Annotated in this window: 52 protein-coding genes and 2 pseudogenes; 15 read left to right on the top strand and 39 right to left on the bottom strand. The window is 71.9% G+C overall.

Annotated features, from left to right (window positions below; genetic code table 11):
* Nucleotides 1–73: 73 nt before the first annotated feature.
* Genes AB0G59_RS25460 through cseC form a run of 3 tightly spaced genes read left to right on the top strand, consistent with a single transcriptional unit; the run spans nt 74 to nt 2,644 of the window.
* Nucleotides 74–592, top strand: coding sequence for a hypothetical protein (locus AB0G59_RS25460; protein ID WP_360915877.1), 519 nt, complete (start codon nt 74–76; stop codon nt 590–592).
* 7 nt (nt 593–599) lie between these two features.
* Nucleotides 600–1,310 (top strand): two-component system response regulator CseB, encoded by a 711-nt coding sequence (gene cseB / locus AB0G59_RS25455; protein ID WP_071962340.1) that lies wholly within the window; start codon nt 600–602, stop codon nt 1,308–1,310.
* 32 nt (nt 1,311–1,342) lie between these two features.
* Nucleotides 1,343–2,644: a two-component system sensor histidine kinase CseC gene (cseC, locus tag AB0G59_RS25450; RefSeq protein WP_360915874.1), complete on the top strand. Its 1,302-nt coding sequence runs from the start codon at nt 1,343–1,345 to the stop codon at nt 2,642–2,644.
* An 18-nt stretch (nt 2,645–2,662) separates the two neighbouring features.
* Here cseC and AB0G59_RS25445 read toward each other — a convergent pair whose 3' ends face one another.
* The gene (locus AB0G59_RS25445) at nt 2,663–3,124 is read right to left on the bottom strand and encodes a VOC family protein (protein WP_360915871.1); all 462 of its coding nucleotides are present in this window, start codon (nt 3,122–3,124) and stop codon (nt 2,663–2,665) included.
* Nucleotides 3,125–3,316: 192 nt separating this feature from the next.
* Nucleotides 3,317–4,075 (bottom strand): M23 family metallopeptidase, encoded by a 759-nt coding sequence (locus tag AB0G59_RS25440; protein ID WP_360915868.1) that lies wholly within the window; start codon nt 4,073–4,075, stop codon nt 3,317–3,319.
* A gap of 334 nt (nt 4,076–4,409) precedes the next feature.
* Here AB0G59_RS25440 and AB0G59_RS25435 point away from each other — a divergent pair, with 334 nt between their 5' ends.
* Entirely contained in the window at nt 4,410–4,754 is a 345-nt protein-coding gene (locus AB0G59_RS25435; RefSeq protein ID WP_360915865.1) for a trypco2 family protein, read from the top strand.
* 5 nt (nt 4,755–4,759) lie between these two features.
* The gene (locus AB0G59_RS25430; protein ID WP_360915862.1) at nt 4,760–8,053 is read left to right on the top strand and encodes an NACHT domain-containing protein; all 3,294 of its coding nucleotides are present in this window, start codon (nt 4,760–4,762) and stop codon (nt 8,051–8,053) included.
* Between the two features lie 86 nt (nt 8,054–8,139).
* Here AB0G59_RS25430 and AB0G59_RS25425 read toward each other — a convergent pair whose 3' ends face one another.
* The gene (locus AB0G59_RS25425; RefSeq protein ID WP_360915859.1) at nt 8,140–10,665 is read right to left on the bottom strand and encodes an ATP-dependent Clp protease ATP-binding subunit; all 2,526 of its coding nucleotides are present in this window, start codon (nt 10,663–10,665) and stop codon (nt 8,140–8,142) included.
* Between the two features lie 501 nt (nt 10,666–11,166).
* Here AB0G59_RS25425 and AB0G59_RS25420 point away from each other — a divergent pair.
* Nucleotides 11,167–11,910: an SCO3374 family protein gene (locus tag AB0G59_RS25420; protein ID WP_360915856.1), complete on the top strand. Its 744-nt coding sequence runs from the start codon at nt 11,167–11,169 to the stop codon at nt 11,908–11,910.
* On the opposite strand, the gene AB0G59_RS25415 is transcribed toward AB0G59_RS25420, so the two are convergent.
* From AB0G59_RS25415 to AB0G59_RS25360, 12 genes and pseudogenes are all read right to left on the bottom strand, one after another.
* Complete coding sequence (locus tag AB0G59_RS25415) at nt 11,841–12,182, bottom strand: Lsr2 family protein (RefSeq protein WP_071962336.1); 342 nt, start codon at nt 12,180–12,182, stop codon at nt 11,841–11,843. The two genes, AB0G59_RS25420 and AB0G59_RS25415, sit on opposite strands and share 70 nt — an antisense overlap.
* A gap of 163 nt (nt 12,183–12,345) precedes the next feature.
* Nucleotides 12,346–12,864, bottom strand: a complete 519-nt coding sequence (locus AB0G59_RS25410) for an amino-acid N-acetyltransferase (RefSeq protein ID WP_071962335.1) — start codon at nt 12,862–12,864, stop codon at nt 12,346–12,348.
* Between the two features lie 9 nt (nt 12,865–12,873).
* A complete protein-coding gene (locus AB0G59_RS25405; RefSeq protein WP_071962334.1) occupies nt 12,874–13,269 on the bottom strand; it encodes a BlaI/MecI/CopY family transcriptional regulator in 396 nt (131 codons plus the stop codon).
* A 155-nt stretch (nt 13,270–13,424) separates the two neighbouring features.
* The gene (locus AB0G59_RS25400) at nt 13,425–13,604 is read right to left on the bottom strand and encodes a hypothetical protein (protein WP_360915851.1); all 180 of its coding nucleotides are present in this window, start codon (nt 13,602–13,604) and stop codon (nt 13,425–13,427) included.
* Between the two features lie 88 nt (nt 13,605–13,692).
* Complete coding sequence (locus AB0G59_RS25395) at nt 13,693–14,568, bottom strand: hypothetical protein (protein ID WP_360915849.1); 876 nt, start codon at nt 14,566–14,568, stop codon at nt 13,693–13,695.
* Between the two features lie 69 nt (nt 14,569–14,637).
* Nucleotides 14,638–15,327 carry a hypothetical protein gene (locus AB0G59_RS25390; RefSeq protein ID WP_360915846.1) on the bottom strand — a complete coding sequence of 230 codons (690 nt, stop codon included), beginning with the start codon at nt 15,325–15,327 and terminating at the stop codon, nt 14,638–14,640.
* 876 nt (nt 15,328–16,203) lie between these two features.
* Complete coding sequence (locus tag AB0G59_RS25385; protein ID WP_360915843.1) at nt 16,204–17,001, bottom strand: type III pantothenate kinase; 798 nt, start codon at nt 16,999–17,001, stop codon at nt 16,204–16,206.
* Nucleotides 17,001–18,017: a carboxylating nicotinate-nucleotide diphosphorylase gene (gene nadC / locus AB0G59_RS25380; protein ID WP_360915926.1), complete on the bottom strand. Its 1,017-nt coding sequence runs from the start codon at nt 18,015–18,017 to the stop codon at nt 17,001–17,003. Before nadC ends, AB0G59_RS25385 begins: the two co-directional genes overlap by 1 nt.
* Before the next feature lie 33 nt (nt 18,018–18,050).
* Nucleotides 18,051–19,697, bottom strand: a pseudogene (locus AB0G59_RS25375) (L-aspartate oxidase); the annotation flags it as partial.
* Nucleotides 19,694–20,560, bottom strand: a complete 867-nt coding sequence (gene panC / locus AB0G59_RS25370) for a pantoate--beta-alanine ligase (RefSeq protein ID WP_360915840.1) — start codon at nt 20,558–20,560, stop codon at nt 19,694–19,696. The gene panC and the pseudogene AB0G59_RS25375, both read right to left, overlap by 4 nt.
* Entirely contained in the window at nt 20,557–21,477 is a 921-nt protein-coding gene (locus tag AB0G59_RS25365) for a DUF2520 domain-containing protein (protein ID WP_360915837.1), read from the bottom strand. The genes panC and AB0G59_RS25365 overlap by 4 nt, the downstream gene beginning before the upstream one ends.
* A 144-nt stretch (nt 21,478–21,621) precedes the next feature.
* Nucleotides 21,622–21,930 carry a hypothetical protein gene (locus tag AB0G59_RS25360; RefSeq protein ID WP_360915834.1) on the bottom strand — a complete coding sequence of 103 codons (309 nt, stop codon included), beginning with the start codon at nt 21,928–21,930 and terminating at the stop codon, nt 21,622–21,624.
* 98 nt (nt 21,931–22,028) lie between these two features.
* Here AB0G59_RS25360 and AB0G59_RS25355 point away from each other — a divergent pair, with 98 nt between their 5' ends.
* Entirely contained in the window at nt 22,029–23,147 is a 1,119-nt protein-coding gene (locus AB0G59_RS25355; RefSeq protein ID WP_360915831.1) for a DUF5937 family protein, read from the top strand.
* Nucleotides 23,148–23,162: 15 nt separating this feature from the next.
* Here the strand turns inward: AB0G59_RS25355 and AB0G59_RS25350 are convergent, their stop codons facing one another.
* Nucleotides 23,163–23,846, bottom strand: coding sequence for a response regulator transcription factor (locus AB0G59_RS25350; protein ID WP_071962320.1), 684 nt, complete (start codon nt 23,844–23,846; stop codon nt 23,163–23,165).
* A 53-nt stretch (nt 23,847–23,899) separates the two neighbouring features.
* Entirely contained in the window at nt 23,900–25,099 is a 1,200-nt protein-coding gene (locus tag AB0G59_RS25345; RefSeq protein WP_360915923.1) for a sensor histidine kinase, read from the bottom strand.
* A 121-nt stretch (nt 25,100–25,220) separates the two neighbouring features.
* Between AB0G59_RS25345 and AB0G59_RS25340 the strand changes: the two genes are divergently transcribed.
* Both AB0G59_RS25340 and AB0G59_RS25335 read left to right on the top strand, forming a co-directional pair.
* Complete coding sequence (locus AB0G59_RS25340; RefSeq protein WP_360915828.1) at nt 25,221–26,207, top strand: SAM-dependent methyltransferase; 987 nt, start codon at nt 25,221–25,223, stop codon at nt 26,205–26,207.
* Between the two features lie 68 nt (nt 26,208–26,275).
* A complete protein-coding gene (locus tag AB0G59_RS25335; protein ID WP_360915825.1) occupies nt 26,276–27,418 on the top strand; it encodes an NADH-quinone oxidoreductase subunit D in 1,143 nt (380 codons plus the stop codon).
* Nucleotides 27,419–27,481: 63 nt separating this feature from the next.
* Here the strand turns inward: AB0G59_RS25335 and AB0G59_RS25330 are convergent, their stop codons facing one another.
* From AB0G59_RS25330 to AB0G59_RS25315, 4 genes are all read right to left on the bottom strand, one after another.
* Nucleotides 27,482–28,555 carry a hypothetical protein gene (locus tag AB0G59_RS25330; RefSeq protein ID WP_360915822.1) on the bottom strand — a complete coding sequence of 358 codons (1,074 nt, stop codon included), beginning with the start codon at nt 28,553–28,555 and terminating at the stop codon, nt 27,482–27,484.
* An 83-nt stretch (nt 28,556–28,638) separates the two neighbouring features.
* Nucleotides 28,639–29,619, bottom strand: a complete 981-nt coding sequence (locus tag AB0G59_RS25325; protein ID WP_360915819.1) for an ABC transporter substrate-binding protein — start codon at nt 29,617–29,619, stop codon at nt 28,639–28,641.
* Nucleotides 29,620–29,648: 29 nt separating this feature from the next.
* Nucleotides 29,649–30,332 carry an ABC transporter permease gene (locus tag AB0G59_RS25320; RefSeq protein ID WP_360915816.1) on the bottom strand — a complete coding sequence of 228 codons (684 nt, stop codon included), beginning with the start codon at nt 30,330–30,332 and terminating at the stop codon, nt 29,649–29,651.
* Entirely contained in the window at nt 30,332–31,051 is a 720-nt protein-coding gene (locus tag AB0G59_RS25315; RefSeq protein ID WP_360915813.1) for an ABC transporter permease, read from the bottom strand. Before AB0G59_RS25315 ends, AB0G59_RS25320 begins: the two co-directional genes overlap by 1 nt.
* Nucleotides 31,052–31,183: 132 nt before the next feature.
* Between AB0G59_RS25315 and AB0G59_RS25310 the strand changes: the two genes are divergently transcribed.
* Nucleotides 31,184–32,356 carry a betaine/proline/choline family ABC transporter ATP-binding protein gene (locus AB0G59_RS25310; protein ID WP_360915810.1) on the top strand — a complete coding sequence of 391 codons (1,173 nt, stop codon included), beginning with the start codon at nt 31,184–31,186 and terminating at the stop codon, nt 32,354–32,356.
* 82 nt (nt 32,357–32,438) lie between these two features.
* Here the strand turns inward: AB0G59_RS25310 and AB0G59_RS25305 are convergent, their stop codons facing one another.
* The 6 genes from AB0G59_RS25305 to AB0G59_RS25280 all read right to left on the bottom strand — a co-directional run bounded on the left by AB0G59_RS25305 (nt 32,439) and on the right by AB0G59_RS25280 (nt 37,573).
* On the bottom strand, nt 32,439–32,930 hold the full coding sequence (locus AB0G59_RS25305) for a DUF3180 domain-containing protein (RefSeq protein ID WP_071962356.1): 492 nt from the start codon (nt 32,928–32,930) through the stop codon (nt 32,439–32,441).
* 62 nt (nt 32,931–32,992) lie between these two features.
* The gene (folK, locus tag AB0G59_RS25300) at nt 32,993–33,586 is read right to left on the bottom strand and encodes a 2-amino-4-hydroxy-6-hydroxymethyldihydropteridine diphosphokinase (RefSeq protein WP_360915807.1); all 594 of its coding nucleotides are present in this window, start codon (nt 33,584–33,586) and stop codon (nt 32,993–32,995) included.
* Nucleotides 33,583–33,942 (bottom strand): dihydroneopterin aldolase, encoded by a 360-nt coding sequence (gene folB / locus AB0G59_RS25295; protein ID WP_071962305.1) that lies wholly within the window; start codon nt 33,940–33,942, stop codon nt 33,583–33,585. Before folB ends, folK begins: the two co-directional genes overlap by 4 nt.
* 281 nt (nt 33,943–34,223) lie before the next feature.
* A complete protein-coding gene (locus AB0G59_RS25290; RefSeq protein ID WP_071962303.1) occupies nt 34,224–34,718 on the bottom strand; it encodes a nuclear transport factor 2 family protein in 495 nt (164 codons plus the stop codon).
* Nucleotides 34,715–35,590, bottom strand: a complete 876-nt coding sequence (folP, locus tag AB0G59_RS25285; protein WP_360915803.1) for a dihydropteroate synthase — start codon at nt 35,588–35,590, stop codon at nt 34,715–34,717. The genes AB0G59_RS25290 and folP overlap by 4 nt, the downstream gene beginning before the upstream one ends.
* A gap of 129 nt (nt 35,591–35,719) precedes the next feature.
* Nucleotides 35,720–37,573 carry a phosphatidylglycerol lysyltransferase domain-containing protein gene (locus tag AB0G59_RS25280; RefSeq protein ID WP_079273663.1) on the bottom strand — a complete coding sequence of 618 codons (1,854 nt, stop codon included), beginning with the start codon at nt 37,571–37,573 and terminating at the stop codon, nt 35,720–35,722.
* Nucleotides 37,574–37,742: 169 nt separating this feature from the next.
* On the opposite strand from AB0G59_RS25280, the gene AB0G59_RS25275 reads away from it, so the two are divergent.
* A complete protein-coding gene (locus AB0G59_RS25275; protein WP_360915800.1) occupies nt 37,743–38,855 on the top strand; it encodes an alpha/beta hydrolase-fold protein in 1,113 nt (370 codons plus the stop codon).
* Nucleotides 38,856–38,921: 66 nt separating this feature from the next.
* Here the strand turns inward: AB0G59_RS25275 and folE are convergent, their stop codons facing one another.
* From folE to dacB, 6 genes are all read right to left on the bottom strand, one after another.
* Complete coding sequence (gene folE, locus AB0G59_RS25270; protein WP_071962298.1) at nt 38,922–39,527, bottom strand: GTP cyclohydrolase I FolE; 606 nt, start codon at nt 39,525–39,527, stop codon at nt 38,922–38,924.
* A gap of 146 nt (nt 39,528–39,673) precedes the next feature.
* Nucleotides 39,674–41,689 (bottom strand): ATP-dependent zinc metalloprotease FtsH, encoded by a 2,016-nt coding sequence (gene ftsH / locus AB0G59_RS25265; RefSeq protein WP_360915920.1) that lies wholly within the window; start codon nt 41,687–41,689, stop codon nt 39,674–39,676.
* Nucleotides 41,690–41,953: 264 nt separating this feature from the next.
* Nucleotides 41,954–42,493 (bottom strand): hypoxanthine phosphoribosyltransferase, encoded by a 540-nt coding sequence (hpt, locus tag AB0G59_RS25260; RefSeq protein ID WP_004940393.1) that lies wholly within the window; start codon nt 42,491–42,493, stop codon nt 41,954–41,956.
* Between the two features lie 77 nt (nt 42,494–42,570).
* Nucleotides 42,571–43,608: a tRNA lysidine(34) synthetase TilS gene (tilS, locus tag AB0G59_RS25255; protein WP_360915797.1), complete on the bottom strand. Its 1,038-nt coding sequence runs from the start codon at nt 43,606–43,608 to the stop codon at nt 42,571–42,573.
* A gap of 199 nt (nt 43,609–43,807) precedes the next feature.
* Nucleotides 43,808–44,923, bottom strand: a complete 1,116-nt coding sequence (locus AB0G59_RS25250; RefSeq protein WP_360915794.1) for a zinc-dependent metalloprotease — start codon at nt 44,921–44,923, stop codon at nt 43,808–43,810.
* Nucleotides 44,924–44,999: 76 nt separating this feature from the next.
* Nucleotides 45,000–46,457 carry a D-alanyl-D-alanine carboxypeptidase/D-alanyl-D-alanine-endopeptidase gene (dacB, locus tag AB0G59_RS25245; protein WP_360915791.1) on the bottom strand — a complete coding sequence of 486 codons (1,458 nt, stop codon included), beginning with the start codon at nt 46,455–46,457 and terminating at the stop codon, nt 45,000–45,002.
* A gap of 83 nt (nt 46,458–46,540) precedes the next feature.
* On the opposite strand from dacB, the gene AB0G59_RS25240 reads away from it, so the two are divergent.
* The gene (locus AB0G59_RS25240) at nt 46,541–47,038 is read left to right on the top strand and encodes an inorganic diphosphatase (RefSeq protein WP_071962293.1); all 498 of its coding nucleotides are present in this window, start codon (nt 46,541–46,543) and stop codon (nt 47,036–47,038) included.
* 40 nt (nt 47,039–47,078) lie between these two features.
* Here the strand turns inward: AB0G59_RS25240 and AB0G59_RS25235 are convergent, their stop codons facing one another.
* Together AB0G59_RS25235 and AB0G59_RS25230 are read right to left on the bottom strand one after the other, a co-directional pair.
* Complete coding sequence (locus AB0G59_RS25235) at nt 47,079–48,755, bottom strand: threonine/serine exporter family protein (RefSeq protein ID WP_360915788.1); 1,677 nt, start codon at nt 48,753–48,755, stop codon at nt 47,079–47,081.
* Between the two features lie 102 nt (nt 48,756–48,857).
* Nucleotides 48,858–50,375, bottom strand: a complete 1,518-nt coding sequence (locus tag AB0G59_RS25230; protein ID WP_360915785.1) for a DedA family protein — start codon at nt 50,373–50,375, stop codon at nt 48,858–48,860.
* 213 nt (nt 50,376–50,588) lie between these two features.
* On the opposite strand from AB0G59_RS25230, the gene AB0G59_RS25225 reads away from it, so the two are divergent.
* Nucleotides 50,589–50,957, top strand: coding sequence for a YbjQ family protein (locus AB0G59_RS25225; protein ID WP_071962291.1), 369 nt, complete (start codon nt 50,589–50,591; stop codon nt 50,955–50,957).
* Nucleotides 50,958–51,015: 58 nt separating this feature from the next.
* Here the strand turns inward: AB0G59_RS25225 and AB0G59_RS25220 are convergent, their stop codons facing one another.
* The 3 genes from AB0G59_RS25220 to AB0G59_RS25210 form a co-directional block, all read right to left on the bottom strand.
* Nucleotides 51,016–52,578 carry an ABC transporter permease gene (locus AB0G59_RS25220; RefSeq protein ID WP_360915782.1) on the bottom strand — a complete coding sequence of 521 codons (1,563 nt, stop codon included), beginning with the start codon at nt 52,576–52,578 and terminating at the stop codon, nt 51,016–51,018.
* A gap of 1 nt (nt 52,579) precedes the next feature.
* Nucleotides 52,580–53,359: an ABC transporter ATP-binding protein gene (locus tag AB0G59_RS25215; RefSeq protein ID WP_360915779.1), complete on the bottom strand. Its 780-nt coding sequence runs from the start codon at nt 53,357–53,359 to the stop codon at nt 52,580–52,582.
* 106 nt (nt 53,360–53,465) lie between these two features.
* Nucleotides 53,466–54,452, bottom strand: a complete 987-nt coding sequence (locus AB0G59_RS25210; RefSeq protein WP_360915776.1) for a helix-turn-helix domain-containing protein — start codon at nt 54,450–54,452, stop codon at nt 53,466–53,468.
* Nucleotides 54,453–54,558: 106 nt separating this feature from the next.
* On the opposite strand from AB0G59_RS25210, the gene AB0G59_RS25205 reads away from it, so the two are divergent.
* On the top strand, nt 54,559–55,515 hold the full coding sequence (locus AB0G59_RS25205; protein ID WP_360915773.1) for an NADP-dependent oxidoreductase: 957 nt from the start codon (nt 54,559–54,561) through the stop codon (nt 55,513–55,515).
* 66 nt (nt 55,516–55,581) lie between these two features.
* Here the strand turns inward: AB0G59_RS25205 and AB0G59_RS25200 are convergent, their stop codons facing one another.
* A complete protein-coding gene (locus AB0G59_RS25200; RefSeq protein ID WP_360915770.1) occupies nt 55,582–55,809 on the bottom strand; it encodes a hypothetical protein in 228 nt (75 codons plus the stop codon).
* Between the two features lie 322 nt (nt 55,810–56,131).
* On the opposite strand from AB0G59_RS25200, the pseudogene AB0G59_RS25195 reads away from it, so the two are divergent.
* Nucleotides 56,132–56,316, top strand: a pseudogene (locus tag AB0G59_RS25195) (hypothetical protein); the annotation flags it as partial.

Below are 56,316 nucleotides of genomic sequence, written 5' to 3'. Positions count from 1 at the left end.
CGGTGGCGCGGTCTCCGCAATGGCCGCGACCGCCGGTCTTCTGCTTGCCGGGTGCAGTGCGAGCAGCGAGGGCGTGCGCAAGGAGGGGCCCGCGCAGACCCAGTCCGCCGCGAAGGCCGCCACGCGGACCCCCTCGGCGACGGCCACCCCGGCGCAGGGGAAGGTCGACGCCATCAAGCTGATCAAGGCGGACCCCAAGGTCAGCGATCAGATCAAGAAGAACCTCAAGCCCTGTGTGAAGAACGACTACCCCGTCGACGTGATCTACGGGCAGCTGACCGGAGCGTCTCGTTCCGACATCGTGGTGAACCTTCTGACGTGCGGCGACTCCATAGGCATCGGGTCGTATGTGTACCGTCCCAAGGGTGACTCGTACGAGAATGTGTTCGCGGCCGAGCAATCCCCCGTCTATGCCGACATCGACCGGCGTGATCTCGTGATCACCAAGCAGGTCTACGCCCCGGGGGACGCCGTCTGCTGCGCCTCGGGAGAGGATGTCCTGACCTACCACTGGTCGGACGGCGCCTTCCGGGAGTCCGGACGCACGCACACCGACTACGGCAAGGTCGGGAACAAGGGAACGGAGGGCTGAGGGCAGCGTGGCCGATACGCATGTGCTCTTCGTCGAGGACGACGACGTCATCCGGGAGGCGACCCAGCTCGCGCTCGAGCGCGACGGCTTCGCCGTGACCGCGGTGCCGGACGGGCTGCTGGGGCTGGAGAGCTTCCGCGCCCGGCGGCCGGACATCGCGCTGCTGGACGTGATGGTTCCGGGACTGGACGGGGTCAGCCTGTGCCGCCGGATCCGCGACGAGTCGACCGTGCCCGTGATCATGCTCTCGGCCCGGGCCGACTCCATCGACGTCGTCCTCGGCCTGGAGGCCGGCGCCGACGACTATGTGACCAAGCCCTTCGACGGCGCCGTGCTCGTCGCCCGGATACGGGCCGTGCTGCGCCGCTTCGGGCATGCCAGTGGCGCGGCCGGCGGCGGGTCGGCCGCCGAGGACGGCGAGGGCATCGAAGGCGGGCTGCTGCGCTTCGGCGACCTGGAGGTCGACACCGAGGGCATGGAGGTCCGCAAGGCCGGCACGCCCGTGGCCCTCACCCCCACCGAGATGCGGCTGCTGCTGGAGTTCTCCGCCGCACCGGGCACCGTGCTCTCCCGCGACCGGCTGCTGGAGCGGGTCTGGGACTACGGCTGGGGCGGCGACACCCGCGTCGTCGACGTGCACGTGCAGCGGCTGCGCGGCAAGATCGGCCAGGACCGCATCGAGACGGTCCGCGGCTTCGGCTACAAGCTCCGGGGCTGACCTTCCGTGTCGGTGAAACCCGTGGTCCTCCCGTGGTGAAGCTCGCGCTCCGCACCGGTCTGCGCTGGAAGGTCAGCCTGGCCATCGCGGCCGTCGGCGCGCTCGTGGCCGTCGCGCTCAGCCTCGTCGTCCACAACGCGGCCCGCGTCTCCATGCTCAACAGCAGCCGCGACCAGATGGACGACCGGGTCCAGATCGCCCAGCGTTACTACGAATCCACCGGCGGCAAGCTGATGCTCCGCGCGAAGGTGGACGACCCCGCGCTGCCCAAGCCGCTGCGCGACGCCGCCGACCTCGGGCTGCGCGCCACCTACCTGCAGGACAGCGGCAACGGCGCCCCCGAGGTGTGGGCCTCGACCCCGCTGCGCAACGGCAAGATCCTCTCGATCCACACCCGCTTCAAGGACCGCTACGACATCCTCAACGACCTCGACCGGGCCCTGATCATCGGCTCGGTCTCGGTCGTCCTCGGCGGCTGCGCCCTGGGCATCCTCGTCGGCGGCCAGCTCTCGCGGCGGCTGCGCAAGGCCGCCACGGCCGCCCGCAAGCTCGCGGACGGCGATCCGGACGTACGCGTGCGCGACGCCATCGGCGGCCGGGTGCGCGACGAGACGGACGACCTCGCGCGCGCCGTCGACGGCATGGCCGAGGCCCTGCGCGACCGCCTGGAGGCCGAGCGCCGGGTCACCGCCGACATCGCGCACGAGCTGCGCACGCCCGTCACCGGCCTGCTGACCGCGGCCGAGCTGTTGCCGCCGGGCCGCCCGACCGAGCTCGTACGGGACCGGGCGCAGGCCATGCGCACGCTGGTCGAGGACGTGCTGGAGGTCGCCCGGCTGGACAGCTTCGCCGAGCGGGCCGAGATGCAGGACATCGAGCTCGGCGAGTTCGTGCTGCGGCGGGTGCGGGCGGCGGCCCCGGACGCCGAGGTCAGGATCGCCCGGAGCGCCTACGTCTCCACCGACCCGCGCCGCCTGGAGCGCATCCTGGGCAATCTGCTGGCCAACGCCGCCAAGCACGGCAAGGGCCCGGTGGAGGTCAGGCTCGAGGGCCGGGTGCTGCGGGTGCGCGACCACGGGCCCGGCTTCCCGGAGGAGCTGCTCCAGGAGGGCCCGAGCCGCTTCCGCACCGGCAGCAAGGACCGCGCCGGCAAGGGCCACGGCCTGGGCCTGACCATCGCGGCCGGCCAGGCCCGCGTCCTGGGCGCCCGGCTGACCTTCCGCAACGCCGATCCGGAGGTGGAGGGCGGGACGGGCGCGATCGCCGTGCTCTGGCTGCCGGAGTCGTCCCCGACGAGCACGGGGAGCTTCCCGATCATCCAGGTGCCGGACTAGACGCCCCCGGCGGTCGCCTCACATCGGGTCCACGCACTCGCCCCAGGCCTGCTCGGTGTCCAGCCGCTCACGGCGCTGGGTGAGCGAGAACCAGTTGCCGGAGTCGTCCCGCAGGATCGCCTCGGTGCCGTACGGGCGCTCCTGCGGCTCCTGGAGGAACTCCACGCCCTTGGACCTCAGCCGCTCGTAGTCCCGGCGGACGTCGTCGGTGCTGAGCACTCCGGCGCCCAGGACGCCCCGGGAGACGAGCTCCTTCATGGCCTCGGCCGACTCCGCGTCCAGCCCCGGCGGGCCCGGGACCATCAGCGTCAGCTCGACGTCCGGCTGGGCCTCGGCGCCGACGGTGAGCCAGCGCATGCCGTCGTCGCCGCCGATGGTCATGTCGGTGCGGACCTCGAGGCCGAGCTTGTCGGTGTAGAACTCCTTCGCCCGGTCCTGGTCGAGGACCCAGACAGTGGTGATCGCGATTCCCTTGATCATGACTGGCTCCGTCCGTGCCGCTGCCCGTGGAACGTCTGCCGCACGACCACCGTAGGCACGGCCGGCGGCAGTCGGCTTCCCGAGCGGCGCGGGCCCCGGCGCCGGGCACGACGAAGCCGGCGCACCGCGGGAAGCGGTACGCCGGCTCGTGGTTCGTCAGGGGCCCGTCAGGGCCTCGTCGGAGGCCTTGCGTCAGAGGGTCTCGCCGTGGGCCTTGAGGAAGGCGACCGGCTCGATGGCAGTGCCGTAGTTCGGGGTCGTACGGATCTCGAAGTGCAGGTGGGGGCCGGAGGAGTTGCCGGTGGAGCCGGACAGGCCGATGACCTGGCCGGTGGACACGCTCTGGCCGACCGAGACCTTCACCTGCGAAAGGTGGGCGTACTGCGAATACGTGTTGTTGTCGTGCTTGATCACGATGGCGTTGCCGTACGCCGGACCGTCGCCGCCGCCGTTGGGGCCGGCCTTGACGACCGTACCGCCGTGCACGGACATCACGGCCGTGCCGGAGTTGACGACCAGGTCCTGGCCGCTGTGCTTGGCGGCCCACATGGCGCCGGCCTTACCGAAGGGCTGACCGACCTGGTAGTCGGCGACCGGGGCGACCCAGGCGTCGGCGCGGTTGCGCGAGGCCTCGGCCTTCTTACGGGCCTCCTCGGCCTGCTTGCGCAGGTCCTCGGCACGCTTGGCGGCCTCCTGCTTGGCCTGCTCGGCGGCCTGCTTCTCCTTCTCCGCCACCTTCAGCTGGGTCGCGGCCTGCGCGTTCAGCGCGTCGTCCAGCGTCGCGACGGACGCGAACGCGGGGAACTCGGCCACAGCAGCCGTGGTGTCGGCAGCGAGCGCGACCCCGGAACCGAGCGCGACCGATGCTCCCAGTCCGGCGGCCACCATGGCGGCGGTGCGGACACGGAAAGCGGTCTTGCTCGAGTTACGGAAAGCGGTGCGCTTCGACATACGGATAAACCTCCAGGCATAAACAGGTCCCGGCTACGAGCCGGGATCGCCATACCTTGGTAACCAACGCTTCCGGGTGCTGTCGAGTGGCCCATTTACTAGCGCACGCAGTATGCGGGCAATCGATTCGGAGATCGACTCCTCGCGATTTCCGGCGCAATCCCCTGGAAATCCCGAGATCGAATTCTCCCTACCCCGCCTAGTAGTGCCGAAATTCGCTGTGCGCCATGTCACCGCGGAGGCCGGTCCGACCCCCGTTCCCGGGGCTGCGGACCCAAGATCGGCGGTACGCTCCGGGCGACGGATGTGTACACAACGTGCGGGGGGTCTCGCGGTGAGCAACGGTTTCGAGGAAATAGAGCTGGCGGAGGCGGTACGGGCGATCCGCGCGGGCCTGACCGCCGCGGCGGCGGCCGGAGCCGGCGAGGACCTCGCCTTCGACGTCGGTGACATCGCGCTGGAGTTCACGGTCGAGCTGCGCCGCGACGCCAAGGCCGGCGGCAAGGTGAAGGCCTGGATCGTCGAGGGCGGCACGGACCTCTCGCACGCCAAGGCCCGCACCCACAAGATCGCCTTCACCCTGACCCCGAAGGACCGGCGCACGGGCGACGGCTGGAAGGTCGGCAACGACCGGCCGGCGGGGCTGTCGGGATTCGGCGACGCCACCGCCGACCACTGAGACCGATGAGATCCGTGGAAGACCGGCTGGTGGCGGTCCTGGCCGCACAGCAGGGCAGCGGGGTGCTGCTGACGCCGAACCTCATCCTCACCAGCCGCCACATCTTCGACTTCAGCCGCAGACTGGCGGCCGAGGTGGTGATCCCTGGCGGGACCGGCCCGGTGGCCTGCGAGGTCGTGTGGGCTGCCCGGTCCGACCGCTGTGACGCCGCCCTCGTGTGGGCCGCCCGCGACCTCGTCCCCGACGGCAGCCTGCCGCCCCTGCGCTGGGGCACGCTCACCACCCAGCAGCCGGTGGGAGGGTGCCAGGTGCTGGGCTTTCCGCAGGTCCAGCGATACCGGGGCACCAAACTGGAGGCGGCACAGATACCGGGCACCCTCACACCCCTGTCGGGGCGGCTGCGGGGCCGCTATGTCCTGCACAGCGACCACCACCCGCCGGGGGCCTACTCGGAGGGCTCACCCTGGGCCGGACTGTCCGGAGGCCCGCTTTTCGCCGGCCCGCTCCTCCTGGGGATCGCCACGGAGGACCCCCAGGGCTGGGAGCACTCCGCCGTCGACGCGGTGCCGATCCCGCACATCCTCGCCGACGGCCTGGCCGAGGTCCTCAAGCACTACTGGCCGGACGCCCCGGCGGTGGAGGAGCTCAGCAGCCCCGACCCCCGGGATCTCGCCTACGAGGAGCAGTACGCAAGGGCGGTCAAGGCCCGCTACAGCCGGATGGAGGTCTTCGGGCTCGACGACCTGGGGGCGAACGAGAACAGCTGGGACCTGGACACGGCATACCTGAGCCTGGAGGCGCAGAAGACGGGCCCGGAGACGACGTCCGGCCGGCCGGAGCGGCAACGCATCGAGGATCTACTCGGCTCCCGCCCTCGGACGGTCCTGCGGGGCGAGGCCGGGGCCGGGAAGACCACGCTGGTGTGGTGGCTGGCGTCCCACGCCGTCTGCCGCACCCTCCCCGACAAGCTGAGCGCACTCGACGGCCTGATCCCCTTCGTGATCCCCATGCGCAGCCTCGCCGCACAGAGCATCACGGCGCCTACCCTCGCCCAGCTCCCCACCATCGCCCGGATGCCCGTGGACGAGCCGCCGCCCGGCTGGGCGGGCCGCATCCTGGCGGCGGGCCGCGGCCTGCTCCTGGTCGACGGTATGGACGAGCTCCCCCAGGCCGACCGCGCCCCGGCCCGGCAATGGCTCACCCAGTTCCTGCGGATGCACCCGGGGACGCGTTGCCTGGTCACGGTGCGACCGCTCGCTGTCGAGCAGTCCTGGCTGGAGTCGGAGGGCTTCGAGGAGCTGCAGCTCCTGCCGATGAGCGACAGCGACATCCAGTCGTTCGTGACCGCCTGGCACAAGGCCGCCCGCCTGGAGTGCGGCATCTTCTCCGACGGACTGCGGGCCGGACAGGAACGCGCCCGCCTCGCCACCCTCGAGCGCGATCTCTCCCAGGAGTTCCGGCGCAACGCGGGCCTGCGCGACCTGGCCCGCACGCCGCTGCTGTGCGCGGTGATCTGCGCCCTGCACCGGCGGCGCAGCGGCCTGCTGCCGCGCACCCGCTGGCACCTCTACCAGGCCGCGCTGGCGATGCTGCTGGGCAACCGCGACGCCTACCGCCGCGTCGGCGCCCCCGAGGGCATCGACCTGACGGTCGAGGACGGGCTGCAGCTCCTGCAGCACATCGCCGTCTGGCTGGTACGGAACAACCGCACCGAGCTTTCCCACGGCCAGGCGGTGCACCAGCTGAAGTCGGCCATGAACGGCCTACGACAGGTGCGCGAGCAGGGAACGGCGGAACAGGTGCTGACGCATCTGCTCAACCGCAGCGGACTGCTGCAGGAACGCGCGGCGGATTCCATCCAATTCATTCACCGCACCTTTCAGGACTATCTCGCGGCGAAGGAATTCCAGGACAGCGACAGCCTCGACGAACTCCTGGGCCATATGTCGGAAGAGCAATGGCAGGACGTCATCCGGCTCGTCATCGGGCACTGCGGGAGGAGCGAGGAGCGGCGGGTCATCAAGGCGCTCGTCATGGTGGGCAGAGCCCCGAGGGCGGGTCGGGAGGAAAGGTGGTCAGTACGGACCCTCGCGGCGCAGTGCGCGATGAGTGCGGCGTCTCTGGACGACGAGCTGCATGCGGCGGTGTGGGAGGGGCTCAGGGGGCTGGGAGCACCACGCAACGCGGCGGAGGTCGGCTATCTGTCCTCGCTGGGCCCGGAGGTGCTGGAGATTCTGCCGGGGCCGGAAGGGCTGGACGAGGAAGCCGCTCGACATGTGGTGAGGGTCCTGAGCCCGCTGGGCGATGCGGCGATTCCCCTCATGGCACGTTACGGACAGCATGAGGCGGTCGAGGTCCGCGAGCTCGTCGCTTACGGCTGGCAGGACTCAGACACGCAGCGGTACGCGGAAGACGTCCTCGCTCCCACGCGGCTCGACGACGTCCGCCTCAGCATCGCGACTGCGGAAGAGCTCTCGCAGCTGCCGCGCCTGGGGGCCGTCAGGACGTTGGCCATCGAAGGCGACCATTCATCGGACAGCCTTCGTCGCGTGTTTCAAGGCCGTGAGGTCCGCCAGCTGGTCATCACGGGCAACGATGCGCTCTCGAACATGGATTTCTTGCACGACCACCGGGAAATCGGCTTCCTGTCGGTGTCGGGCTGCCCCCTGTTGCGGGACATCTCTGCGCTGCACGGCTCTGACCTGCGCGAGCTGCACCTCGATGTGTCCGAACTCCCGCCGGAGTGTCTGGCGGCCCTCGAGCTGCCGAAACTCTCGTATCTCGGCCTCCGCAGTGTCCCGGATGCGGCAGGCGGTGGCAGACTGCCACCGCCCTTCAGTAGCGTCACCGAGCTGGTGATCAGCGACAGCGACCCCATATCGCTCCAGGGCATCGAGGGCTGGAAAAGCCTTCGCCGCTTGGTGCTTCTGGACTGCCTGGCCTCCCCCGAGGAGCTCAAGCACCTCGGGGGCCTCCCGCAGCTCTCTTCCCTGATGCTCGAGGGCCCCCTCGACGGCCTCCTGGAGCTGGAGGCACTGCCCCGGATAACCGAGCTGGAGCTCGGCCTCACCGAGACCTTTACCGTGGAGGGGAAAATCCTCGAGGTCTTCCCTGCCCTGCGCTCCCTCTATGTCGAGCGGGTCGGCTCAGGCACCAGCGTTGTCGACTTCACGGACGTGCAAGAACTGCCTGGGCACGGACTCGAGCTCTTCAGCCCTGCCTGGCAAAAGCTGACGGTGCTGGGCGCAGACCGCTTCAGCGATCGCCTGACCATCGGGCACAGGGACGACTACGACTGACCGCCCGCAGCCCAAAGGAATCGGCCCCGGAACCGTGATCACACGGTTCCGGGGCCGCCCCGTACTGCTCTACCGCTCAGTGAGCGTTACGCGTCCTTCGACAGGTTCGGGCCCGCGCCACCGGCGGCGGACTCGACCGGCGGGGTGTCCGGCAGGGCCGACTTCTCCTCGCCGCGGAAGGTGAACTTCTTCTCCTCGCCTTCGCCCTCCGTGCCGACGACCACGATGTGGCCCGGACGGAGCTCGCCGAAGAGGATCTTCTCGGACAGGATGTCCTCGATCTCGCGCTGGATCGTGCGGCGCAGCGGGCGGGCGCCCAGGATCGGGTCGTAGCCCTTCTTCGCCAGGAGCGACTTGGCCTCGGAGCTGAGCTCGATGCCCATGTCGCGGTCCTTGAGCCGCTCGTCCACCTTGGCGATCATCAGGTCGACGATCTGGATGATGTCTTCCTCGGTGAGCTGGTGGAAGACCACCGTGTCGTCGACACGGTTGAGGAACTCGGGCCGGAAGTGCTGCTTGAGCTCTTCGTTGACCTTCGCCTTCATCCGCTCGTACCCGGTCTTGACGTCGCCCTGGGCCGCGAAGCCCAGGTTGAAGCCCTTGGAGATGTCCCGGGTGCCGAGGTTCGTCGTCATGATGATGACGGTGTTCTTGAAATCGACCACGCGGCCCTGGGAATCGGTCAGGCGACCGTCCTCCAGGATCTGCAGCAGCGAGTTGAAGATATCGGGGTGGGCCTTCTCGACCTCGTCGAAGAGAACCACGGAGAACGGCTTGCGGCGCACCTTCTCGGTGAGCTGGCCGCCCTCTTCGTAACCCACGTATCCGGGCGGGGAGCCGAAGAGACGCGAGACGGTGTGCTTCTCGCTGAACTCCGACATGTCGAGGGAGATCAGCGCGTCCTCGTCGCCGAAGAGGAATTCGGCGAGCGTCTTGGACAGCTCGGTCTTACCGACACCGGAGGGGCCGGCGAAGATGAACGATCCGCCGGGGCGCTTCGGGTCCTTCAGACCCGCACGCGTGCGCCGGATGGCCTGGGAGAGCGCCTTGATGGCGTCCTTCTGGCCGATGACGCGCTTGTGCAGCTCGTCCTCCATGCGCAGGAGGCGGGAGGACTCCTCCTCCGTGAGCTTGAAGACCGGGATGCCGGTGGCCGTGGCCAGGACCTCGGCGATCAGCTCGCCGTCGACCTCGGCGACGACGTCCATGTCGCCGGCCTTCCACTCCTTCTCCCGCTTGGCCTTCGCGGCGAGGAGCTGCTTCTCCTTGTCGCGCAGGGAGGCGGCCTTCTCGAAGTCCTGCGAGTCGATCGCGGACTCCTTCTCGCGGCGCACGTCGGCGATCTTCTCGTCGAACTCGCGGAGGTCCGGCGGCGCGGTCATCCGGCGGATGCGCATCCGGGAGCCGGCCTCGTCGATCAGGTCGATCGCCTTGTCCGGCAGGAAGCGGTCGGAGATGTAGCGGTCGGCCAGCTGGGCGGCCTGGACCAGGGCCTCGTCCGTGATGGAGACGCGGTGGTGCGCCTCGTAGCGGTCGCGGAGGCCCTTGAGGATCTCGATGGTGTGCGGCAGCGACGGCTCGGCGACCTGGATGGGCTGGAAGCGGCGCTCGAGGGCGGCGTCCTTCTCCAGGTGCTTGCGGTACTCGTCCAGCGTCGTGGCGCCGATGGTCTGCAGCTCGCCGCGGGCGAGCATCGGCTTGAGGATGCTGGCGGCGTCGATCGCGCCCTCGGCGGCGCCCGCACCCACCAGGGTGTGGAGCTCGTCGATGAACAGGATGATGTCGCCGCGGGTGCGGATCTCCTTGAGGACCTTCTTCAGGCGCTCCTCGAAGTCACCGCGGTAGCGGGAGCCGGCGACCAGGGCGCCGAGGTCGAGGGTGTAGAGGTGCTTGTCCTTGAGGGTCTCGGGCACCTCGCCCTTGACGATGGCCTGGGCCAGGCCCTCGACGACGGCGGTCTTGCCGACACCGGGCTCGCCGATGAGCACCGGGTTGTTCTTGGTACGGCGGGACAGCACCTGCATGACCCGCTCGATCTCCTTCTCGCGCCCGATGACCGGGTCGAGCTTGGATTCGCGAGCGGCCTGCGTGAGGTTGCGGCCGAACTGGTCCAGGACGAGCGACGTCGAGGGGGTGCCCTCGGCGGGGCCGCCGGCGGTGGCGGCTTCCTTGCCCTGGTAGCCGGAGAGCAGCTGGATGACCTGCTGCCGGACCCGGTTCAGATCGGCACCCAGCTTGACCAGGACCTGCGCGGCGACGCCCTCGCCCTCGCGGATCAGGCCGAGCAGGATGTGCTCGGTGCCGATGTAGTTGTGGCCCAGCTGAAGGGCCTCGCGGAGCGAGAGCTCCAGGACCTTCTTGGCACGGGGGGTGAAGGGGATGTGGCCGGACGGAGCCTGCTGCCCCTGCCCGATGATCTCCTCCACCTGCTGGCGGACCGCCTCGAGCGAAATCCCGAGGCTCTCCAGGGCCTTAGCGGCGACACCCTCACCCTCGTGGATCAGGCCCAGGAGGATGTGCTCGGTGCCGATGTAGTTGTGGTTGAGCATCCGGGCTTCTTCCTGAGCCAGGACGACAACCCGCCGCGCGCGGTCGGTGAACCTCTCGAACATCGTTAATCGCTCCTCAGAGCGGTCAGGCAGTTAGGGGTCGGTCCCCTCCCTGTCCTTCCGCATGCTAGTCCCGTGGGACGGGACAGCTCATTCCAACTGCCGACATCCGTCCGGATCACCCCCGCGTCGGCGGGGAAACCTACTGCCGAACAGCCGACATCTCCTCCAACCCGATGGTGGGAGACGATGTTCCCGCAGGCCAGGCATATACGCCCACCTCCACTACGCCCACGGCGAACGCCCGCTTGCCCCGACACGCCCGCCCACAGCCCCGCCACCACCCCCGGTGACGGCCTACTGGGCTTGCTATATCGCCTCTTCCCACGGGGAAAGTCCTACCCGCAAGCACCGACACTCCATGCGGCGCGGGTCCTTTCCCTCCGCTACGGGCGAACACCCTCGCGCCATGGGGAGCCCCTGTGCGCCCCTTACGTCTTATACGGAGCGTGCCCAACTATCCACCCTGCGTAACCTCTTGGGTTTTCCACAGTTGCACCGTTCATGACGGTAGTCCTCCCGTGCCCGTGCCGCCCCTCGGGCGAATCGACCCCGCTCACGGACCCGCACGCACGGCGCCGGCGGCGCCAGTGGTACGAGTGCGTGCTCGGCTGGCCGACGGCCCCGACGACGGCCGGGCGGCCGGTGGAGCTGCTCACGGGGGTGCGGTTCGACGCGCTGGGCGTGCCCGCGGAGGCCGGCTTCGCCGTGCTCGGGCGGGTGCCCGTGACCGGGCCGGTCGCGCTGGACGGCCGGGCCCGGAAGATGTGGTTCCTGACGGCCGTGGGCAGCGCCGAGGAGGTGCCGGGGCTACTCGGCTGGCTGGAGTGGGGCGGCATCGCCCTGGAGCTGACCGCGCTGGGCCCGGGCGGCCAGATCGTGGCCCCGGAGCCCGTGGGCCGGTGGTCGGCCCCGCAGCGGCCGTACGGCCGCCGGGAGGCGGCGGAGGCGGCCGTCTGGGTGCGGCCCCCCGAACCGGGGCGCCCGGTCGAGCCCACCCTGCCGGTGGCCGGCCTCGGGGGCGACGGCGGCGCCCCCGATCTCGTACGGCTGGTGGGTGCGGCGGCCACGGAGTGCCACCGGGCCCGACTGCTGCGCGCCGGCGAGGCGCGCAGGGATCAGCCGCCGGGATGTCGGCCGGAAAGGCCGGGGGATCAGGCGAGGGATCCGGCAGGAGATCAGGCGTTGGCCTTCTCGTACGCCTCACGGATCTCGGCCGGGACACGGCCGCGGTCGTTGACGTTGTAGCCGTTCTCCTTGGCCCAGGCGCGGATCTTCGCGGTGTCCGGGCTGCCGCCGGCGGCGGCGCCGGCGCGGGCCTTACCGCGGCCGGCCGCGGCACGGCCGCCGGTACGACGGGCCGACTTCACGTAGTCCGCGAGCGCCTCGCGCAGCTTGTCCGCGTTGGCCGTGGTGAGGTCGATCTCGTAGGACTTGCCATCCAGGGCGAACGTCACGGTCTCGTCGGCCTCGCCGCCGTCGAGGTCATCGACAAGAAGGACCTGAACCTTCTGCGCCACGGGGGATTCCTTTCATCAGCGGAAAAGGGATTACGGAGGAATAGCAAACCGCCTTTCTCGGAAAAACACAAACCCCCCGGGAAGGTTCAGTCCGCCTTCAGCATGGGAACGATGGCTTCCGGGCCCGCACGATAGGGGCGCGATTCGGACATAGGGACCGCGCTCACAGATGCAGAAGCATCCGGCTGTTGCCAAGGGTGTTCGGCTTCACTCGTTCGAGACCCAGGAACTCGGCAACGCCCTCGTCATAGGAACGCAGCAGCTCGCTGTAGACATCCCCGTCGACGGGGGTCTCTCCGATCTCCACGAAGCCGTGCTTCGCGAAGAAGTCGACTTCGAAGGTGAGGCAGAAAATGCGCCGCACGCCGAGCCAGCGCGCCGTCTGCAGCAGCTTGTCCAGTACCTGGTGGCCCACTCCACCGCCCCTGACATCGGGGTCCACGGCGAGAGTGCGTACCTCCGCGAGGTCTTCCCACATCACATGCAGCGCACCGCATCCGATGACGGTACCGTCCTCGTCCCGCTCCGCCACCCAGAACTCCTGGATGTCCTCGTAAAGCGTCACCGTGGCTTTGTCGAGCAGGATGCGGTCGCGAACGTAGGCGTTGATGAGCCGGCGGACCGCGGGCACATCGCTGGTGCGGGCCCTGCGGACAGTGACGACTTTAGTTAGAGCGGACATGGCCGGACGCTATCGTCCCGGGGGGCCCGGGGTCTCGTCGGGCCCGTCGAGTTGGGCGACCCTGATGGCGTCGCGGAGGGCTTCCCGTTGTTCGGCCGACATCATGCCGAAGAAGGCGACGAGAGCGGCCGCGGGGTTGTCGCTGAGGGACCAGGCTTCGTTCATCAGTGCGGCCGAGTAGGCGGCGCGGTTGGAGACCGCCTCATATCGATAGGCGCGGCCTTCGGCTTCCCGCCGCACCCAGCCCTTCTGATACAGGTTGTCCATTACGGTCATCACGGTGGTGTAGGCGATGGACCGTTCCTGCTGAAGGTCTTCCAGGACTTCCCGAACGGTGACCGGTCGGTTCCACTCCCACACGCGCGTCATCACGGCGTCTTCCAGTTCACCCAGGCGTCGGACCACACGTGAATAATAGTGGGAGATGTCTTGAATGCCGGTTTATCGGCGCGGCAATCCCCGCAGCAAAAAGGGCGCACGTGCCGGAGCGAATTGGCTCGGCTCGTACGCCCTGCCCGGGCCGCCGGCGCTTTCTCCCGGCTCCCGATGTGGTCGTTTTGTCAGGCCTCGGCGGGCTTTGCCACCTGCTGGGCGGCCTCGGCGCGGGCCAGTGCGGCGTCGACGAGGGCGTCTTCCTTGGCCTTGTTCGCACCACCCTGGCTCTTGACGATCGTCACGACCAGCGCGGTGAAAGCCACCGCCATCACCATGGGCGGGACCAGCGCGGCGACATAGTCCATGGCCGTCGGCTCCTTCTGGAATCGGGGGTTCTGCGCTTGAGCGACCCGTCCAGATTACGCGCCCGCCCCTTCCCCCCGGCCGCCCGGGTCAGGCGGGCCGGGCCACCGCGAGCGCGCGGGCGCCGAGGGGCGGCGCGGGCTTGCGGCGCGGCGGGAACACCTCGCCGGGGGTCGGAATGGGCCGCCCCGGGCGCGGCGCCGCCGGAGGCTTGGGCCGCGGCGCCTCCGGCGGCGGCGCGGGCGCGGGTCGATTCGGCGGCGCGGGACTCTCCCCCGGCTTGGGCCCCGACTTCGGATCGGGCTCGGCCGCGCGCGGGGCCCGGCCGCCGGGGAGGGCCTGGAGATGGGTGCCGGTACGCGGTGGCGGGGACTGCGGGTGGGGGTGGGCGGGTGGAGTCTGCACGTGCGTACTGGCGGCCGGCGGGGACTGCGGGTGCGGGCTTGCGGCGGGCGGTGGGGGTGTTCGCGGGGGTGCTGGGGGGCGGGCCGTCGGGACGGCCGGGGCGGCGGCCGCGGCGGCGCGGGCGGCCAGCCTGGCCCGTACCGCCTGCTCGGCAAGGTGCTCGCAGCGCGCCAGCAGCGTGTGCCGACGGGTGGCCTCCGCCTCCCCCGCGGGCTCCGCGCACAGCGCGCGCAGCGCGGCGAGGTCCTCGGCGCCGGGGCGGTAGCCGTCCAGGAGGGCATCCCGCAGCCGCAGCACGTAGCCGGGCGCCGCGCCCGGCAGGGCGGCGCGGTAGCGGGCGAGGTCCTGGAGGAGGAAGGCGCGCAGCCGGTCGCCTTCGCGGACGGCCTCGTCCACGGCCTCGGCTAGCAGGAGGCAGTCCTTGGCTTCGGCCTCCCGCGCGGGCCCGGGACTCGTGGGCACGGAGTGGGGACGGAGTGCGATGTCGAGGGCACGGCGCAGCACGCGCAGCTCGTCCGCGCTGAACGCCATGCCGCCGCGGGATCCATAGGGCGTGGGCATGGGCCGACTGTAAGTGCTAAGTGGACAAAATTCGCTTAGCACACCATCTCGGGCGTGGCATGGACGGGGTCAGTGCGCCCGGCGGCGGACGGCTCCCAGGACGAGGACGCCGGCGGAGAGGGCGGTGCCGGAGGTGGTGGCGATCAGCAGCGCGTGGGGGTTGCCCGGGTGGGCGGTCTTCGGGGCCGGGGCGGGTGGCGCGTCGGTCACCTCGACGGGGATCGGTGCGGAGTCGTTGGCGGGGTCCGGGTCGGGTTCGGGGTCCTCGTCGCGGCCGACGATCCGTACGCGGCCCTCGGCGCCGTCGATCTTCTCGTCGATGCGGACGCGGAAGCGGAGCGTTTCGCGGTCGCCGGCGGGGAAGTCCTCGCCGATGGCGCACAGGTAGGTGCGGCTGGTGTCGGAGCCTCTCGGGCGGCAGGGCGGTGTGCCGTTCGGGGTCGTGGCGGTCGCGACGATGGTGGTGCCTTCGGGGGCGACGACTTCGTAGGCCCGGCCGCCGCCACCGCCTGGGCCGCCGTTGCGCACGCCGAGCTCGACCTCGACGGTCTGGCCGACGTGGCCGGTGACGGGGTGGGCGACGGCCTGGTAGTCGGCGCGGGGCTGCGCCTGGGCGCCCGCGTGGGCGGCCCCGAGGCCGAGGCCGGCGGCCACGACGACGACGGCGGTCGCCGCCGTCCGTCTCAGGGTTCGTCGTATTCGGCTGATGCCGGTGCCGGTGCCGGTGCTGTTGCTGTTGCCGTTGCCGCCGCCGCTCATTCGCCCCAGCCTGTCTGTCTGTCCGTCCGGTCCGCCCTCACAGCAGTCAGGACAGCCGGGGTCGGTGGTTGGTTGCTCGGGTGGGGCTTTCCCCGATCCCGCCCTTTCACCGTTTCTTGTCCTCAATCGCCGGACGGGCTGGATTGTTGCCCGGAACTGGCTGGAAAGGTGCCGCGGGGGCTGGGGGTGGATTGCCGCCCGGGGCGGGGGTGGATTGGCGCGCCGCCGGGGGCGGGTCGGATTGGTGCCCGTGGGGCGGGCTTGATTGCTGCCGTGGGGCGGGCCGGATTGGTGCACGTAGGGCGGGCTGGATTGCTGCCTGTGGGGCGGGGCCGGATTGCTGCCCGGAGGGCGGGCTGGATTGGCACCCGTGGTGCGGGGCCGGATTGCTGCCCGGAGGGCGGGCTGGATTGGCACCCGTGGTGCGGGGCCGGATTGCTGCCCGGAGGGCGGGCTGGATTGCTGCCCAGGGGGCGGGGCCGGATTGCTGCCCGGAGGGCGGGCTTGATTGGTGCCCGTGGGGGGCGGGCCGGATTGGCGCCCATGGGACGGGGCCGGCTTGGCACCCGTGAGGCGGGCCGGATTGGTGCCGTGTCCCGGGGCGGCCTATTCGGCGCCGGGAATCGGGCTGGTTTGTCGCGTGCTGAGCAACAAACCAGCCCGTCCGGCGCTTGAGGACCGGGGTCCGGGGCGGAGCCCCGGGAACAGGCCCCGCCCGGCGACCCACCACCCCGTGCCGGGCATCAAACCAGCCCGTCCGGCGTTTGAGGACCGGGGTCCGGGGCGGAGCCCCGGGAGCAGGGGCCCCAGCGGCACAACGCCCCCGTGCCGGGCAGCAATCCAGCCCGTCCGGCGCTTGAGGACCCGGGCCCGAAGTCAGGGGCGGGGGGTGTTGCGTTCGTAGACGAGGCGGAGGCCGATCAGGGTCAGCCAGGGTTCGTGTTCGTCGATGACCGAGGCCTCGCCCAGGACCAGGGGGGCCAGGCCACCCGTGGCGATGACCGTGACGTCGTCCGGGTCCTCGGCCAGTTCGCGGGCCATGCGGTTGACGACGCCGTCGACCTGGCCCGCGAAGCCGTAGAGGATGCCGGACTGCATGGCCTCGACGGTGTTCTTGCCGATGACACTGCGCGGCCGGGCGATCTCGATCTTGCGGAGCTGGGCGCCCCTGACGCCCAGCGCCTCGGTGGAGATCTCGATGCCGGGGGCGATCACGCCGCCGACGTACTCCCCGCGCGCGCTGACCGCGTCGAACGTGGTGGCCGTGCCGAAGTCGACGACGACGCACGGGCCGCCGTAGAGCTCGACGGCGGCGACCGCGTTGATGATGCGGTCCGCGCCGACCTCCTTGGGGTTGTCCATGAGGATCGGCACGCCGGTCTTCACGCCCGGCTCGACCAGGATGGCCGGCACGTCGCCGTAGTAGCGGCGGGTCACCTCGCGCATCTCGTGCAGCACCGAGGGGACCGTCGAGCAGATGCAGATGCCCTCGATGCCGTCGCCCAGTTCGTCACCGAGCAGCGGATGGCGGCCCATCAGGCCCTGCAGGAGCACCGCCAGTTCGTCGGCGGTGCGGCGCGGGTCGGTGGAGATGCGCCAGTGCTCGACGATGTCCTCGCCGTCGAACAGGCCGAGGACCGTCTGGGTGTTGCCGACATCGATGGTGAGCAGCATCAGACCTCCCGCAGGTCCAGCCCGATGTCCAGGATCGGGGAGGAGTGGGTCAGCGCGCCGACCGCGAGGTAGTCGACACCGGTCTCGGCGTAGGCCCGGGCGTTGGCGAGGGTGAGGCGGCCGGAGGACTCCAGGGCGGCCCGGCCCGCGACGAGCTCGACGGCCTCGCGGGTCTGCTCGGGGGTGAAGTTGTCGAGCATGATCAGGTCGGCGCCCGCCTCGAGGACCGGCGGGATCTGGTCGATGCGGTCGACCTCGATCTCGATCGGCACGTCCGGGAACTCCTGCCGTACGGCCTTGAACGCCTCGGCGACGCCGCCGGCGGCGATGACGTGGTTGTCCTTCACCAGCGCCGCGTCCGACAGCGACATGCGGTGGTTGACGCCGCCGCCGCAGCGCACCGCGTACTTCTCCAGGGCCCGCAGTCCGACCGTGGTCTTGCGGGTGTCGCGGACGGCGGCGCCGGTGCCCTCCAGCGCGTCGGACCACGCGCGGGTCGCGGTGGCGATGCCGGAGAGGTGGCACAGGATGTTGAGCATGCTGCGCTCGCCGGTGAGCAGGTCGCGGGTGAGGGTGCGGACGGTCAGCAGCTTCTGGCCCGCCTCCACCCGGTCGCCGTCCTCGACGTGCCGCTCGACCTCGAACTCGTCCGTGCAGACCACGGAGAGGATGGCCTCGGCGACGCGCAGCCCCGCGACGGTGCCGGCCTCGCGGGCGGTGAAGTCACCGGTGGCGACGGCGTCCTCGGCGACGGTCGCGAAGGTCGTGATGTCCTTGCCGCCGTCGAGGTCCTCCTCGATGGCCAGGTGGGCGAGGTCCTCGATCTGCAGCGGGTCCAGCCCGGCCTCGGCGATCAGGCGGGCGAGCTCGGGGTCGAGCCCGCACTCGAAGGCGTCCGCGTCGTACTCGCCGGCGGCGCAGCCGCAGGCGTCGCCGCAGCCACCGGCGGCGGCCTCGGCGCTCTCCTGGCCGGGACGGCCGAGCTGGTGCAGGGGACGGTCGTCGTGGGTGCTCACGCGGTTCTCCTTGAGGGCGGCGGGAGTTGCAACAGACGGGAAGGCGGCCGATTCGGTGGTGGAGACCGCAAGGGTACGGTCCGGGCGCAGGGTCACGAGGAGGTGCCGGCGCCACGTGGCATCCGCACGGTCGGGGTGGTCCTCGCGCCAGTGGCAGCCGCGGGTCTCCTCGCGCTGGAGCGCGGCCGCGACAAGTACTTGCGCGACGAGGAGGAGGTTGGTGGTCTCCCACGCCTCGGTGCCGGGCTCGACGGTCTTGCCAGCGGCCTCCTCGCGGATGCGGGCGAGCTCCGCCGCCGCGCGCTCCAGGCTCTGCCGGGAGCGCAGCACTCCGGCGCCCAGCGTCATGGTGCGCTGGATCGCGGCGCGGTCCGCGGGCGCGATGAGGGGCGCCGCGGGCTCGTCCGTCAGCGGCGGGTGGCCGGCGGGGACGGTGGCGCCGGCGAGGTCGGCGGCGATGCGCTCGGCGAAGACGAGGCCTTCGAGGAGCGAGTTGGACGCCAGCCGGTTCGCGCCGTGCACGCCGGTGCAGGCGACCTCGCCGCACGCGTACAGCCCCGGCACGGTCGTGCGTCCGTACAGGTCCGTGCGCACTCCGCCCGAGGCGTAGTGCGCGGCCGGTGCCACGGGGATCGGCTGGGTCACCGGGTCGATGCCGTGCGTCCGGCAGGCGGCCAGGATCGTGGGGAAGCGGTGCTCCCACATCTGCGCGCCGAAGTGCCGGGCGTCGAGGTACATGTGCTCGGCGTCCTGTTCGCGCATGCGCCGCAGGATGCCCTTGGCGACGATGTCGCGCGGGGCGAGTTCGGCCAGTTCGTGCGCGCCGACCATGAAGCGGTGGCCGTCGGCGTCGACGAGGTGGGCGCCCTCGCCGCGCACCGCCTCCGACACCAGCGGCTGCTGGCCCTCCGCGTCGGGGCCGAGCCAGAGCACGGTGGGGTGGAACTGGACGAACTCCAGGTCGGAGACCTCGGCGCCGGCCCGCAGGGCGAGGGCGACGCCGTCGCCGGTGGAGACGGCGGGGTTGGTGGTCGCGGAGAACACCTGGCCCATGCCGCCGGTGGCCAGGACGACGGCCCCGGCCCGTACCGCGCCGACGCCGTCGTGCCGTCCTTCGCCCATGACGTGCAGCGAGACGCCCGCCGCGCGGCCGTCGGCGTCCTTGAGGAGGTCCAGGACGAGGGCGTGCTCGATCGTCTCGATGCCGGCCGCGCGCACGGCCTCGACCAGGGCGCGGGAGATCTCGGCGCCGGTGGCGTCACCACCCGCATGGGCGATGCGGCTGCGGTGGTGTCCGCCCTCACGGGTCAGCAGGATCTCGCCGGACTCGGCGTCGGTGTCGAAGCGGGCGCCGGTGGCGATGAGGCGGCGGACCGCGTCGGGGCCCTCGGTGACCAGGGTGTGCACGGCCTCGTCGGAGCAGAGGCCGGCGCCGGCGACGAGGGTGTCGTCCAGGTGCTGTTCGGGGGTGTCGCCCTCGCCGAGCGCGGCGGCTATGCCGCCCTGGGCCCAGCGGGTGGAGCCGGCGTCGAGGCGGGCCTTGGTGACGACGGTGACCTTCTGGCCGGAGGCGGCGCAGCGCAGCGCGACGGTGAGGCCGGCGACGCCGGAGCCGATGACGACGACGTCGGCGTCGACGACCCAGCCGGGGCGGGGTGCGTGCAGTCGTATGCCGGTCATCGTGCCGCTCCGACGGTCAGGGGGAGGTTGTCGATCAGACGGGTGGTGCCGACCTTGGCGGCCACGGCGAGGACGGCCTCGCCGGTGTGGTCGTCGGGGACCTCGGTGAAGTCGGCGGGGTCGACGAGGGCCACGTAGTCCAGGCGCAGCGGTGGTTCCATCCCTGCCGCGCCGTCGAGGACCGTGCGGGCGGAGCGCCGGACGGCGGCCGCGCCGAGCCCGGCGGCCTGCCCGGCGGTCAGCAGGGCGCGGGAGATCTCCAGCGCCGTGGTCCGGTCGGCGTCGGAGAGGTAGCGGTTGCGGCTGGAGAGCGCGAGGTTGTCGCCCTCGCGGACCGTGGGGACGCCGACGATCTCGACGGGGAAGTTGAGGTCGCGCACCATGCGGCGGATCAGGGCCAGCTGCTGGGCGTCCTTCTGGCCGAAGAGCGCCAGGTCGGGCCCGGTCAGGTGCAGCAGCTTGGCGACGACGGTGAGCATGCCGTCGAAGTGCCCGGGGCGGGACGCGCCCTCGAGGCGCTCGCCCATGGGGCCCGCGGTGATGCGGACCTGGGGCTCGCCGCCGGGGTAGACCTCGTCGACGGCCGGGGCGAGGACGACGTCGGCACCGGCCTGCCCGGCGAGCAGGACGTCGGCGTCCAGGGTGCGCGGGTAGCGGTCGAGGTCCTCGCCGGGCCCGAACTGCAGGGGGTTGACGAAGACGGTGACCACGACCTGCCCGTCGGGTCCGGCCAGCCGGCGGGCCTCGCGGACGAGGGTGGCGTGCCCCTCGTGCAGGGCGCCCATCGTCATCACGACGGCGCGGCGGCCCGCGCGCGGGAGGGCGTGCAGCTCCTCGGCGGTGCGGGCGAGCTGGGTGGTCACTGGTTGCCTCCGTCCGCGAGGACGCCGAGCAGGTCCTCCGCCAGTTCGGGCTTGAGCAGGCCGTGCGCGAGCGCGCGGTCCGCGGTGGTGCGGGCCATCGCCAGATAGCCGGCGACGGCCTGGGGGGCGTGCCTGCGCAGCTCGGCGACGTGCGCGGCGACCGTGCCGGCGTCGCCGCGGGCCACCGGGCCGGTGAGGGCGGCGTCGCCGCTGCGCAGGGCGTTGTCGAGGGCCGCGCCCAGGAGGGGGCCGAGCATCCGGGCGGGGTGCTCGACCCCGGCGGTGCGCAGCAGGTCCATGCTCTGGGCGACGAGCGTGACCAGGTGGTTCGCGCCGATGGCGAGGGCCGCGTGGTAGAGCGGGCGGGCGCTCTCCTCGATCCACTCGGGCTCGCCGCCCATCTCGATGACGAGGGCCTCGGCCGCCAGGCGCAGCTCTTCGGGGGCGGTGACGCCGAAGGAGCAGCCGGCCAGGCGCTGGACGTCGACGGGGGTGCCGGTGAACGTCATCGCCGGGTGCAGGGCCAGCGGCAGGGCGCCGGCGCGGGTGGCCGGGTCGAGCACGGCGGTGCCGTGCCGGCCGGAGGTGTGCACGAGGAGCTGCCCGGGGCGCACGGCACCGGTCTCGGCGAGGCCCGCGACGAGACCGGGCAGGGCGTCGTCGGGCACCGTCAGCAGGACCAGTTCGGCGTGGGCGAGCACGTCGGCGGGGGCCATGACCGGCACGTCCGGGAGCATGGTGGCCGCCCGTCGCAGGGAGGCGTCGGAGACGCCGGAGACGGCGACCGGGCGGTGCCCGGCGAGCTGCAGCGACGCGGCCAGGGCGGGGCCTACGCGGCCCGCGCCGACCACGCCGACGGTGAGCCGGGCAGGGCGGTCCTGAGGGCTCGCATGCTCGGGCGAGAGGTGTGCGTTCACGCGGCGGGATGCCTTCCGTTCCAGTCCGCGGGGGTACCGGACGATTCCCTTGTCATGCTACGCGAGGCGGGCGGAGGGCTCCCTGGCCGTCCCCAGGGCTGTGGACAACGGTGGCCGACGGGCCGGCGCCGGGCCCGGGCCGGGTCAGGCGCGGCAGCGCGGGTCCGCCGACCGCCCGGCCGGCCGGGGTGCGGCGGGGACCACGGGAGCCGCCGCGGGTACGGGCCGGGACGTACCGGCCGCGGGGGCGGCGGAGGTCCTCGGGCGGCCGAACAGGACCGCCCACCGGCCGCGCCGGGCGGCGGTGCGCTCGTCGACGACGGCCTGGAACCGGCGCCAGGTGCGGAACGCGCGGAGGGCCCGGAGATCGCCGGTGCCCGGCGCCGGCGGCGCCGGCTCGTCGTGCTGTGCGAAGCGGTACAGGTCGAGCATGTGCTGCTGGTTGGCGTTCATGTCTCCACGGTGCGCCGCTTGGCGAGAGGTTGCCCCATGGATTGACAAGGAACGTCAAATGACGCCCCGACCTGCGGAAAGAGAGGCACGATGGGCACATGAGCGTGATGATCGACATCGCGGGCCTGCCGCCCGAGCGCCTGGTGTTCCGCCCCGCGCCCCTCGCCGAGCTGTGCACCGCGCTGCACGCCCTGGCCGAGCCCGGGCACCACCCGGGCCTGCACGGCTGGACGACGGCGACGAACTCCTCCCTCAAGCCGGACCTCGCGGACCGGCTGTGCGAGGCGGACTTCCTGTGGACCTCGACGTTCTCGGACATCAACATGCCGTTCGCCGCGCTGCCGGACACCCACGGCCAGCCGGGAGCCACGCTCGCCGAGGACCTCGACCAGCTGGACCGGCTGAACGACGACCTGTTCGTCGACGCCGCCCTGGAGATCTCCTGCTCCCGGCACTACAGCCAGGAGGGCCCGTCGCCGCTGGTCAACGCCAGGGCCCGCGAGCTGGCCCTCGAGCGCGCCACCGCGCGCGGCCCCCGGCAGCTGGACTTCGCCAAGCGGCTGCTGGACGACCCGCCGGCCGTACGGGCCTGGCTGCGCCGCCTCTTCGAGGACTGTGCGGAGGCCTTCTTCAACGACCTCTGGCAGCGGGTGCGCGTCCAGCTGGCCGCCGACGCCCGGCACAAGACGGAGGTGCTGCGGCGCAAGGGGCTCGCCGAGGCGCTGGCCGAGGTGTCGCCCGCCGTGACGCTGACGGAGGACGGCACCCGGATCGTCGTCGACAAGCTCGGCACCGGCCGGGCGAGCGCGCTCGACCCCGCGGTCGGCGCGGGCGTCACCTTCGTCCCGTCCGCCATCGGCTGGCCCCATGTGTGGGTGGGCCACGCCCCCGGCTGGCGCCCGGTGATCCACTACCCGGTGGCCGCGCCCGAGCTGCCCGGCCCCGCCTCCCTGGACCTGCTCAAGCTGCGCCTGGAGGCCCTGTCCCACCACATGCGGATGCGGATGTGCCGCTATCTGGCGCGGGCCGCCTTCAGCACGGGCGAACTGGCGACCGCGCTCGACATCAGCGCGCCGGAGGTCTCCCGGCACATCGCGGTGCTGAAGAAGGCCGGCCTGATCACCACCCGCCGCCGCGGCCGGTACGTCCTGCACCAGCTCGACCTGACGGTGGTGGCCCGGCTCGGCAGCGACTTCGTGGAGGGCGTGCTCCGCTGAGCGGAGGGGCGGGCGCTAGTGCGCCGCCGGGCCGCCGCCACCGGCCCGTACGAGCCCGCTCTCGTACGCCATCACCACCACCTGCACCCGGTCCCGCAGGCCGAGCTTGGTCAGGATGCGGCCCACGTGGGTCTTGACCGTCGCCTCCGAGAGCACCAGCCGCGCCGCGATCTCGCCGTTGGACAGCCCCTGGGCCACCAGCAGCATCACCTCGCGCTCGCGGTCGGTGAGCCGGCCCAGCTCCGTGCTGGTCGGCTCGTTGGCCGCGCTCGGCAGCATCGGGGTGAAGCGGTCGAGCAGCCGGCGCGTGGTGCTGGGCGCGACCACCGCGTCGCCGCTGTGCACGGCCCGGATGGCGCCCAGCAGCTCGGCGGGCGGCACGTCCTTGAGCATGAAGCCGCTCGCGCCGGCCTTCAGCGCGGAGAAGGCGTACTCGTCGAGGTCGAAGGTGGTCAGGATCAGCACCTTCGGCGGATTGTCCTGGGCGCAGATGCGGCCGGTGGCCTCCACCCCGTCCATCCGCGGCATGCGGACGTCCATCAGCACGACGTCCACCTCGCTGCGGGCCAGCACCTCCAGCGCCTCCGCGCCGTCCCCGGCCTCGGCGACGACCTCCATGTCGGGCTGGGCGGCCAGCACCATGCGGAAACCGGTGCGCAGCAGCACCTGGTCGTCGACGAGCATCACGCGGATGGACATACGGGGTCCCTCTCGGAAGTAGTGGTGCGGTCAGGGTACGAACGCAACGGAGTTCAGCGGCCCGACTTGATCGGCAGCAGCACGCTGATCCGGAAGCCCCCGCCGGGCCGGGGCCCCGCGTCCAGGGTGCCCCCGACCATGCCGACGCGCTCGCGCATCCCGATCAGACCATGCCCCATGCCGTCCGCGCCGCCCGCCTCGTACAGCTCGTGCTGCGCGCCCCGGCCGTCGTCCTCGACCAGCAGGCCCAGCCCGTCGTCGAAATAGGTCAGCCGGACGCTGGCGCCGACGTCCGGGCCACCGTGCTTGCGCGTGTTCGTCAGCGCCTCCTGCACGATGCGGTACGCGGTCAGCTCCACACCGCTCGGCAGCGGCCGCGGCGCGCCCTCGATGCGGAACTCCACCGGCAGCCCGGCGCCGCGGACCTGCTCGACCAGGTCGCCGATCTGCTCCACGTCGGGCTGCGGGACGTACTCGCCGCCCTCGCCGCTGTCGTCCGTGCGCAGCACGCCCAGCAGCCGGCGCATCTCGGCCAGCGCCTGGCGGCCGGTGCCGGAGATCGTCTCCAGGGCCTGCTTGGCCTGCTCGGGCGAGGCGTCCAGGACGTACGCGGCCCCGTCAGCCTGCACGACCATCACCGAGACGTTGTGCGCCACGACGTCGTGCAGCTCGCGGGCGATGCGGGCCCGCTCGGCGGTGACCGCGATCTGCGCCTGCTGCTCGCGCTCCTTCTCCAGGCGCGTGGCCCGCTCCTCCAGCTGCGCCCAGTAGGCGCGGCGGGTACGGACCGAGTCGCCCAGCACCCAGGCCAGGACGAAGGGGACGGTCAGGAAGACGATCCCCATGACGCTCTTGCCCGCGGAGGAGTACTCGGGCGGATCCGGCCAGCGGAGCGTGGCGAGCACGGGCGCGGCCACACAGGCGACCAGTGCGTAGCGGGAGGCCCAGCGGGTGTTGCCGGACGCCACCGTGTAGATGATCACCAGCATCGCGAAGTCCCAGATGTTCGGGCCCACGTCGAACGCCAGCTGCGCCACCCCTGCCGCGGTCGCCAGCAGCATCATCCGTTCGGGGGCCTTGCGGCGCAGCGCGATGACCACGCACAGCGCGAGGGCCGTGCCGGCCTGGACGACCGCCGGTCCCTCCCCACTCCCCTCGACCACGGTCAGGCCGCTCAGCCCCAGCAGCAGGAGAGCCCAGAAGCTGTCCACACCGGTGGGGTGCCTGCGAAGAAAGTCGTAGAGGCGGTGCACGTCACCCAGCGTAGGCACGCCGAGGCGGTGCCGGGGTCAGCCCGGCGATCGATCCGACCGCTTCCCGTCTACTCCCCAAGGTGGAGGCCCCGTGCGCACGCCGCGCGCATAACGTGTGCGTATGGCAAGCGGAACGAGAACCTGGCGGGCGGCGACCGAGGCCGCCCTGTACGGTCCCGGCGGCTTCTACCGCCGCCCCGAAGGCCCCGCGGGGCACTTTCGCACCTCCGTGCACGCCTCTCCGCTGTACGCCGGGGCCGTCGTGGAACTGCTGCGCCGCGTCGACGCCGCCCTCGGGCACCCGGCGGAGCTGGCGTTCGCCGATGTCGGCGCGGGCCGCGGCGAACTCGTCACCGCGGTCCTCGACCGGTGCCCCGCCGAGCTGGCCGGGCGGCTGCGCCCGTACGCCGTGGAGCTCGCGGACCGCCCGGAGGACCTCGATCCGCGCATCGAGTGGACGGACGCTCCCCCGGCCGGGATCGAGGGCCTGCTGTTCGCCAACGAGTGGCTGGACAACGTGCCGCTGGACGTCGCCGAGGCCGACGGCGCGGGCACGCCGCGCCAGGTGCTCGTCCGGCCGGACGGCGAGGAGCTGCTCGGCGACCCGGTCGCCGGCGAGGACGCCGACTGGCTCGCCCGCTGGTGGCCCCTGGAGGGCGCGCCCCCCGGGTCCCGCGCGGAGATCGGCCATCCGCGCGACGCCGCCTGGTCCAAGGCGGTCGCCGGACTGCGGGCCGGCCTGGCCGTGGCGGTGGACTACGCCCACGAGCGGTCCTCCCGGCCGCCCTTCGGCACCCTGACCGGCTTCCGCGAGGGCCGCGAGGTACGGCCCGTGCCGGACGGCTCCTGCGACATCACCGCGCACGTGGCCCTGGACGCGTGCGCGGGCCCGGGAAGCTCGTTGATCAGCCAACGCGAGGCGCTGCGCGCCCTGGGCGTCGACGGCACCCGCCCGCCGCTCTCGCTCGCCTCGACCGACCCGGCCGCGTACGTACGTGCCCTCGGCACGGCGGGCGAAGCGGCCGAACTGACCGCTCCGGGCGGCCTGGGCGCCTTCGGCTGGCTCCTCCAGCCGGTGGGGCTGCATTTCGGCCTGTCCGGCGTTTGAGGACAAAAGGGGGTCCGGGGCGCGGCCCCGGTTTCGGGTAGGGGTGGGTCAGGGGAGAAACTGTCCCCATGACGGAGACGACAGTCGGCATCGGCGGCGCGGCGGAGAGCACCGACATGGTGCTCAACATCGGGCCTCAGCACCCGTCCACCCACGGCGTGCTGCGGCTGCGCCTCGTCCTCGACGGCGAGCGGGTCCAGCACGCCGAGCCGGTCATCGGCTACATGCACCGCGGCGCGGAGAAGCTGTTCGAGGCCCGCGACTACCGGCAGATCATCATGCTCGCCAACCGCCACGACTGGCTGTCGGCGTTCTCCAACGAGCTCGGCGTCGTCATCGCCGTGGAGCGGATGCTCGGCATGGAGGTCCCCGAGCGTGCCGTGTGGACCCGCACGCTGCTGGCCGAGCTGAACCGCGTCCTCAACCACCTGATGTTCCTCGGCTCCTACCCGCTGGAGCTCGGCGGCATCACGCCCGTCTTCCACGCCTTCCACGAGCGCGAGGAGCTGCAGGCGGTGATGGAGGAGATCTCCGGCGGCCGCATGCACTACATGTTCAACCGCGTCGGCGGCCTGAAGGAGGACCTGCCCGCGGGCTGGCTCGGCCGGGCCCGGCACGCGGTGGCCGAGGTGCGCTCCCGGATGGACGTCTACGACCGGCTGGTGCTCGGCAACGAGATCTTCCGGGGCCGTACGCGCGGCGTCGGCGTCCTCTCCCGCGAGACCGTGCACGCCTACGGGGTGAGCGGGCCGATCGCCCGGGCCTCCGGCGTCGACTTCGACCTGCGGCGCGACGAGCCGTACCTCGCGTACGGGGAGCTGGCGGACACCCTGAAGGTCGTCACCCGCGAGGACGGCGACTGCCTGGCCCGCTTCGAGTGCCTGCTGGATCAGACCCACAATTCGCTGGAGCTGGCCGACGCCTGTCTGGACCGGATGGAGGAGCTGGCGCCGGGCCCGATCAACCAGCGGCTGCCCAAGGTCCTCAAGGCCCCGGAGGGCTCGACCTACGTCTGGACCGAGAACCCGCTGGGCCTCAACGGCTACTACCTCGTCTCCAAGGGCGAGAAGACGCCCTACCGGCTCAAGCTGCGCTCGGCCTCGTTCAACAACATCCAGGCCCTGACCGAGCTGCTGCCGGGGACGCTGGTCGCCGACATGGTCGCGATCCTGGGCTCGCTGTTCTTCGTCGTCGGCGACATCGACAAGTAGGACGAACAACGACGGACGGGCCGCATGTGCGGCCCGTCCGTCGTTCGTCGTTCGAGGACCGCGCTACGAGATCGCGGTGCGCAGCTCCGCGACGTCGATCTGCTCGGTCTCGTCGTGCGCGGTGAGGTCGATGACGGCGCCGTCCGCCTCCGCCTCGGCGAGGGCCTCCTCGCCGACGACGTCCGCGAGGTCCTGCTCCTCGACGGGCGTACCGTCCTTGCCCTTCTTGCCGGCCTTGCTCTTGTCGGCGGCGTTGCCGAAGAAGTCGAAGCCGCCCTGTGCACGGGACGCGGGCCGACGGGCTGCGGGGACGCCGGAGGGCACGGCCGCCGCGGGAGCGGCGGGCTTCGGGTCAGCGGACTTGGCAGCGACGGGCTTCGGCGCAGTGGACTTCGAAGCGGCGGGCTTCGAGGCGGCGGGCTTGGAGGCGGCGGGCTTCGAGGCCTTCGCCGCCTGCTTCTTGCCGCCCGGCTTCACCGGGGCCCCGGCCGGGGACGCCGGTGCCGCTGCCGCGGCCGGCACCTCGGGGGCCGGCTTCGCCGCCGCCGCACGCTGGTCCGCGGCGTTGCTGTTCAGGTCGCGCAGGGCGTCGGCGGCCTTGCGGTAGGCGGAGGCGTCCAGGCCGGACGTGCTCTCCGTACGGTCCGGGGCCGCGGCCTCCAGTGCCTTGGCCGCACCGGGCGCGCCGCTCTTCTCGAGCAGGCGGCGGCGCTCCAGGGCGCTGGCCCGTCCGGTCTCGGCCGCGGCGTAGCGCCGCAGCAGGTCGGCGTGCTCGGTGCGCAGGCGGGCCAGCTCCCCGCGCTTGGCCCGGAGCTTGGCCTCGAGCCGGGTGCGCAGCAGACGGGTCTCCTCGAGGTCCGTCTCCAGCTCGGCTATGCGCTCCTCGGTCTTCCACTCGTCGCGGGTGCGGGCGGCGGTGAGCTGGGCGACGCGCTTGCCCGCCGCACGGTCCCAGCGGCGCATCAGCACGGAACCGACCACGGTGGCCGCCGCGGCGGCCACGGCGAGGCCGCGTATGACGGCTGTTTCGCCCACCGCCAGGGCACCGGCGGCGCAGGCGACTGATGTCGCGGCGACCGTCAACGGTGGAAGAAGCCGGTGCAGGGGTGCGGAATGGCGGTGGCGTCCTCGTGGCATGGCCTGAAACTTACCGTGCGTCGCCACGAGAGTGTGACTCCACCACCAAACTCTTCCCTTGATCTTACTTCTCCCCTCCTCCCTCACTTCGTCAGAAGCTTCTTCTCCTTCAGGTAGCGCGCGGCCACATCGGCGGGCTTGAGCCGCTCCGCGTCCACCTTCTTGTTGAGTTCGGTGAGATCCGCCGTGGTCAGCACCCTGCTGAGCCTGCCGAGCGCCTCGGCGATCTTCTGCGAACCCGCCTTCTCCTTATTCACCACCGGCAACACGTTGTCGGAGTTCTGCAGCTTCTTGTCGTCCTCAAGAAGTACAAGACCGAACTGTTCGAGCGTGGCGTCCGTGGTGGTGGTCAGCAGCAGCTGGTCCTTGCCCTCCTTGACCGCCTGCTTGGCCTGGGTGCTGCCGACCTCCAGCGGGTCGATGCCCGCGACGCGTATGCCGTAGGTCTTCTCCAGCCCCGGCTGGCAGAAGGGCCGCTGGGAGCACTCGTCCCCGGCCGCGAGCTTCACCGACTCCTGGGACTTTCCAAGATCGGAAAGGGTCTTGAGCTGGTGTTTCTTCGCGAACTCGGCGGTGACGGCGAACGCGTTCTGATCGACCGCCCGGCCCGGGTCGAGGACGGTGAGACCACGCGGCTCGGCGAGTTTGCGCAGGGCCTTCACGGTGGCCTCGGCATCGGCGGAGGCCACCGGGGGCGCGTCCTTGCCGTTCTGCTTCTTGTTCAGGAATTCGGCGAGCGTCGCCGCATACTCGGGGACCACATCGATCTGGCCCTTCTCCAGCGCGGGCTCATACAGCTCACGCGCGTCGACGGTCTTGATCGACGTCGAATATCCGGCGTCCTTCAGCAGGCCGGCGTATATCTCCGCCAGCACCTTCGACTCGGTGAAGGATGCCGAACCGATGACCAGGGATTCCTGGCCGGGCTTTGTGGAACTATCGCCTCCGCCGGATTTCTCCAGGCTGTCGCCGCCGCAGGCGGCGAGCCCCGCCGTCAGGGCGGTGATGCCGGCCACCGCCAGCAGGGCGCGGGCGGTCCGCGCTCGACGCGGTGTCCTGGTCATTCGAAAACTCCATCCAGTCGGGCTCGAGGTCAGGCTTGAACGGTCTTCACATGTCCGCGCATCGGGTCCAGCAACCGCTGCAGGAGCACGAAGGCGCCCTCGACCAGCAGCGCGAGCGCCGCCACCAGCAGCGCCCCGGCCACCACCTGCGCGGTGTCGGTGAGCCGGAAGCCGGCGGTGATGATCCGGCCCAGGCCACCGCCGCCGGGCAGCGCGGCGAGCGTGGTGGTCGCCACGACCTGCACCGCGGCCGAGCGCACCCCGGTGAGGATCAGCGGGAAGGCCAGCGGCAGTTCGACCCGGGCGATCACCTGACCGCCCGTCATCCCCATGCCCCGCGCGGCCTCGACCATGTCCCGGTCCACCTCGCGCATCCCCACATAGGCGTTGGTCAGCAGCGGGGGTATCGCGAAGAGGACCAGCGCGATGATCGTGGGCCACGAGCCGTGCGTACCGAGCGGGCTGAGCAACAGCAGCACCAGCACCGCGAACGTCGGCACCGCACGGCCCACGTTGGAGATGTTCACCGCCAGCGCGCCGCCCTTGCCCACATGCCCCAGCAGCACCGCGACGGGAAGCGCGATCGCGCAGGAGATCAACAGGCAGACGACGGTGAGGAAGAGGTGCTCGCCGAGCCGGTGCCAGACGCCGTTCGTGCCGGACCAGTGGGCGGCGTCGGCCAGCCACTGCCAGGTGCGCTCGACGACTCCCATCAGGCCACCGCCTTCTCCGCGGACCTACGGGACATCCGGGACTTCGCGGGGCGCTTCGGGCGCGCCCACGGCGTCAGCATCCGCTGGACGAGCAGCAACAGCAGGTCCGCGGCGACCGCCAGCACCACGCACAGCACGGAGGCGGTGAGCACTTGGGCCTTGAAGTAGCTGTGCATGCCTTCGTAGATGAGATTGCCCAGCCCGCCGTAGCCGATGATCGCCCCCACGGTCGTCAGCGAAACGGTGGAGACCGTGGCGATGCGCAGACCCGCCATCAAAGCCGGTACCGCCAGCGGCAGTTCGACGGCGAACAGCAGGCGCAGCGGGCCGTACCCCATGCCGCGCGCCGCCTCGCGCGCCTCCTGCGGCACCGAGGCGAGGCCGGCCAGGATGTTCCGCACGAGGATCGTCAGCGAATACAGCACCAGGCCCGTCACCACCACGGCCGCCGACAGCCCGAACACCGGTACCAGCAACGAGAACATGGCCAGCGACGGCACGGTGTAGAGGATCGTGGTGGCCCCGAGCACCGGCCCCGCGACGGCCCGCCATCTGCGGGCGACCAGGGCGAGCGGGAAGGCGACGAGGAGCCCTATGGCCACCGACGCGAGCGTGATGCCGATGTGCTGGAGCGTGGCGTCCGTCAGTTCGGGGCCGCGCGTACGTACGTACTCGCCGCAGATCCAGTCATTGGCGATCAAGCAGTTCTGACCCGCCATCCGCGCCCTCACCTCCCCCTCGGCCTTCACGGTCGGTCACTGGCGACCCTAACTCGGCCTACTGACATTCGCCTCCGGCGGCCATGCGGTTGCACCATTGTTCGAGCAGAAGTACGGCCACAATGGGGACCCATGATCCGTTTCGAGCACGTCACCAAGCGCTACGCCGACGGTACGACCGCCGTGGACGACCTGTCCTTCGAGGTGGCGGAGGGCGAGCTGGTCACGCTCGTCGGACCGTCCGGCTGCGGCAAGACGACCACGATGAAGATGGTCAACCGGCTGATCGAGCCCACAAGCGGCCGCATCAGCGTGAACGGCGAGGACATCGCGACGGTCGACCCCGTCGAACTGCGCCGCCGCATCGGCTACGTCATCCAGCAGGTCGGGCTCTTCCCGCACAAGACGGTTCTGGAGAACACGGCGACCGTGCCCCATCTGCTGGGCTGGCAGCGCAAGAAGGCGCGCGCCCGGGCGGCCGAGCTCCTGGACCTCGTCGGGCTCGACCCGTCCGTCTACGGGGACCGCTACCCCGACCAGCTCTCGGGCGGTCAGCGCCAGCGGGTCGGGGTGGCGCGGGCGCTCGCCGCCGACCCGCCCGTACTCCTGATGGACGAACCCTTCGGCGCGGTCGACCCGGTCGTGCGGGAGCGGCTCCAGAGCGAGTTCCTGCGCCTGCAGTCGCAGGTCCGCAAGACGGTGCTGTTCGTGACCCACGACATCGAGGAGGCCGTGCGGCTCGGCGACCGGATCGCGGTGTACGGCAGCGGTCGCATCGAGCAGTTCGACGCGCCGGCCGCCGTGCTCGGCGCCCCCGCCACGCCGTACGTCGCCGACTTCGTCGGGGCCGACCGGGGTCTGAAGCGGCTGTCGGTGACGCCGATCGAGGCCGGGGACCTCGAGCAGCCGCCCGTCGTCCACCTCGACGACCCGCTGTCGTCCGCGCGCGCCCGGCTCGCCCGGGACGACGCGCGCTGGGCCGTCGTCCTGGACGACGCCGACCGCCTGCACGGCTGGATCTCCGCGGACGCGGTGGCCTCCGGCGACGGCGCGATACGGGTCCGTTCGCGGGCACGGCGCATGGACGCGTGGCTTCCGCTGGGGGCGTCGCTCAAGCAGGCGTTCAGCACGATGCTGCAGCACGACGCCGGGTGGATCGCGGTGCTCGACGGGGAGGCCGCGGACCACTTCTTGGGGGTGCTGACGCCGGCGCGGCTGCATGAGGCGCTGCGGCGGTCGATCGAGGCCGACGCGCGGGGCGGCGAGCGCAGCGAGGCGGACGTGGAGACGATCGCGGGCGTGTAGGTCTTGTCCTCAATCGCCGGACGGGCTGAATTTCAGCCCGTCCGGCGATTGAGGACCGGGGTCCGGGGCGGAGCCCCGGGAGTCACGCCCGCGCCGCGCCCGTGCCGTCGTTTTCGTCGTCGTCCTCCGGGAGCTTGCACACGCGCTCCATGAAGAACGCCGCCGCTATCACGCACGCGCCCGCCAGGACCGACGCCGCGGCGTAGATCGCCTGGTCGCGCCGGGCGGGCACGTCGAGGCCGTCGATGAGCAGGAAGACGCCGACGCCGCCGTACATCCCGGCGACCAGCGCCGCGACGAGCGCGCTGGCCTGGCCGAAGACCACGGCCCGCGCCGCCAGCAGGGGGTCGACCCCCTTGGCTCCGGGCCGGCGCTCACGCTGGGCCCGCAGCCGGGCCCGCAGGGAGAGCGCCGTCGCGGCGAGGACCACCGCGATGACCGCCAGCACGATCGGCGCCGCCACCGGGACGCTCGGCAGCGTGCCGAGGGAGTCCCACAGCCGGGCGGCGGCCCACGAGAGCACCCCGGCCACGGCGAACAGGCCGACCAGGACCCCGATCCGAAGTTGCTTCACCGAGCCGTCGCCCCTCATCGTCAATCGTCCTCAGCGCACACGAAACCACACTGCCCCAACGGCTACTCGGGCAGTCGCAGTTCCAGGTCGGCCCGCGGTTCGACGCCGCCACGGTCGATACCGGCCAGCAGCTCGGCGACCGGACCATGTCCCGGAACCACGGCTTCCGGCTCCACGTCGTACCACGGCACGAGCACGAAGGCGCGCTCATGCACGCGCGGGTGCGGCAGCGTCAGCACCGGATCGTCGGAGACGACGTCCTGGTAGGTGACGATGTCGACGTCGAGCGTGCGCGAGCCCCAGCGCTCCTCGCGCACCCGTTCGAAGGCCTCCTCGATCGCGTGGCCGCGCTCCAGGAGGGAGTCCGGCGGGAGCGTGGTCTTCACGAGCACGACCGCGTTGAAGTACGAGGGCTGGGAGCCGGGCTCGACGCCCCAGGGCTCGGTCTCGTAGACCGGGGACACGGCCTTGACCCGCAGGCCGGGCGTGTCCTCCAGCGCGTCGATCGCACCCTGCAGGATCTCCAGGCGGTTGCCCAGGTTGCTGCCGATCGAGATCACGGCTCGCTTGGGATTGCTCAGCGTCACATCGGCGGCGTCCACCCGCTCCACCACGGAGGCGGGCACCGGCTGCACGGTCGGGTCGCTGCTGCTCATACTCGGCTCCGGGTAATAGTGATCGTCACGTCGTCGAAAGGAACGGTGATCGGGGCGTCGGGCTTGTGCACGACGACCTCCACCTCCCGCACCGGTTCGTGCTTGAGGCACTGCTCGGCGATGCGCTCGGCGAGCGTCTCGATGAGGTCGACCGGCTCGCCCTGGACGATGTCGACGACCTCCTCCGCCACGATGCCGTAGTGCACGGTCTTCGCGAGGTCGTCATCGGCCGCGGCAGGCCGGGTGTCCAGGCTCAGCACCAGGTCCACGACGAAGGTCTGCCCTTCCTCGCGCTCCCGGGGGAACACCCCGTGGTGCCCGCGAGCCTTCAAGCCGCGCAGCGCGACACGATCCACCCGAATCACTCCTGCTGGTTGTCGGTATGGGCCGGTATGGAAGCCCACCGGTCGGCGCCGGCGCGGCCCCCGTCCCTGCCGTCGGCCGGGTTGCCCACCATCGAATCTACCTGCGGACACCGACAGCGCCCGCCCGCGGGTGCTATGGACAAGGAGCGCATACGGTGCTATCCGGCACCCGCCGCGCCTACCCCGCGGACCCGCGATCCACCCCTACCCGCCCGGCGAGCAGCTCGAACGAGTGGTCACATACCCCTCACACTGACGTGTCCTACGCCACGTCACCCCGTCGGCTCAGCCGGGCCCGGTCCGCCGGAATTGCCCTGTTCATCCTCATCCTCCTCGTCCCGGCCCGCGAGGACCGGCGAGCCGTGGTGCGACCACACCTTCCACTCGTCACCCGACCGCCGGAACACATTGGTGGCCACGACCAGCTGCCCCACGAGCGGACCCAGCTCGCCCTCGTTCTCGGCCGGGGCGCCGCTGAGGATGTTCTCCGTGCAGGTCACCATCGCGGTGTCCCCCGCGACCGTCACCTCGACGTCGGTCAGGAAGAACTGGATGTAGTCGGTGCTGGCCATGATCAGGGCGTACGAGCGCAGCACCTCGTTCCGCCCGCGCAGCACCGGCCACCCCGGGTGGACGCACGAGACCTCGGTGCCCGGCACGTTCAGCCAGAGCCGGTCCATGGCCGCCGTGTCGCCGCGCTCCACCGCCTCGTACAGGGCCGTGTTGGCCAGCTCGACCCGCTCGCTGTCCGTGCGGGCGGCGCTCACACCGCCCCCTCGGCGCCCTGCACCGCCCGTACGACCCGCACCGCGTCCGCGCTCGCCCGCACCTCGTGCACCCGCACCGCCCACGCTCCCTCCCGCGCCGCCAGCGTCGACACGGCCGCCGTCGCGGCATCCCGCTCACGGGCCGGCGGCGGGTCGCCGTCGGGCCCGGCCAGCACCCGGCCCAGGAACCGCTTGCGGGAGGCGGCCACCAGCAGCGGCAGCCCGGTCTCCCGGCGGATCCGGGCCAGCCCGGCCACCAGGGCCAGGTCGTGCTCGGCGTTCTTGGCGAAGCCCAGGCCCGGGTCCAGCACGAGGCGCTCCGGCTCGATGCCGCCGGCGATCACCTCGTCCACGCGCCGCCGCAGCTCCCCGAGGACCTCTCCGGTCACATCGGGCCCGTAGACGGCCCGGCTGTTCATGTCGGCGCTGAAGCCGCGCCAGTGCATCACCACGAACGGCACCCGGGCGGCCGCCACCACCGGCACCATCGCCCGGTCCGCGAGCCCGCCGCTCACGTCGTTGACCAGCACCGCGCCCGCCTCGACCGCGGCCTCGGCCACCGAGGCGCGCATGGTGTCCACGGACACCACCACGCCCTCGCCCGCCAGCTCGCGGACGACCGGGACCACCCGGCGCAGCTCCTCGTCCTCGTCCACCCGGGAGGCGCCCGGACGGGTGGACTCCCCGCCCACGTCGACCAGGTCCGCGCCGGCGGCGGCCAGGTCGAGGCCGTGCTTGACCGCCAGGGCGGTGTCGAACCAGTGCCCGCCGTCCGAGAACGAATCGGGGGTGACGTTGACGACGCCCATCACCGCACAGCGGTCCCATTCGGGCAGTCCGACCGGCCCCACACGGCCGCGCAGCGTACTCATACCGTCCAGCCTAGGGCGTGCGGAGGATGCGGCACCGCACCGCACGGGGGGCGGAAAAGCGGAAGCCCTCCCCGGACGGTGTCCGGGGAGGGCTTCCGCAAGGCCGCAGGGCGGCTCACGCCAGGCGCGTCACGCCGCGCGCGTGACCTCGCTCTGCTCGGGTGCGCTCTCCTCGTCGTGCGGGAAGTGCTTCGGCTCGGCCGGGCGGCGGCGCAGCAGTCGCGGCAGCTCCAGGAAGCCCTCCGCCTGCATCATCGCGAAGCCGATGCGGGGCAGGTCGCGGCTGTTCGGGAAGACGATGAAGCGCGGCTCCCAGCGGGGGCGGAACTTCTCGTTGAACTTGTACAGCGACTCGATCTGGAACCAGCGCGAGAGGAAGATCAGCACCGAGCGCTGGATGCGGACCACCGGGCCCGCGCCCAGCTTGCCGCCGCGCTCGAGGGCGGAGCGGAAGAACGCGAAGTTCAGCGACAGTCGCTTGATCTTGAGCTCGGGCGCGGCCTGCAGGAAGGCGACGATCAGCAGCTCGTTCATGCCCGGGTCGGCGCTGCGGTCACGGCGCATCAGCTCCAGGGAGCTGCCGTCCTTGCCCCACGGCACGTAGTGCTGCATGGCGCGGAGGTCGCCGAAGGGGAGGTCCTCGCCCTCCTCCGGGTCCTTGTGGGCGGTCGCGATGATCGCGTCCAGGTCCTTGGGGTCGCCGATGCGGCCCAGGGCCATGGAGAAGCCGCGCTCGTCCTCGGTGTCGCGCCAGGCGTTGGCGGCCTTCTGGACGACCTCGAGCTCCTCGGGGCTCAGGTCCCCGACGCGGCGCGTCTTGGTGGAGTAGCCGTTGCGCTCGATGCGCTTGACCATCTGTCGGACGTTGCGCATGGAGCGGCCGGTCAGGCTGAAGTCGGCGACGTCGACGATGGCCTCGTCGCCCATCTCCAGGGCGTCCAGACCGGTCTCACGGGTCCACACCTCGCCACCGGTCTCGCTGCAGCCGGCGACCGCGGGGGTCCAGGAGTGGCGCTTGGCCAGCTCCATGAACTGCTCGATCGCGCCCGGCCAGGCCTCGACGTCACCGATGGGGTCGCCGCTGGCGAGCATCACGCCGGAGACGACGCGGTAGGAGACGGCGGCCTTGCCGCTGGGGGAGAAGACGACGCTCTTGTCGCGGCGCAGCGCGAAGTGGCCGAGCGAGTCGCGCTCACCGTGCTTGTCGAGCAGCTCGCGCAGCTTGTCCTCGGCCTCCTCGGTGAGGAGGGGGGCCGGGTACGCCGGCTGGAAGGCCAGGAAGGCGGTGGTGGCGACGGTCAGCAGGCCGAGGGCGCCGAGGGAGTAGCCGACGGTGTAGTCGACGCCGCCGGTGTAGCGGATCGATCCTTCGAAGCCGAACAGACCCCAGATGACGTGCTCGATCTGCTCCAGCACCGGCGGGTCGCCGATCATCTGCTTGGGGTGCGAGCCGACGATCACCCAGCCGAGGGCGAAGCTGACGCCGCCCAGGAGGATGAAGTTGGCCGCCGCCTTCCAGCGGCTGCGCGGGTCCGGCAGGGCCGGGAAGGCGCTCTTGTGCCGCAGGAGGTACACGAAGAGCAGCAGGGAGAAGACCGTACCGACGATCGAGTGCCGGTAGATCAGCTGTGCGGCCGCGCCGATCGGCAGAACCACCACGGCGGCGAGCCAGGCGCGCTTCTTGGCCCGCTTGAGGCCGTGGGCAAGCATGAGCAGCAGGATGCCCACGACGATCGAACCGGCGGCGGCCAGCTGCGAGACCGTTCCGGGCAGCACCTCGGCAAGGGAGTGGACCTTGCTGAAGCGGAACCTCGGGACGACCCCCGCCACGATGTCCGCCAGGCCGATGAGGGCACCGACCGTACCTACGACGGCAGGCACGCGCTCGGGCTTCGGTCCCTTCGCGAGACGCGCAAGCACCGACAGCCACTTCGGCCCCTGGGGAACCTCGTCGGACTTTTTGCCATCTACCCTGACAGACATCTCTTCCCGTCGTCCTGTCGAGTGGGCCTGCGCCATCTGGCGGCAGCACCCGTGCAATGTGCGCCCTGTAGGACGACGGTTTCGGGGTTGAGGTTCCGTGGGGGGCCGAGCCCGGAAAGAAGTAACCATTCCGCGACTCGGCGCCGGGTCGCTCGGCAGAAAGCACCTCATGGGTCTCACCAGCATGGCAGTACTCCTGCTTGCCATCGTGGCGGCGGTAGTGCTCTTCGCATTGACCATTTGGCTCTGGCCCCGCCTGGGCAAGAAGGGCGTCGGCTCCGTCTTCGCCCGGGTCGGCATGATGCTCGCCACCCAGCTGTCGCTGTTCGCCGCCATCGGCCTGTGGGCGAACCAGTCCTTCGGCTTCTACGGCTCGTGGGCCGACCTCTTCGGCCAGGTCAAGAACGAGGGTGTGGTCGTCGACCACAGCGCCGGTGCCAAGCGGGTGCAGGTCGTGAGCGCCCAGGCGGTCAAGGTGCCGCGGGGCGACGTCCCGCGCGTCGGCGGCAAGATAGAAAAGATCAACATCGTCGGGCCCGAGTCCAAGATCTCCAGCCCGGCCTACGTCTACCTGCCGCCGGAGTACTTCCAGCCGCAGTACGCGAACAAGACCTTTCCGGCCTCCGTCGCCCTGACCGGCTACCCGGGCACCGCCGAGGCCCTGGTCAAGGGCCTGGACTACCCGGTCCGCGCGCACAAGCTGGCCAAGGACAAGAAGATGCAGCCCACCATCCTCGTGATGATGCGGCCCACCGTCGCCCCGCCGCGCGACACCGAGTGCATCGACATACCCAACGGCCCCCAGACCGAGACCTTCTTCACCAAGGACCTGCGCAAGGCCATCTCGGAGCAGTACCGCGTCGGCACCAAGGCCGCGAACTGGGGCATCATCGGCGACTCCACCGGTGGCTACTGCGCCCTGAAGTTCGCCATGCGCCACCCGGACGCGTACTCCGCAGCCGCCTCCCTGTCCGGCTACTACAAGGCCCCGCAGGACGCGACCACCGGTTCCCTCTTCGGCGGCAGCAAGCAGCTGGAGAACGAGAACGACCTGCTGTGGCGCCTGAAGAACAAGGAGCTGCCGCCCGTCTCCCTGCTGGTCACCTCCAGCAAGAAGGGCGAGCACAACTACAAGGACACCCTGAAGTTCATCGACATGGCGGCGAAGTCCCCCGCCCGGGTCTCCTCGATCATCCTCGACAGCGGCGGCCACAACTTCAACACCTGGCGCCGCGAGCTGAACCCCACCCTGAAGTGGATGGGCAGCCGCCTCAGCGCGTGACCGCGCCGCACCACAAGAAAGGGCCCGCCTGAGCGGGCCCTTTTCCGTTCCTCCAGCCGCTCCCGGCTAGCGGGCCATGATCAGGCTCATCGCCTCGGCACGCGTCGCGGGGTCGCGCAGCTGGCCCCGCACCGCGGAGGTCAGCGTCTTGGCGCCGGGCTTGCGGATGCCGCGCATGGACATGCACATGTGCTCGCACTCGATCACCACGACCACGCCGCGCGGCTCCAGGATCTCCATCAGGGAGTCCGCTATCTGCGTGGTGAGCCGCTCCTGGACCTGCGGCCGGCGGGCGTAGACGTCCACCAGCCGGGCCAGCTTCGACAGACCGGTGATCTTGCCGCTCGTCGACGGGATGTAGCCGACGTGCGCCACGCCGTGGAAGGGCACCAGGTGGTGCTCGCACGTGCTGTACACCTCGATGTCCCGGACGAGCACCATCTCGTCGTGCCCGAGGTCGAACGTCGTGGTCAGCACGTCCACCGGCTCCTGCCAGAGGCCGGCGAAGATCTCCTTGTACGCCCGTGCCACGCGCGCCGGGGTCTCCCGCAGGCCCTCCCGGTCCGGGTCCTCACCGACCGCGATCAGCAGCTCCCGGACGGCGTTCTCGGCCCGCTTCTCGTCGAACTCGCCGATGGAACCCTCGGCGTCCAGCGTCACCGGGTCGGTCATGGGCTTGCCTCGTTCTCTCGTACGTGTCGCGCCAGTGCGGCCTCTCAGGGGCGCGCATATGCGCGATGCCGCGTCCCCAAGGCTAAAACCTGGGGGACGCGGCATCCATTCCGGGCCCTGTCCGGGCCGGATCGCGTGGGGCAGGATCAGCTCTCCGGCGTACCGGAGCTGTCCTTCGGGAGCTCGACCGTCTCGACGGTGTTCACTCCGTTGTTGTTGGCCGGGGCGAGCTCCTTGGGGGAGAGCACCGGCGGGCGGGTGGAGGGGGTGCGGCGCGAGGAGCCGGTCCACGCCGGGCGGGCCGGGCGCTTCACGATGTGCTTGAAGACCTCGGCGATCTCCTCCTTGTTCAGCGTCTCCTTCTCCAGGAGCGCCAGAACCAGGTTGTCGAGGACGTCGCGGTTCTCGACCAGGATCTCCCACGCCTCGTTGTGCGCGGTCTCGATGAGCTTCTTGACCTCTTCGTCGACCAGCGCGGCGACCTCTTCGGAGTAGTCCCGCTGGTGCGCCATCTCGCGGCCCAGGAAGGGCTCGGAGTTGTCGGAGCCGAACTTGATCGCGCCGAGGCGCTCGGTCATGCCGTACTGCGTGACCATCGCGCGGGCCGTGGCCGTGGCCTTCTCGATGTCGTTCGCGGCACCCGTGGTCGGGTCGTGGAAGACGAGCTCCTCCGCCGCGCGGCCGCCCAGCATGTAGGCCAGCTGGTCGAGCATCTCGTTGCGCGTGGTGGAGTACTTGTCCTCGTCGGGGAGGACCATGGTGTAGCCGAGCGCACGGCCCCGGGACAGGATCGTGATCTTGTGGACCGGGTCGGAGTTCGGGGAGGCCGCCGCGACCAGGGCGTGTCCGCCCTCGTGGTACGCGGTGATCTTCTTCTCCTTGTCGCTCATGATCCGGGTCCGCTTCTGCGGTCCGGCCACGACACGGTCGATCGCCTCGTCCAGCATGTGGTTGTCGATCAGCTTGCGGTCGCTGCGGGCCGTCAGCAGGGCGGCCTCGTTCAGGACGTTCGACAGATCGGCACCGGTGAAGCCGGGGGTACGACGGGCGACGGCCGCGAGGTCGACGTCCGGGGCGACCGGCTTGCCCTTCTGGTGGACCTTGAGGATCTCCAGACGGCCCTGCATGTCCGGACGGTCGACGGCGATCTGCCGGTCGAAGCGGCCCGGGCGCAGCAGCGCCGGGTCGAGGATGTCCGGGCGGTTCGTGGCGGCGATCAGGATGACGCCGCCCTTGACGTCGAAGCCGTCCATCTCGACGAGCAGCTGGTTCAGCGTCTGCTCGCGCTCGTCGTGGCCGCCGCCGAGGCCCGCGCCGCGGTGCCGGCCGACGGCGTCGATCTCGTCGACGAAGACGATGGCGGGGGCGTTGGCCTTGGCCTGCTCGAACAGGTCACGGACCCGGGAGGCACCCACACCGACGAACATCTCGACGAAGTCGGAGCCGGAGATCGAGTAGAACGGCACGCCCGCCTCGCCGGCGACGGCGCGCGCGAGCAGCGTCTTGCCCGTACCGGGCGGGCCGTACAGCAGCACGCCCTTGGGAATCTTGGCGCCGACGGCCTGGAACTTCGCCGGCTCCTGCAGGAACTCCTTGATCTCGTGGAGCTCCTCGACGGCCTCGTCGGACCCCGCCACGTCGGCGAAGGTCGTCTTCGGGGTGTCCTTGGTGATCAGCTTGGCCTTGGACTTCCCGAAGTTCATGACTCGGGAGCCGCCGCCCTGCATCTGATTCATCAGGAACAGGAAGACCACGACGATCAGTACGAAGGGCAGCAGCGAGAGCAGCACCCCGACGAGGGGGTTCTGCTTCGACGTCGAGACGTTGTAGCCCTCGGGCAGTGTCTTCTGGTCGTCGTCATCGGCCTTGGCCTGCAGATCCTTGGAGATCTCCACACCCTGGTCGCCGATGTAATTGGCCTGGACCTTGCTGGAGCCCTTGATCTTCTGGCCGTTGATCAGCTCGACCTTGATCTTGTTCTCGTCGCCGGTCGTCAGCTCGGCCGATTTCACCAGATTCTTGTCGATCGCATGCACGACCTGGCTGGTGTCCACCGACTTGTAGCCGCCGGACGAGCCGACGACCTGCATCAACACGACCACGGCGAGGACGGCCAGCACGATCCACATGACCGGCCCACGGAAGTAGCGCTTCACGTCCATCCATACGGGGCGCGAGCGCCCCGTCCCTCCTGCCACAGTGAGGCACGGTCACCCCGGATTGGGGTGCCTGTGCGTGCGGTGTCCTGCTCGACCTTGAAAGCTTGACTTGAAAGCCTGAAAAGGCTGACCTTCGGACGGTACCCCAGCATTGTCACCCGACGCCGCTGCGGACGGTCAACAAACCCGCCCTCACCCTGCTCCAACGGCGGGAAACCGGGTACGGTTCCCGCGCGCCGGGGTACCCGCTCCGGAAGCGGGGCGTGCTCAGCCGCCGTAGACGTGCGGCGCGAGCGTGCCCACGAAGGGCAGATTGCGGTACTTCTCGGCGAAGTCGAGGCCGTAACCGACGACGAACTCGTTCGGAATGTCGAAACCGACCCACTTCACGTCGATGGCGACCTTCGCCGCCTCCGGCTTGCGCAGCAGCGTCACGACATTGAGCGACGCCGGCTCGCGGGAGCCGAGGTTCGACAGCAGCCACGACAGGGTGAGGCCGGAGTCGATGATGTCCTCGACGATCAGGACGTGCTTGCCCTTGATGTCGGTGTCCAGGTCCTTGAGGATCCGCACCACGCCGGAGGACTGGGTGCCCGCGCCGTAGGAGGACACGGCCATCCAGTCCATGGTGACGGGGTTGGACAGCGCACGCGCCAGGTCCGCCATCACCATCACGGCGCCCTTGAGGACGCCGACGATGAGCAGGTCCTTGCCCGCGTACTCCGCGTCGATCTTCGCGGCCAGCTCGGCCAGCTTCGCGTCGATCTCTTCCTTGGTGATGAGCACCGACTTCAGATCGGTGCCCATGTCCTTGTCGTCCACCCGCGCCACTCTCGCTCGTTCAAGACTCGTCCGGCCTACGGGGCGGTGTCGCCCCGTTCGAATCAGCCCTGCCGGAGGACCAGTCTGCCACCCTGCCTGCGAACCGCGACGCGCCCGGGCAGGTTGATGGCCCCCTGGCCGCGCCAGCCGGTGATCAGACGGTCGACTTCCTCCAGGTGGCGGGCGAAGAGCGAACCGGCCGGGGAGCCCGCCGCGATGGCCGCGCGGCGCAGCACTCGGCGGCGGACCGCGGGGGGCAGGGCGAAGAGCTTGGCGACCTCCAGGTCGCCGGAGTCGTCCCGGACGGACGTCTCCACGGCGGCGGCCCAGGAGTCGAGGGCGTCCGCGTCGTCCCGGGAGAGCTGGGCGGTGCGGGCGAGGGCCTCCACGACGCCCTTGCCGAGGGCCTTCTCCAGGACGGGCAGCGCCTCGTGGCGGACCCGGGAGCGGGTGTAGGCGGGGTCGGCGTTGTGCGGGTCGTCCCAGACGGGCAGCGACTGGACCATGCACGCCTTGCGGGCGGTCTGCCGGTCCAGGCCAAGGAAGGGCCGGCGGTAGCGGCCGCCGACGCCGGAGGCGGTGGCCATGCCGGAGAGCGAGCGGATGCCGGAGCCGCGGGCGAGCCCCAGCAGAACCGTCTCGGCCTGGTCGTCACGGGTGTGGCCGAGCAGGATCGCGGCGGCGCCGTGCCGGTCGGCGACGGCGTCCAGCGCGGCGTAGCGGGCGTCGCGGGCCGCGGCCTCGGGGCCGCCCTCCCGGCCGACGTCCACCCGGACGGCCTCGACGGGGTCCAGGCCGAAGGCGGCGAGGCGGCCGACGACCTCGGCGGCGCGCAGGTCGGAGCCCGGCTGGAGGCCGTGGTCGACGGTGACCCCGCCGGCCCGGACCCCGAGCCTGGGGGCCTCGAAGGCGAGGGCGGAGGCGAGCGCCATGGAGTCGGCGCCGCCGGAGCAGGCGACCAGGACGAGCGGGGGCGTGCCGGGGGAGGCCGCCGAGGGCGCGGCGCTGGGTACGGAGGCGGGCGGAGCCAGGGTGAGGACGTCGTGGAGTACGCGGCGGACCGCCAGGCGTATCGCCGCGACCGCGGGGTGTGGACCCATGTCCGTGTGTCCAATCGTTCCATTCGGGGGGCCATTTGGGAGAGGGCCGTAGCCTTGCGACTTCGAGCCTCGGTCACGCTGTGTGCGTCGATGGTGACAGAGACGAGCCTTTACCCGAGCATCGCACGCCCACCCTCGGCAAACGGTCCCTCGGACGGGTGATTACGGGAGCGTTCATCCGGCACGGGGCGTGCCGGCATCACCCGTCGGTTCGTCCGTGCACCCGTGCGACCCAGTCCGCCGGTTTGGCGATCTCCGATTTGGTCGGGAGCGTGTTCGGCGACGTCCAGACCCGGTTGAACCCGTCCATGCCGACCTCGTCCACGACGGCCCGTACGAACCGCTCGCCATCACGGTACTGCCGCAGCTTGGCGTCCAGACCCAGCAGTTTGCGCAGCGCGGCGTCCAGCCGTCCGGCACCGCTGGCCCGCCGCTTCTGGAACTTCTCCCGGATCTCGGCCACGGTCGGTACGACCTGCGGACCGACTCCGTCCATCACGTAGTCCGCATGCCCCTCCAGCAGGGACATCACAGCCGTCAGCCGGGCGAGGACCTCCCGCTGGGCGGGGGTCTGCACCAGCTCCACGATGCTGCGGCCCTCCGGGGGCCGGCCGCCCGCCAGCGACTGGGCTGCCTCCCGCACGCGTTCCAGCAGGGTGGCGGGGTCGACCTCCGTCTCGCCGAGGAACGTCTGGATCTCGCCCTCGATGTGGTCGCGGAGCCAGGGCACCGCCGTGAACTGCGTGCGGTGCGTCTCCTCGTGGAGGCACACCCACAGGCGGAAGTCGTGCGGGTCGACCTCGAGCTCGCGCTCGACCTGGACGATGTTGGGCGCCACCAGCAGCAGCCGGCCGCCGCCGTCGGGCGAGCCCGGCAGGTCACGGCTCGCCGGCGCGAACGTCTCGTACTGCCCCAGCACCCGGGACGCCAGGAACGACAGCAGCATCCCCAGCTCGACGCCGGTCACCTTGCCGCCGACGGCCCCCAGGACCGCGCCTCCGGGGGGATTGCCGCGCCTGTCCTGCATCTTCTCCAGCAGCGGCCCCAGCAGCGCCCGGAAACCGGCGACGTTCGCCTTGATCCACCCGGCCCGGTCCACGACGAGGACGGGAGTGTCCGCGCCCCCGCCCGCCGGGGGCGCCATCCGTGTGAACGCCCGTACGTGCTCCTCGGAGGAGCGTGCGTGCCGCCGCAGCTCGGCGACCACCGCACGCGCCTCTTCCCGGCTGACCTCCGGCCCCGGCCGTACGAGCCGAGTCGCCGTCGCCACCGCGAGCTTCCAGTCGACCATCTCCGTACCACCGACGCTCGTCATGGCTTCACCGTACGTGCTGCGCCGGGCTCGGGGAGAGGCCTTGCCCGGTCCCGGCACGGGCCCGCCGGGGGCCGGTTCAGTCGAGCGTCGAGGCCACCGCCGAGGCGAGGCGGTCCAGCGCCTGCTGGGCGCCGTCGGCCGAGGGCGTGTTGGAGGCCAGGAAGGCGAAGGACAGCAGCCGGCCGCTGGGCGTGAGCGCGGTGCCGGCGAGGGTGTTGACCCCGGTGAGGGTGCCGGTCTTGGCCCGGACGGTGGCGCGGCCCGCCGTGTCGCGGCCGTAGCGCTCGCGCAGGGTGCCGGTGAAGCCGGCCACCGGCAGTCCGGTCAGGACCGGGCGGAGCCGGGGCGCCGCCGGGTCGGCGGCCCGGGCCAGCAGCCGGGCCAGGAACTCCGCGGAGGCCTGGTCGGCACGGTCCAGGCCGCTGCCGTCGGCGATGCGGACGGCCCCCATCGGCAGGCCCATGGCCGACAGCCGGTCGGTGACGGCCTTCGCCGCGCCCTCGAAGCTCGCCGGCTGCCCGGACGCCAGCGCCGTCTGCCGCGCCAGCGCCTCGGCGATGTCGTTGTCGCTGTTGGTCAGCGCCCGCTCGACCAGATCGGCCAGCGGCGCGGAGGCGACCGCGGCGAGGCGGGCCGCGTCCGGTGCCGCCCCGCCCTCGGTGGGCTCGCCCTCGACCTCCACGCCCCGCTCCCGCAGCATCGCGGCGAACTTGCGGGCCGCGCCCGCCGCCGGCTCGGCCGTACGGTCGGCGGGCCCGCGGGAGGAGTCGTCCAGCCGGCCCTCGTCGACCATGAGGGCGCTGACGGGCGCGAGGTTCTCGTTGGTCCCGATCACGTGCTGCACGGGCCCGGTGTAGCGCGAGGCGTCGTAGGCGAGGGCGGTACGGGTCGTTCCGCGCGCCTTGAGCGCGCGCGCCGTGGCGTCGGCCAGCTCGGTCAGGCTCGCGAAGCGCGGGCCGGGGCCCTGCGCGGGGCGGGCCGTGAGCGTGGGGTCTCCCCCGCCGACCAGCACGATGCGGCCGGCGCCCCCGTCGACGACGGTCGTCTCGATGCGGTGCTCGGGCCCCAGCGCGGCGAGCGCCGCGGCCGACGTGGCCAGCTTGATGGTGGAGGCGGGCGTGTAGGCGACGTCCTGCCCGGCGCCGAAGAGCGGCTCCCCGCTCGCCACGTCGACGACGGACGCCGCGCGGTCCGGGCCGAGCGCGGGGTCCTGCAGGAGCGGCTCCAGGGCGGCCGCGAGGCCCTCGCGCGCGGACGGCCGCCCGGCGCGCAGCGCGCCCAGCACCGGCGGCGCGGCGGCCGGAACCCGACCGGCGGCGGAGTGACCCTCGCCACCCACTCGCCCGGCGGTCACGGCACGCACCCGTTCGGCCTTACGCTGACCTCCGTCCCAGGGGCCGGCGGCCGCCACCGCACCGGTCGCGATCACGAAACCGGCCACGGCGGACGTGGCGGCGAACTGCACGGTTCGGCGCCGCGCCACGGGGGCGTCCCGCCACCACCTGACCTGCCAGCGTCCGGCTTCAGGCACCACGGACCAGCCCCTTTCGCCACCACACACCTGCGTGGGGGACACTTAATCACCAGACGTATGTGTTGATCATGAAGGAGCCACCCGTGGAGTTCGACGTCACCATCGAGATCCCGAAGGGTTCGCGGAACAAGTACGAGGTGGACCACGAGACCGGTCGCATCCGTCTGGACCGCCGACTCTTCACCTCGACCTCGTACCCGGCCGACTACGGCTTCGTCGAGAACACCCTCGGCGAGGACGGCGACCCGCTGGACGCGATGGTCATTCTCGACGAGCCGACGTTCCCCGGCTGCCTCATCAAGTGCCGCGCCATCGGCATGTTCCGCATGACGGACGAGGCCGGCGGCGACGACAAGCTGCTGTGCGTCCCGGCGAACGACCCGCGCGTGGAGCACCTGCGCGACATCCACCACGTGTCGGAGTTCGACCGCCTCGAGATCCAGCACTTCTTCGAGGTCTACAAGGACCTCGAGCCGGGCAAGTCCGTCGAGGGTGCCGACTGGGTCGGCCGCGCCGAGGCCGAGGCCGAGATCGAGGCCTCCTACAAGCGCCTCGAGGCCGCGGGCGGCTCGCACCACTGAGCAGCACCCTGAGGCAACCGGCACGCGCGGCTTCGTACGACTAGAAGCCGCGCGTCCGCTTTGCCGCCCGGCGCGCCGCGGCGCCGGGCACCTTCAGGAACATCCGGGCCATCTCGGACCCGAGATTCACCCCGATGGCGATCGCCAGCGCCAGGGCCGCGGCCTTGGTGAGGCTGGAGATGCCGGTGTTGAGCTCGTTCTTGGCGAAGTTCAGCAGGGCGAAGTACACCGCGCTACCGGGCAGCAGCGGCCCGATCGCCGCCGTGACGTACGGCAGCGCGGAGGCGTGCCGGTAGCGCGCGAAGAGCTGCCCGAAGAGGCCCACGAGCCCCGCGGCCACGGCCGTGGCGGGCACCGGGTCGACCCCGATGGTGTCGGCGAGCGCCCCGTAGACCACCCAGGCCACACCGCCGTTGAGCATGGCCAGCCATACGGTGTGACGTTCCTGCTGGAGCAGCACCGCGAAGGCGAAGGCCAGGATCATGGCCGCGACGGTCTGGGTGACGGGCCGTTCCACCCGCTCCAGCGCGGCCTCGGGGTTGAGCGTCCCGCCGCCGAAGTGCACGCCCCCGTAGAGGACCACGAGCACGCCGCAGACGATGCCCGCGATGAGGTAGCCGACCTCCAGCAGGCGGGCCGCGGCGGTGATGTAGTAGCCCGTCAGGCCGTCCTGCACGCCCGCGACCAGGGCCCGCCCGGGGATCAGCGCGAACAGCCCGCCGGTGATCACGGCGGAGGCCTGTACGTGCACGTACTCATGGGCGGTGCTCAGCGCCACGCCCATCACGGCGGGCGGCATCGCGGCCGCCACGAACTGGTAGAACTCCGGCAGCCCGCGCCCCGCCGCCAGCCACGCCAGCCGGTCGCCCAGCATCGCCCCGGCCGCCGCCGCGAGGAACACCACGACGCCGCCGCCCACGAGCAGGCTCGCCGCGCCGGCGAGCAGCCCCGAGGCGAGGGTGAGCTCCCAGCCCGGGTAGGGGTGGCGGTTGCGGCGTATCTCGGCCAGCCGGCCGTAGGCCTCCTCCAGGGTGAGCCCCTGCGAGGTGATGTCGTGCAGCAGCCGGTAGACGGCGTTCAGACGGGTGTAGTCGGTGCCGCGCCGCCGCACGGTGCGGTTGGCGGTGACCGGGTCGTCGACGAGGGACGGCTGGTAGCTGACGGTCAGCAGGGTGAAGGTGACGGTCGGCTCGCAGCGCGCCAGCCCGTAGGCGTGCGCGACGCCGAACATCGCCGCCTCGACGTCCTCGGCGCCCTCGCCGCCCGCCAGCAGCAGCTCGCCGATGCGCAGCGTCAGGTCCAGCACGCGCGGTACGGGCGGGCCGGGCTCCTCGGACTTCTCCGGGCGGTCCGGCACCGGCCGCTCCCCCAGCGGCATGCGCAGCATGGTGCGCATGCGGTCCTGCCAGGGGGCCTCCTTGACGAGGGAGACCTTGGGGATGCCGTAGGGCGGGGTGAAGGCCGGGTGGAAGCCGGCCGGGGCCGCGCCCTCGGGCAGGGCGAACGCCGAGCCCTCCGGCCCGGTGTCCGGCTCGGGCGAGACCCCTTCCGGAAGCGCGAACTCCGATGTGGGGTGCTCATCCTCCGGCGGGGGTGGCAGCGGCACCCCCAGCGGCGGGGTGAAGGCACTGTGCGCCTCGTCGGAGTGCGGCTTGCGATCCTCGCCGGGCTCCGGGTCCGGAGCGCCACGACCGCCCCGCTGCCGATCAGCCACCACGTGCTCCTCGTTACGCCCTCCAGTTACGGCCACCATGCCTGATGGGGCGTACGGGCGCGCACTGGGGGGCCGGGAAACGGACGCGTGGCCTCGGAGTGCGGGTCAGCGACGGGCGTGACGCCCGTGGTGCGGGGGCGGGTCATGGGGGCCGCCGCCGTGGCCGCCGCCGTGCTCGTCTTGGCCGTGGTCGTGGTCGCCGCCGCCGTGGGGGTCGTAGCCGCCGTGGGCGTCGTAGCCGCCGTGGGCGTCGTAGCCGCCGGGCTGGGGGGCGCCGTAGGCACCGCCCTGCTGGGGCGCGCCATAGCCGCCGCCCTGCTGCGGCGCCGAGTACCCCTGCTGGGGGGTGCTGTAGCCACCGCCCTGCTGGGGCGCACCGTAACCGCCGCCCTGCTGCTGGGCGCCGTAGGGAGCACCCTGCTGGGGCGCGCCATACGGGCCGGGCTGCTGCTGCGCGCCGTAGCCGCCACCCTGTTGCGGGGCCGCGTACCCCTGCTGGGGCGCGCCGTAGCCGCCGCCCTGCTGCGGCCCCCCGAACACATCGGCACGCTGACCCTGCGCACCACCGCCGCCCTGCTGGGGCGCGCCGTAGCCGCCGCCCTGCTGCGGCCCCCCGAACACATCGGCACGCTGACCCTGCGCACCGCTGCCGCCCTGCTGAGGCGCACCGTAGCCGCCGCCCTGCTGCGGGGCGCCGAACACATCGGCACGCTGACCCTGCGCACCGCTGCCACCCTGCTGGGGCGCACCGTAACCGCCGCCTCGCGGCCCCCCGAACACATCGGCGCGCTGGCCTCCCTGCGCACCGCCGCCCTGCTGCGGCGCCTGGTACCCCTGCTGCGGCGCACCGTAGCCACCGCCCTGCTGACCCTGTTGACCCGGGGTCACGAGGGGGAAGCCGTACTCGTCCTCCTCCGGGAAACCGGCCGCGGCCGGCGGGGTGGCCGGGGAGGGGGCGGGGGCGGGGGCGGCGGCCGGAGCCTCCGCCTCGGCCTTCTTCGCCTTGGAACGGGCGCGCAGGAACTCGAAGGCGATCGGCAGAACCGAGATCAGCACGATCGCGATCAGCATCGCCTCGATGTTCTTGTGGACGAACTCCACCTTGCCGAGCGCCGCGCCCAGCGCGGTCACGCCGCCGCCCCACAGGGCGCCACCGATGATGTTGAAGGTGAGGAAGGAGCGGTAGTTCATCCGGCTCACGCCGGCGATGATCGGCGTGAACGTGCGGATCACCGGGACGAAGCGGGCCAGGACCAGCGACTTCGGGCCGTACTTCTCGAAGAATTCGTGGGCCTTCTCGACGTTCTCCTGCTTGAAGAGCTTCGAGTCCGGGCGCCGGAACAGCGCCGGGCCCACCTTCCGGCCGAAGAGGTAGCCCGCCTGGTCACCGAGGACCGCCGCGAGCACGACGAGTCCGCACACCGCCCACAGCGGGTAGTCCAGCTGTCCCGTCGTGACCAGGAGGCCGGTGGTGAAGAGGAGGGAGTCACCCGGCAGGAAGAAGCCGATGAGGAGGCCCGACTCGGCGAAGACGATGGCCAGGACGCCGATCAACCCGAATTGGGTGATCAGATAGTCCGAGTCCAGCCACTGGGGGCCGAGCGCGAGGGTGGTCGGGGTCACGAGTGTGAGGCTCCTGGGTCGAGGGCGCAGGCTCGTGCGAGGCCCGGCCACAAGGCGGGGGAGGCGATGTGCGGCCCAAAGCTATCAACGCGTTCGTCGCCCTCCCGGTTCCAGAAGAGGACCGGGCCCGTACGCCCGGCCGGAGCAACCGCACCCCTCCAGAGTGCGTCAACGACGGCGACCGGCAAAACTGCACAGACGGAGGTGGATGCGATGGGCATCGAGGAGTTCGGTGGCGGCCAGCACGAGAAGGCCGATGTGCTCGTGGTCACGACCAACGATGTTCCCGGATACCGGGTGGAGCGGGTCATCGGCGAGGTCTTCGGCCTCACGGTGCGCTCCCGCCACATCGGCAGCCAGATCGGTGCGGGTCTGAAGTCCCTCGTCGGCGGCGAGCTCAAGGGCCTGACCAAGACCCTCGTGGAGACCCGCAACCAGGCCATGGAGCGCCTGGTCCAGCAGGCCAAGGCCCGCGGCGCCAACGCGGTGCTCATGTTCCGCTTCGATGTGACGGAGGCGGCGGACGTCGGCACGGAGGTCTGCGCGTACGGCACGGCAGTGGTGATCGCGCCGCAGCAGTGATTTCGGCTGGGGGCTCCGGAGCCCCCAGCCCCCACGCCCGGCGGTCCCGGCCGCGTGCTCAGCCGACGTCGCGAGCGGTCCGGGAGGGCTGGACGCGCATGACGAGCAGGCCGGGGACGACGACGCCCAGCAGCCCCAGCCCGGCGCAGCCGGCGGCGACCTGGGCGAGCGCTCCCCAGGGCAGGAGCTCCAGCAGGTCGGCCGCGGGCAGGTCGGCGCGCGCGCAGAGCCCGCCCAGGGAGACGGCCACGACCGCGGCGGCCGCGATCAGGCCGCTCAGCACGACCACGGCGGACTCCCAGCCGAGCATGCGCAGCATCTGGCCCCGGGTGCTCCCGGTCAGCCGCAGGACGGCGAATTCCTGGCGGCGCCGGCGGGTGGCCAGCAGCAGCGTGTTCAGGATGCCGATCGCGGAGAAGGTGATGAGGGGGGTCATCAGGATGCGCATGCCCACCGCGTTGCGGTCCCGCTGCCGCTCGGCGCGGCCCCCGTCGCCCCGCTCCGGCGCGGCGGCCGGACGGGACTCCTCGTGCCCGGCGTGCCCGGCCTGCCCGGCCTGCCCGGCGTCGGCCGCACCTGCCTCCGCCGGCCGTACCGGCACCGCCCGGGCGGACGCCGCCGGCGCTTCCGCCCGCTCCGCCACCGCCGCTGCCCGGTCCGCCACCGCCGCCGCCGTCCGGGCCACCGGCCGGGACTCCACCTCGCCCGAGACGGCGTTGCCGCACAGCAGCATCGCGCTGAGGCCCGCCGCGATCAGCACGGGTCCCGCCATGGCCGCCACGCGCCGCGTGGCGGCCGTGCTGTTGGCCGCCGCGAGCGTGCCCGAGTAGCGGGACAGCAGCCGCCCGGGTACGGCGCACAGCGCGGCGATGGGGCGCACCAGGAGGGGGATGAGCAGCCAGACGGAGAGGATCAGCAGCAGGCACAGCGCCATGGCCCCGTTGACGGCCTCGTGCGGGCCGTCGCGGTGCCCGTACCAGTCCCAGGCCGCCCAGGTCAGACCGAGCATGGCGAGCGCGCCGACGGCCCGCCCGGGCGGCATCGCGCGCCGCTCGGCCTCCGCCTCGCGCAGGGCGGCGATCGGGGAGGTGCGCATCGGGCCGTTGGCGGCGGTCCAGGCGGCGAGCAGGGCGATGGCCGTGGTGCACAGCACGCCCGCAGTGAAGCCCGGCAGGGACAGGCCGGCCGTCGGACCGGCGTCCAGGACGTCGTTGCGGACGAGCCACTGAAGGGCCGGTCCCGCCGCGGCCAGCCCGATGCCGGCGCCGGCCGCCGCGCCCACGAGGGAGATCACCAGGGCCTCACCGGTGATCTGGAGGCGCAGTTGCCGCGCCGTCGCGCCGACGGTGCGCAGCGCTCCGATCTCGCGGCGGCGCTGCTGCACGACCAGGGACATGGTGTTCACCACGAGCAGCCAGGCGGTGAGCCCCGAGGTCCCGCCGACCAGGCCCAGCAGTGATTCGGCCGACTTCATGGCCGCCTGTCCGGTGTCCGCCCGGTGCACCCGGTCCAGCACGGTGGCCAGGACGGTGACCAGGGCCGAGCTCATGACGACCACGACGAGCACTCCGGCGTACTGCCACAGACGGGTGCGCGCGGAGGCCAGGACGAGGGAGAACACCTCAGACCCCCAGGGCGGCCATGCGGGCCGCGATCGTGTCGGCGGCGGCGTCGTGCCCGGTGAGGCGGTCGATCACCCGTCCGTCGGCCAGGATCAGCACTTCGTCCGCCCAGGCGGCCGCCTGCGGGTCGTGCGTCACCATGACGACGGTGGTGCCCATGCCGTCGACGGCGCCCCTCAGCAGGGCGAGCACGTCCCGGCCCGAGGCGCGGTCCAGCGCTCCGGTCGGCTCGTCCGCGAAGACCACGTCGGGGTCGGTGACGAGCGCCCGGGCCACGGCGACCCGCTGCTGCTGGCCGCCCGACAGCTCGGCCGGGCGACGGTCGCGCTTGTCGAACAGGCCGACGGTCGCGAGCAGTTCGTCCAGTCGGGCCGCGTTCGGCCTGCGCCCCGCCAGCCGCAGTGGCAGGGCCACGTTGGCGGCGACGCTCAGGGCGGGCACGAGGTGGAAGTCCTGGAAGACGAAGCCGATGCGGTCCCGCCGCAGCAGCGTCAACTGCCGCTCGGATAAACCCCCGAGCTCACGCCCGGCGAGCGAGACCGTCCCCGAGGTCGGGCGCTCCAGGCCGGCGGCGCAGTGCAGCAGCGTGGACTTTCCGGAGCCGGAGGGGCCCATCACCGCCGCGAACGTCCCACTGACGAAGCCGTGGTCGATGTCGTGCAGTGCGGTGACCGCGCGCTCGCCCCGCCCGTGCACCTTGCGCAGGGACCGCAGGTCGACCGCGATGCTCCTGCCGGTCACGGGCTTGTAGACGATGTGGGGCGGCTGCGTCGTGTTCATGGAACCAGTCAATCTTCCCCGGAAGGCGATCCGCCCCCGGCGCCACGACGAAACCCGGCCATCTCGCACAAGTTCCCATCGGGCGGAGGGAGATGCCGGGATCGCCTCAGGCCCTCTCGCCGCCCCGCGCCGTGGGCCGGAAGGTCCGCCGGTACGCCTGCGGGGAGACGCCGATCGCGGCGTGCAGGTGCTGTCGCAGCGACGTGCCGGTGCCGAAGCCCGCGCGGTGGGCCACCAGGTCGACGGGCCAGTCGGTGCTCTCCAGGAGCTGGCGGGCCCGGTCGACGCGCTGGCGGAGCAGCCAGCGGCCGGGGCTGGTGCCGGTCTCCTCGCGGAAGCGCCGTGTGAACGTGCGCACGCTGACCTGTGCGTGCGCGGCCAACTCGGCCAGGGTCACGGGCTCGTCGAGGCGTTCCAGGGCCCAGGCCCGGGTGGCGGCCGTGCCGCCGCCGGGGGTGGTGGGGGCGGGTACCGGCCGGGGGATGTACTGCGCCTGGCCGCCGTCGCGCCAGGGCGGTACGACGCAGGCGCGGGCGACGTCGTTGGCGACCTCGCTGCCGTGGTCCCGGCGGACGATGTGCAGGCACAGGTCCACTCCGGCGGCCACCCCGGCCGAGGTCAGGACGTCGCCGTCGTCGACGAAGAGCACGTTCGGGTCGATCCGCACCGACGTGAACAGCCGCTGCATCCGCTCCGCGTCCTGCCAGTGCGTCGTGGCGCGGCGGCGGTCGAGCAGGCCGGCCGCGGCCAGGACGTACGAGCCCGAGCAGATCGCCACCATGCGCGTACCGGGCCGTACGGCCGCCAGGGCGTCCCGCAGTGCGTCGGGCAGCCGCCCCTCCTCCCGGATCCGCCCCAGGGCGTGGGACGGCGGGACGACCACGGTGTCGACCTCGGCCAGCAGGGACGCGTCATGGCGGACGGCGAGGTCGTAGTCCGCCTCGGCCCGCACCGGGCGCCCGTCCAGGCTGCACGTCGCCACGGAGTACAGCCGTTCGCCGGCCGGGCCGCGGGCGACGCCGAAGATCCGCCCCGGAATGCCCAGTTCGAAGGGGACGACGCCGTCCAGGGCCAGGACTCCCACGCTGTGCATGGCCCGATCCTTTCAGACCTTGGCCATCGGGCCACTACTGGGCGTTCCGCCGGACCCGCAGTCTCGAACCACCTGATTCCAGCCATATGAAGTCATCTGAAGTCACATGAAGGAGACACCAGTGCGCGCCATCAGCCAGGCCCGACCCGGCGGCCCGGAGGTCCTCGAAGTCATCGAGACCGAGCGGCCGGAGCCCGGTCCGACGGAGATCCTCGTCCGCGTCCACGCGGCCGGGGTCAACCCCGCCGACTGGAAGACCCGGGAGCGCGGCGCCCTCGCCGACGGCACGCGGCCGCCGTTCACGCTGGGCTGGGACGTGTCCGGCGTGGTCGAGGCCGTCGGCCGCGGCGTCACCCTCTTCGCCCCCGGCGACGAGGTCTTCGGCATGCCGCGCTTCCCCCACCCGGCCGGCGCCTACGCCGAGTACGTCACCGCCCCCGCCCGCCACTTCGCCCCGCTCCCGGCGGGCCTGGACCACGTCCACGGCGCCGCACTCCCGCTGGCCGCCCTCACCGCCTGGCAGGCCCTCGTCGACACCGCCGCCGTCCGGCCGGGCGACCGCGTACTGATCCACGCCGCCGCCGGCGGAGTCGGCCACCTCGCCGTCCAGGTCGCCAAGGCGCGCGGCGCGTACGTCATCGGCACCGCGAGCGCCGCCAAGCACGACTTCCTGCGCGACCTGGGCGCCGACGAGGTCGTCGACTACACGACGACCGACTTCGCCGAGGCCGTACGGAACGTCGACGTCGCCCTCGACACCATCGGCGGCGACTACGGCCCCCGCTCCCTGCGCACCCTGCGCAGGGGCGGCACGCTGGTCTCCGTCCTGCCGCTGGAGGAGTTCTTCCCGGTGGATGAGGCCCGCGCGGCGGACGTACGGGCCGTCTTCGTACTCGTCGAGCCGGACCACACGGGCCTGCGGGAGATCGCCGCGCTCGTGGAGAGCGGACGCCTGCGGGTGCGGGTGGACGCGGTGTTCGCCCTCGAGGACGCGGCGAAGGCCCACGCGCTGGGCGAGGCCGGGCGGACGACCGGAAAGATCGTGCTGTCCGTGGCGTCCTGACACCGGGGCCCGGCCCAAGCGAACACGGCCGGGCCCGGGAAGGGGCCCGGCCGGTGGGGGCTGGAGCTACTGGCCTCCGCCGAGGAGGCCGCCGAGGGCGTTGTTGAGCTGCTCGGTAAGGCCGCCGGCGGTACCGGTGACGGTGCCGGGCAGGCTGGCGACGGTACCGGTGACGGCACCGACAGCGCCCGTCACCGTGTCGCCGACCGGGTCGGCTTGGGCGGGGGCCGCGAGGGCGACGGTGAGCAGGGTCAGCAGGGCGGTGACGGTGAGGGTGCGGCGAATGTGCGACAAGGCAGGCCCTTTCTGTCCGTGCGCGGGCAGGGCGCCCTGAGGTGCGGGGGACCGATCCGCTAAGAGGCTTTCCTGCTTGCCGTACGGGCTAACGCCATGTCACTCGTACGTGCCTCCGGACATAGCATTCACCTTCACTTCATTGCAACGAGCGGGTGGCTGTCGTTGCATTACCCGCCAAGATCGTTGCAATGATTATACGGCTCTGACCTGCAGTGATGGTGATTCTATGCAACGAGGGTGTTGCTGGCCCGGTGAAGGCACCGTAGCTTTTCGCCTGTCGGAAACACCGACACCGCGCCGAAGCAGAGGAAAAAGAACGATGCAGAAGTTCGCCACCACCGCCCCGATCTCCGCCGTCCTCGACATCCCCGCGGGCCTCATCCGGTTCATCGCCGCCGACCGTGCCGACGCCACGGTCGAGGTCCTGCCCGCCGACGCCTCCAAGAGCCGTGACGTGAAGGCGGCGGAGCAGATCGAGGTCGCGTACGCCGACGGTGTCCTGCG

The sequence above is a fragment of the Streptomyces sp. NPDC021096 genome, from assembly GCF_040641275.1.
In the GTDB taxonomy this organism is placed as follows: domain Bacteria; phylum Actinomycetota; class Actinomycetes; order Streptomycetales; family Streptomycetaceae; genus Streptomyces.
Note: the sequence above shows the minus strand (reverse complement) of the source record. Positions and strands in the feature narration are given on the sequence as shown.

Excerpts from the sequence above, each read along its gene's own strand:
- AB0G59_RS25445 (WP_360915871.1), bottom strand. The coding sequence starts at position 3,124 with ATGATCAAGGGAATCGCGATCACCACTGTCTGGGTCCTCGACCAGGAC.
- AB0G59_RS25440 (WP_360915868.1), bottom strand. The coding sequence starts at position 4,075 with ATGTCGAAGCGCACCGCTTTCCGTAACTCGAGCAAGACCGCTTTCCGT.
- AB0G59_RS25430 (WP_360915862.1), top strand. The coding sequence starts at position 4,760 with ATGAGATCCGTGGAAGACCGGCTGGTGGCGGTCCTGGCCGCACAGCAG.
- AB0G59_RS25425 (WP_360915859.1), bottom strand. The coding sequence starts at position 10,665 with ATGTTCGAGAGGTTCACCGACCGCGCGCGGCGGGTTGTCGTCCTGGCT.
- AB0G59_RS25420 (WP_360915856.1), top strand. The coding sequence starts at position 11,167 with ATGACGGTAGTCCTCCCGTGCCCGTGCCGCCCCTCGGGCGAATCGACC.
- AB0G59_RS25410 (WP_071962335.1), bottom strand. The coding sequence starts at position 12,864 with ATGTCCGCTCTAACTAAAGTCGTCACTGTCCGCAGGGCCCGCACCAGC.
- AB0G59_RS25400 (WP_360915851.1), bottom strand. The coding sequence starts at position 13,604 with ATGGACTATGTCGCCGCGCTGGTCCCGCCCATGGTGATGGCGGTGGCT.
- AB0G59_RS25395 (WP_360915849.1), bottom strand. The coding sequence starts at position 14,568 with ATGCCCACGCCCTATGGATCCCGCGGCGGCATGGCGTTCAGCGCGGAC.
- AB0G59_RS25390 (WP_360915846.1), bottom strand. The coding sequence starts at position 15,327 with ATGAGCGGCGGCGGCAACGGCAACAGCAACAGCACCGGCACCGGCACC.
- AB0G59_RS25385 (WP_360915843.1), bottom strand. The coding sequence starts at position 17,001 with ATGCTGCTCACCATCGATGTCGGCAACACCCAGACGGTCCTCGGCCTG.
- AB0G59_RS25360 (WP_360915834.1), bottom strand. The coding sequence starts at position 21,930 with ATGAACGCCAACCAGCAGCACATGCTCGACCTGTACCGCTTCGCACAG.
- AB0G59_RS25355 (WP_360915831.1), top strand. The coding sequence starts at position 22,029 with ATGAGCGTGATGATCGACATCGCGGGCCTGCCGCCCGAGCGCCTGGTG.
- AB0G59_RS25350 (WP_071962320.1), bottom strand. The coding sequence starts at position 23,846 with ATGTCCATCCGCGTGATGCTCGTCGACGACCAGGTGCTGCTGCGCACC.
- AB0G59_RS25340 (WP_360915828.1), top strand. The coding sequence starts at position 25,221 with ATGGCAAGCGGAACGAGAACCTGGCGGGCGGCGACCGAGGCCGCCCTG.
- AB0G59_RS25335 (WP_360915825.1), top strand. The coding sequence starts at position 26,276 with ATGACGGAGACGACAGTCGGCATCGGCGGCGCGGCGGAGAGCACCGAC.
- AB0G59_RS25330 (WP_360915822.1), bottom strand. The coding sequence starts at position 28,555 with ATGCCACGAGGACGCCACCGCCATTCCGCACCCCTGCACCGGCTTCTT.
- AB0G59_RS25325 (WP_360915819.1), bottom strand. The coding sequence starts at position 29,619 with ATGACCAGGACACCGCGTCGAGCGCGGACCGCCCGCGCCCTGCTGGCG.
- AB0G59_RS25320 (WP_360915816.1), bottom strand. The coding sequence starts at position 30,332 with ATGGGAGTCGTCGAGCGCACCTGGCAGTGGCTGGCCGACGCCGCCCAC.
- AB0G59_RS25315 (WP_360915813.1), bottom strand. The coding sequence starts at position 31,051 with ATGGCGGGTCAGAACTGCTTGATCGCCAATGACTGGATCTGCGGCGAG.
- AB0G59_RS25310 (WP_360915810.1), top strand. The coding sequence starts at position 31,184 with ATGATCCGTTTCGAGCACGTCACCAAGCGCTACGCCGACGGTACGACC.
- folK (WP_360915807.1), bottom strand. The coding sequence starts at position 33,586 with ATGAGCAGCAGCGACCCGACCGTGCAGCCGGTGCCCGCCTCCGTGGTG.
- folP (WP_360915803.1), bottom strand. The coding sequence starts at position 35,590 with ATGAGTACGCTGCGCGGCCGTGTGGGGCCGGTCGGACTGCCCGAATGG.
- AB0G59_RS25280 (WP_079273663.1), bottom strand. The coding sequence starts at position 37,573 with ATGTCTGTCAGGGTAGATGGCAAAAAGTCCGACGAGGTTCCCCAGGGG.
- AB0G59_RS25275 (WP_360915800.1), top strand. The coding sequence starts at position 37,743 with ATGGGTCTCACCAGCATGGCAGTACTCCTGCTTGCCATCGTGGCGGCG.
- folE (WP_071962298.1), bottom strand. The coding sequence starts at position 39,527 with ATGACCGACCCGGTGACGCTGGACGCCGAGGGTTCCATCGGCGAGTTC.
- ftsH (WP_360915920.1), bottom strand. The coding sequence starts at position 41,689 with ATGGACGTGAAGCGCTACTTCCGTGGGCCGGTCATGTGGATCGTGCTG.
- hpt (WP_004940393.1), bottom strand. The coding sequence starts at position 42,493 with ATGGGCACCGATCTGAAGTCGGTGCTCATCACCAAGGAAGAGATCGAC.
- tilS (WP_360915797.1), bottom strand. The coding sequence starts at position 43,608 with ATGGGTCCACACCCCGCGGTCGCGGCGATACGCCTGGCGGTCCGCCGC.
- AB0G59_RS25250 (WP_360915794.1), bottom strand. The coding sequence starts at position 44,923 with ATGACGAGCGTCGGTGGTACGGAGATGGTCGACTGGAAGCTCGCGGTG.
- AB0G59_RS25225 (WP_071962291.1), top strand. The coding sequence starts at position 50,589 with ATGGGCATCGAGGAGTTCGGTGGCGGCCAGCACGAGAAGGCCGATGTG.
- AB0G59_RS25215 (WP_360915779.1), bottom strand. The coding sequence starts at position 53,359 with ATGAACACGACGCAGCCGCCCCACATCGTCTACAAGCCCGTGACCGGC.
- AB0G59_RS25210 (WP_360915776.1), bottom strand. The coding sequence starts at position 54,452 with ATGCACAGCGTGGGAGTCCTGGCCCTGGACGGCGTCGTCCCCTTCGAA.
- AB0G59_RS25205 (WP_360915773.1), top strand. The coding sequence starts at position 54,559 with ATGAAGGAGACACCAGTGCGCGCCATCAGCCAGGCCCGACCCGGCGGC.